This window comes from Vannielia sp. (assembly GCF_029212645.1).
In the GTDB taxonomy this organism is placed as follows: Bacteria; Pseudomonadota; Alphaproteobacteria; order Rhodobacterales; family Rhodobacteraceae; genus Vannielia.
In genome coordinates, this window is sequence record NZ_JARGND010000027.1 from 1 (window position 1) to 42973 (window position 42973).

Sequence of the window (42973 nt, forward strand, 5' to 3'; positions counted from 1 at the left end):
GATTTAGGTTCTGGCGCCGCGAGGCGTGGGGGTTCGAGTCCCTTCACCCGCACCATTCTCACAAGTTTGAACGGCGCGGTCGGTACCTTGTTTGAGGTCGACCTGCGTTCGAACGGGCGCACCACTGGCTCCTTCCTGTGAAGTGTCAGACGGTTTTGACCTTCACCTCATCAGCCAGCCCAGATCGAGAATGCGGCATTGCCGCCGTTCGTGCAAACCGCGGCGAACGGCTCAAAAGAGCCCAAAAAAGACATTGATATTTGGATCATATCGGCGTCACGAGGGCTATGGGGTGTTGTTTGGAAACAGGCGTTAACCTATGGGAGCGCGCTAATACATGCAGATGGAAACCCAATTGAAATACGCGATTATCTTCACTCGATTGTCCAAAATTGAGCCGACCGAGATTATTGATCACATGTCCGATCCACGTGTTGCAGAGCACATGCCGCTTCTGACTTTCAAATGGGATGAAGTTGCCGTGGCCAAATTTGTCGCCACTAAAGAGGAGCGCTGGAGCCGCGATGGACTTGGGCATTGGGCCATACAGTCAAACAATAAATATGTCGGGTGGGGTGGTTTTCAGAAGGAAGGTGACGAGTGGGATTTCGGTCTGGTCCTACGGCCTGACGCCTTTGGTCTTGGTACACGTATTTCGAAAAAGGCAATTGAGTTCGCCGTTGCCGACGAACGTATTCCTTTCGTGACATTCCTTTTGCCGCCGTCCCGCAAAAACCTAGGTGCTCTCGAAAGACTTGGGGCAAGACGTATCGGTGAAATCGAATACGATGGGGCAACATTTCTCAAGTATCGACTAGAGACTGAATGAACACTTTGTCCGCGTTGCGCACCTTGGCACATGGCGCGATGAAGGTCCGGTCTGGGGTGATAAGGTTTTATGGTTGGTCAATGTGGTTTGATGCGGGTGCCTGATGGATTTCAGGAAATCCGGTGTATCCTGCTTGTCGTGCGCGAAGGTTTTGCATCTTTGGTGAAAGTTGCCGCAGCTCTTTTTGAACGTTGCTGGCGGCGCTCGATTTTCAAAGAAAAGCGATTGGGGCCTTCGTGTTAGCTGCCGAAGGCCCCACCCCGCACCAGAGCAAAGCGCCCCGGCAAACCCGGCGCGGGGACGGGCCGATGAGTGGGTTTCCAGTGGAAATCACCGATAGGCGGCCTTGGGGATGCGGCGATGAAGCGCGCAAATGGGCCTGCCTGCGCACCAGAATCGGGGTTGATCCCCCGCCGCACCCAAACTAGTAAAGCCCAAATCGAATTCTGGCCGCCCCTTTGGCGGCCTTTCCCGTTCAAAGAGGACGCACATCATGCAGGTCAACGAGACCCTCAACGAAGGTCTGAAACGCGGCTACGAGATCACCATTCCGGCGAGCGATCTTGAGGCCACCGTCACCAGCAAGCTCGAAGAGGCTCGCCCCGATGTTGAGCTGAAAGGCTTTCGCAAGGGCAAGGTGCCGATGGCGCTGCTGAAAAAGCAGTTTGGCCAGCGCTTGATGGGCGAAGCCATGCAGGAAGCTGTAGACGGCGCGATGTCCAAGCACTTTGAAGAGTCCGGCGACCGCCCTGCGATGCAGCCTGACGTCAAGATGGTCAACGAAGACTGGAAAGAGGGCGACGACGTGACCGTGGCGCTCAGCTACGAAGCGCTGCCCGAGATCCCCGAGGTCGACCTGAAGGCTGTGAAGCTTGAGAAGTTGGTTGTGAAGCCCGATGACGAGGCCGTTGATGAAGCGCTTCAGGGCCTCGCCGATCAGGCGAAAAACTTTGAAGACCGCAAGGCCGGCTCAAAGGCCAAGGACGGCGATCAGGTTGTGATGGACTTCGTCGGCAAGGTTGACGGCGAAGCCTTTGAAGGCGGCTCGGCGGAAGATTTCCCGCTGGTGCTTGGCTCGGGCCAGTTCATCCCCGGCTTTGAAGAGCAGCTGACCGGCGTGAAGGCCGGTGAGGAGAAGGCCGTTGAGGTGTCTTTCCCCGAGGAATACCAGGCCGAGCATCTGGCCGGTAAGGCTGCGATTTTTGATTGCACCATCAAGGCCGTGAAGGCCCCGGCCGCGGCCGAGATCAACGACGAGCTGGCCAAGCAGTTTGGCGCTGACGATCTGGACGCCCTCAAGGGCCAGATCCGGGAGCGTCTTGAGGCCGAGTATGGCGGCGCGGCACGGGCTGTGATGAAGCGCCATCTGCTTGACGAGCTGGACAAGCTGGTCACCTTCGATCTGCCGCCGACCCTGCTTGACGCAGAAGCCGGCCAGATTGCCCACCAGCTGTGGCACGAGGAAAACCCCGACGTTGAGGGCCATGACCACCCCGAGATCACCCCCTCCGATGAGCACAAGGAACTGGCAGCGCGGCGCGTTCGCCTTGGCCTGCTGCTCGCTGAGCTTGGCCAGAAGAACGAGATCGAGGTGACCGACGCCGAGATGACCCAGGCGATCATGGGCCAGGCGCGCCAGTATCCGGGCCAGGAGCGCGAGTTCTTTGAGTTCGTGAAGACCAACGCCCAGGTGCAGCAGCAGATGCGCGCCCCGATCTTTGAAGACAAGGTCGTTGATTACATCTTTGAGCTTGCCGATGTGAGCGAGAAAGAGGTCAGCAAGGACGAGCTGAAAGAAGCCGTTGATAAGCTGGAAGACGACGAATGATGTGACCTGTCCACAGGTGACAGGTTAAAAAAGGGCCGCCCGCTGGGTGGCCCTTTTGCTATGGGAGACGGGATGGATTTTTTCGAACGCTTGTGCGGCTTTGCCGAAACGTCGCCGGAGGCGGTGTATGAGGGGCTTCAGCCCGAAGAGGGCGGCGGGCTGCGCTCACGGGTGAATGGCAGGGTGTTGCAGCCGGGCGTTTTGGAGCGGGTCACCACGCGCGGTATGGGCGTGCGGCCAAAGCGGGGCAAAACGGTGGTGCGCCAGGTGGTGGGCGAGGCGGCGGCGCTGCATTTGGCGCATCCCGGCGCGCTCTTTCAGGTGGCCTCGCAGTTCAACCTGCTGGAGATGATCGGGCCGCACCGCACTCCGGCGCAGGGGATCACCTGTTATGAGAGCGATCGCACCCAGGGCCCGGCCTGTGCCATGGCTTGCGCGGCGGGCACGATCTGGCGGAATTACTTTGTGCAGCACGGCGGCGCGCGCGGCCAGTGTGAGCGCCAGATTGATACGCTCGCCGCGCTCGGGGATGCCTTGGGCAATGATGAGGGCGATCTTTGGGACATGCAGAATGGCTATGCGCTGCCCCGCCCCGGCGGGCTGGAGGCGGTGGCGGAGCGGATCAACGGGCGGGTTGACGCTTATCGCGGCTTGCTGGAGCTGGGCCTGCAACGCGACAGTGAGGTGACGCTGGAGGGCGGGGGCCACAGGGTGAGCCAGATCTATTGCTCGGCGCTGCCGGTGGCCTATGGCGGCGCTGGACCGTGGGAGCCTTTTGCCCGGCTGGTGCTGGAAGAGGCCTATGAGGCGACGCTGGGGGTGGCGGCGCGGCTCAAGGTGCCAGTGTTCCTGACGCTGCTTGGAGGCGGCGCCTTTGGCAATGAGCGGGCGTGGATCTTAGACGCGATGAGCCGGGCTTTGCGGCTTTATGCAAACGCGGGTCTGGAGGTGGCGGTGGTAAGCTACGCAAGCCCGGATGCGGGTGTGGAGCAGATGATTGCCGGGCTTTAGCTGGCGCGGCGGCGCGGGGCGGGCTACACCGGGGCGGGGCAGATGAGCCTTGAGCGGGGACGCAATGGCGCGAAACACTGAGGCAAAGGGCGGATTGGCCGGGCTGGGCTGGCGGGCGTTCTTTGCGCAGCAGACAGACATTGACGAAATGGAACGCACCCCGCCGGTGCGGGTGACGCAGGTGCATCGCAACGGGCTATACGTGCTGGGCGAGGAGATCGAGGCGCTGGTGCCCCCCGGCCCCGATGCCACGGTGGGCGATTGGCTGATGTATGATACCGATGCCCCGGCGCGCAGCCGGGTGCTGGAGCGGATCAGCATCATCAAGCGCCGCTCGGCCGGGCTTGAGCGCCGGATGCAGAGCATCGCCGCCAATATCGACACGACCTTCATCGTGACCTCCTGCAACAATGATTTCAACCTAGCGCGGCTGGAGCGCTATATCGCGCTGGCGTTGGAGGCTGAAACCCAGCCGGTGATCGTGCTCACCAAGCCTGACCTTGCCGAGGATGCAGATCGCTACGCCGAGGAGGCGGGCAGCATCTCTGATCTGGTGCCGGTGGTGGTGGTAAACGCCAAGGGCGGCGGTGTGAGCGAGGCGCTGGCCGCGTGGTGCGGTGCGGGGCAAACGGTGGCGTTTCTCGGCTCGTCCGGGGTGGGAAAATCGACATTGACCAATGCCTTGGCCGCCGGAGCGGATGTGGCCACGCAAGAGGTGCGCGAGGATGATGCGCGCGGGCGGCACACCACCACGCGCCGCCAGTTGCACTTTGTGCCCGGCGGCTGCGCGGTGCTTGACACACCGGGGATGAGAGAGCTGCAACTGGCCGATGCGGAAGCCGGGATTGGCGATTTGTTCTCGGATCTGCGGGACTTGGCCACCGAGTGCAAGTTCAACGATTGCGCCCATGAAAGCGAGCCGGGCTGCGCGGTGCTGGCGGCGGTTGAGCGCGGCGAGATTGATGCCGCACGGCTGGCCCGCTGGAAAAAGCTGGTGGCGGAAGAGCGGTTTAACACCGAGAGCCTGACAGACCGTCGCATGCGCGACCGGGCCTTTGGCAAGATGGTGAAGCGCACGATCAAGGGCAGCCGCAAACGGTGAGGGCGGGGGCTGCGCTGCGCCCCTAAGCTGACCTGAGCCGCAAGAGCTGAACCCGATCCCGCCGCCGCGCTGGGATCAGGCGGCGGCGGGTGCGTTTGGCGGGCTTAGAGCGTGATGCGGAACAGCATGAAGCCGTCCTGGCCGTCGCCTGCGGGTTCAATGGTGACGCCCTCGATGGTTGAAGCGAAGTCTGCCGCCTTTGGGCCGGTTTCAAACAACACCGAGGTGCCGGGCATGGGCGCGAAGGTCCAGTTGGCATCGGCCTTGGGGGTAATTGTGCCTTTCTCGACGATGTAGCGCACGATCACATCGCGGTTGGTATCGGGGCCTTCAAACACCACGGTGGAGCCATCTGCACCGGGGAAGCTGCCGCCGCCCGAGGCGCGGTAGTTGTTGGTTGCAACCACGAATTTTTGCGCGGGGTCAATGGGTTCGCCGTTGAACTTCAGGTCGGTGATGCGGCTGGCATCGGGGTTGAGCGGCTCGCCCTTGGGGCCGAACTTTGAGGGCTGAGACAAGTCGATCTGGTAGGTCACGCCGTCGATGATATCATAATTGTAGCTGGGGAAATCGGGGTTGAGCAGGAGGGCATCGGTGCTGCCCGGCTCGACCTGATTGAACATGCCAGCGGAGCGCTCCAGCCAGTCTTTTACTGTGGCGCCGTCAATCACCACGGCGCGCACGGTGTTGGGGTAGAGGTAAAGGTCGGCCACGTTCTTGATGGCCACATCGCCCACCGGAACATCGGTGTAATACTCCGGCCCACCACGGCCACCGGCCTTGAAAGGGGCGGCGGCAGAGAGAATGGGCAGCCCCTCCCACTCGGTGCCTTGCATCATTTGCTCGATATACCAGACTTGGGCGTTGGACACGACCTGCACCGAAGGATCATCGGCCACGAGGGCGAAGTAGCTGTGCAGCGGCGTGGCGGTTTTGCCAACGGCGCGGCGGATGTAGGCGAGGGTGTCTTCATGCTCCGTGCGCACGCTGTCGAGCACGGCTTGATCATCCTCGACCAGCGCGGTGATGGAGCGGTCTTCGTTGCGCTTGGAAATGGGGCGCGCCTCGGAGGAGTGGCCGGTGACGCGCCATCCCGCGCCATCCCGCTCCAACATCAGATCAATCAGGCCAAGGTGGCTGCCCCAGAAGCCGGCCATGGCGGCGGGCTTGCCGTGGATCGTTCCCGCCTCGGCATCAACGGCGGCGAAATCGGCGTAGGTCGACGACGGGAACACAAGGTGGCTGTGGCCGGTCATGATGCAATCAATCCCCTCGACGGTGGCGAGCGGCACCGAGGCGTTTTCCATCATGTCGCTTTCATTGGCAGAGCCAATGCCGGAGTGCGAGAGGGCGATGATGATATCGGTGCCTTTCTCCATCATTTCCGGCACATAGGCGCGGGCGGCCTCAACGATGTCCCGCGCCTCGACATTGCCTTCAAGGTGCTTGCGGTCCCAGTTCATCACCTGGGGTGGCACGAAGCCGATGATGCCGATCTTGATCGGGTGGGCCTCGCCTGCGCCGTCGGTGATGGTGCGGGTGAGGATGGTGTAGGGCGGCAGCAGGGTGTCATCCTCGGTGGGGGTTGCGCCCTTGGTTTTGGCGATATTGGCGCAAACCACCGGGTAGCCTGCCTTGGCGAGCGACTTCATCAGGAAATCGAGGCCATAGTTGAACTCGTGGTTGCCCAAGGTCGAGGCCTCGATGCCGACGGTGTTCATGGCGGTGATGACGGGGTGCTCGTCCCCCTCTTTCATGCCGCGTTCATAGGCGATGTAATCGCCCATCGGGTTGCCTTGCAAAAAGTCGCCATTGTCGAGCAGGAGCGAGTTGGTCGCCTCGGCGCGGATGTCCTTGATGATAGACGCGGTGCGCGACAGGCCGACGGTATCGACCGGTTTGTCGCTGTAATAATCGTAGGGGTAGACGTGAACGTGCAGGTCGGTGGTTTCCATCAGGCGCAGGTGGGCCTGGCCAGCCTGCGCGCGCGCCGAGAAGGGGTGCAACAGGGTGAGCGAGGTGGCGGCTGTTGACGCCAGAAAGCCACGGCGGGTGAGTTGAAATGGCATGGGTCTGTCCTTTTTGTGGTGCGTTTTCACTGGTTTGGCCCAGCGGTGTAACGCGCGTATGTCAGCTGCGCAGGCCGGTTTCGTGGAGCAGCCCAAGGCGCTTGGCCTCGTAGTAGTAGCCACGGGCATACCAGCCGATGGCCTCGTCCATATCCCCGCCAGACACCATCCAGGCGCCGCGCAGGTACTTCCCGGCGTATTTGAGGTTGGTCTCGGCATCGAGCAGCTCGGACGGCGGGCCACGGTGGCCCATAGTGCGCGCGGTTTGCGGCAATATCTGCATCAGCCCCCAATAGGGGCCGTTGCGGGCGCGGGGATTATGGGTGCTTTCGCGGATGCAGACCCGGTGGATCAGCTCTCGCGGGATCTGGTGGATGGCGGCATATTTGTTGATCAACGCGCGCAACTCGGGCGTTTCTTGCGGGTAGAGCGGCGGATTGAAGGTATCGCGGCGGGACTTGGGCGCCTTGGACCCACCGGCGCACGCGGCCAGCGGGAGGGTGGCGAGCAGGGCAAGGAAGTGGCGGCGAGTCGTCATGGTATCAGGGTGGCGCAGGTTTGAGCGCTTGGCGAGGGGGCTTCGGCGTAACAGTGGGGATTTTTGCCGAAGCATAGCGGCGCTTGCCCAACATTTGCCTCATTTCGGCGGCTGCATCGGATAAAACCGAGTCGAGGATCATTGGGATGGGGCAGTCCTTTACAACAAATGGCGCGCCAGATGAGCGCGCTGTGGAGTGGTTGAAAAGCCAGAGCCAAGCGGTGTGGGCACAGGTGATCCGGGGGTTGGACGAGGATGAAACCCCGCATGACGTGCTGACATGGATGATTGGGCGGCGCGAGATGGACCGGGCCAATGCGGTGCGGCTGTTCTGGGCGTTGTTTGACGCGGAAATCTGGGTGAAAGCGCGGGACAACCGGGAGCGGCTGGCGGATATGCAGCGGCTGGCGGCGCGGATCGAGGCGGGGTTTTACACCGTGTCGGCGCTGGAGGTGAGTTGGCGGGAGGCGTTTTACTTTCGCTGTGCCTTCAAACAGGCGGTGCGGGAATATCGGCGCGATGGGTTTGATGAGCGGCGAGCGGCTTTTGCGATCCCGGCAGAGCTGTTCAAGCCGATCACGGGGCAGGCGGTGCCAGCGCGGCCTGCGTTGCGCCCGGCGCACGGGTTGACGGGCAAGGCACGCTGCGCGGCAGAGCGCCTGGGCACGGCCACGGTGGATGCAGGCGCGGCAGAGATGGCGCGGCGGGCGCGCGTGGCGGTGCGTGGCTGGTGGCTTTCACGGCTGGGGCAGGTGGCGGTGTGTATCGCCATGCCGATGGGCGTGGTCGCTGCGTATTACCTTGTCACCGATCAGGTGGGTGACGCGCTGGCACGCGTGGGGTTTTAGGCCGGGGCGTGGCGAGGTTTGCCCGTGTAGCATGGTGACGGTGCGGATAGGTTTGGGGCCATGAAAAAGGCCGCGCTTTGGGGGCGCGGCCTTTTTGATTTTTCATGCAGAAGGGCGCGCTATCAGGCGTCCTTGTCCTCGGCGGCGTCTTCCTCGGCGGAGGCGTTGCTCTCTGCCGGGCCGTCAGCCAGATCGTCATCGTCCGAAGCGGCAGACCCGATATCGTCAAACAGCTCGGAGATTTCGAATTCGGCGGCGGCTTCTTCCTCGGCGGCGAGATCCTGGATGGATTTGCCGGAGGCCTGAAGCTCGGCTTCTTCGGGGGAGCGGGCAACGTTGAGAGTGACCTCAACCGCCACTTCCGGGTGAAGCTCGATGTGGACGGTGTGCAGACCGAGGTCCTTGATCGGACGGGCCAGCGCCACCTGACGCTTGTCAACGGTGAACCCGGCCTCGGTGGCGCAATCGGCGGCGTCACGCGGGGTGACGGAGCCGTAGAGTGCGCCCGAGTCGGAGGCGGAACGAATCACGATGAACTGCTGGCCGTCGAGCGAGCCTGCGGCGGATTCTGCCTCTTTCTTGGTTTCAAGGTTGCGGGCTTCGAGCTGAGCTTTCTCGGTTTCGAAGCGGGCGATGTTCACGTCATTTGCGCGCAGGGCTTTGCCCTGGGGCAGCAGAAAGTTGCGAGCGTAGCCTTCCTTGACGGAGACGACTTCGCCCATCTGACCCAGCTTTGCGACGCGTTCGAGAAGGATGATATCCATGAGGGTCTCTCCTTACTTTACGGCGTAGGGCAGGAGGGCGAGGAAGCGGGCGCGCTTGATGGCGCGAGCGAGTTCACGCTGCTTCTTGGCCGAGACTGCGGTGATACGGGAAGGCACGATCTTGCCACGCTCAGAGATGTAGCGCTGGAGAAGACGGGTGTCTTTATAGTCGATCGCTGGCGCGTTGTCCCCGGAGAAGGGGCACACCTTACGACGGCGGAAAAATGGTTTTGCGGCCATGGCTTATGGTCCTTTCTTAAGGCTGGATCAGCGACGTTCGCGGCGACGGTCGTCGCGCTCATCACGCTTTTGCATCTGCACCGAGGGGCCCTCGGAGTGCTCGTTGACCTTGATGGTCAGAACGCGCATCACGTCATCATGCAAGCGCATCAGGCGTTCCATCTCCTGCACGGCCGTCGCGGGAGCGTCGGTGCGCAGGTAGGCGTAGTGCCCCTTGCGGTTTTTGTTGATCTTGTAGGCCATGGTCTTCACGCCCCAATACTCGTGGTCAACCAGCTTGCCGCCGTTGTCACCGAGGATGGAGCCGAAGTGTTCGATCAGGCCTTCGGCCTGTGCGCCGGAAAGGTCCTGGCGCGAGATAAAGACATGCTCGTAGAGCGGCATGTGCGTCTTCCTTTTGTTTCGAGCGGGCTTCAAAGCCGGGGCGATAAGGCTCTTCGCCGCCCCGGCACGAGTGGTTCCGCTGTTCAATCAACTTGGCGAAGAGATGCGGCCTTATACGCGGGCAGGCGGGTGATGCAAGGCTTTTGGGCCAAAGTGGTGGCTGTGCCGGGGGGAGAGCGGCATTCGGGCGGGTGTTGCCGAAAGGCTGCGCGGCGGCGGTGATGCGGGCGCGGGTTTGGAAATTTGGCGCACCCCGGCGGCGGTTTGGGCCATGATGGCGGCAGGGACCGCCAAGAGTAACCCTTTGCAATGAGGCCAGATACGCCATGGTATCCATCGACGCGCAGGACAATCTACACCAGCCCGAAGCGCCGCTGCGCACCCGTGAGGTGACAGGCGGCTATGTGATTAGCGAAACCGGGGATCGTGCGCCCGCACGGGCGATGGGCCGCTTTTTGGGGGTCAGTTTTATCATGGCGGGGCTGGTGCTTTTGGCGGTGCCAATGGGCGGAGACCTCACGGTGAAGGGCCTTGTGGTGCTGGGGCTGCTCATTGCGGGCGGGATATTGGCCGTGCGCGCGGGCACCGGTGGGCGGATGGAGTTGGAGGTTGATATTGCGCGGGGGGTGTTGCGCAGGCGGCGTGTGGTTTCAAAAGACAGGGCGCATCTGGTTGCGCAATGGGGTTTTGACGAGGTGCTTGGCCTTGACGTGGACAGGAAGCATGGCCACGGGGCGCTGATGGTGGACCTGGGCGGCAAGCGGCGCGCACTTTTGAGCGGCGATGCCGATGCGCTGAGGGCGGCGGCCTGCCGGATCGGGGGCGATTTGCTGGACGCGCGCCAGACCGTCTGAAACGAAGCTGACACTCTGATGACAGGCTTCAGGTTATGGGGTTGTTTGTGCACAGTATGCGCGTGGTAGCGCATGTTCTGTGCGCTGGTGCGTATTGTGTTCTGGACCGCAAATCCCTCATGTGAGGGTCAGAATTGAGACCAACCTGAACGCCATAATGAGGACAAATGACCTGATGAAGACCCTTTTTCTCGCCAGTGCGCTTGCGCTGACCGCCGCCCCCGTTTTGGCCGACCCGGAGACCTATGTGGTGGATGCCAGCCACAGCCAGATCGTTTTTAGCTACGATCACATGGGCTTTTCGCGGACGGTCAGCATGTTTTCGGGCTTTGACGGTGAAATCCAGTGGGACAAGGCCAACCCGGAGGACAGTTCGGTGACGGTGAGCTTCCCCGAAGACAGCCTGATCACCGGCTGGGATGAGCGCACACAGCACCTGATGAGCGGTGATTTCTTTGGCTCGAACGAGGCGACGGATATCAGCTTTGTGTCGACCGGCATTGAGCAGACCGGCGAAAGCACCGGGCTGATCACCGGCGATCTGACGGTGAACGGTGTGACCAAGGAGGTTGTGCTGGATGCGGTGCTGAACGGGCAGACCGATAACCACCCGATGGCCAACGTGCCCTGGGCCGGGTTCAGCGCGACCACCAAGCTGCTGCGCAGCGACTTTGGCCTTGGCGGCTTTGCCCCGGTGGTAGGCGACGAGCTGACGGTTGAAATTTCGATCGAGGCGATGAAGGCCGAGTAAGCCTGTCGTTTTGATTGGAGAAGGATTGGGCCGCCGGGGGAAACCCTGGCGGCCCTTTTTTGTGGTGTGGGGTGATCCCCCCGCCAGAGCGGCGCAAAAGCCCGCCCGCCCACCCCTTTCGCGCCGCTCCGGCGGGGGGCGTTGCGCGATTGGGCGTTAGTCGGCCCGTGTGGCGGTGAGGGAGATGGTGAGGGTGACGGGAAAGGCGAGTGTGCCTTCGTCGCTATAGCTGGAGCCGATATCAAAGTTGCGCCGATCCACGGTGGTGGTGCCGGTTGCGGTGGCGGTATCGCCGGTGATCGTGAGGGTGAAGGGCAGCGGGACAGCGGCGGTTTGCCTTTGAGGGTGAGGGTGCCATCAAGCGTGAGGCTGCCATCGGGGGCCTCGGTGATGGGGCCGCTGTAGGTGGCGGTGGGGAAGGTGGCGCTATCAAAGAAGTCGGCCCCCTGGGCCTGCGCCGAGACAGAGCTGAGCTGGAGGCTGGGGATAGCGATTTGCGCCGTTGCCGCGCCCTTGGTGGGGCCGCTGGCGTTGGGATCATAGGTGATGGCGGCGGTGAAATCGGGGAAGGAGCCGCTCACCTCGGCCCCCATCTGGGTGATGGTGAGGGCAATGGTGCCTTCGGTGACAGTCCAGGCGTTTTGCGTGGCAGGCGCGGAGGCGGCGGGCGCGAGGGATTGGCCCTCTGGTGTGGGGGCCGTGGCGGGGGCGGTGCCGGGCATCAGGGCGATGAAGGCGGCGACCGTGACGGCGGCGAGGGCGGCCATGGCGGGCAGGGCGTGGTGGTGCGGCGCGGGGGGCGGGGTGATGGAGGGGGTACCGGCCATGCGGGCGAGGGTATCGTCGTGATCTATCAGCGCGTGCTTGAGCGCCCCGGCGATATGCAGCAGCACCGAAAGCAGCAGCAGCGTCGTGAGCGCCCAGTGCAGCGAGGCGGCATTGTGGGCGAGGCTTTCGGAATTTGGGATCAGCGGCAGGCCCTGGCCGAGGGGCCACCAGATGGGGGCGAATCCGGTGCTGGCGGCATGGGTGATCCAGCCCGAAAGGGGAACGAGGATGAGCAGCAGGTAGAGCGCCCAATGGGTGGCGGCAGCGGCAAAACTTTCAAGCCGGCGGTCCGGGTGGAGGGGGTGGGGCTGTGATTGCGTCAGCGTCCAGAGGATGCGGGCCAGCGCGACGGCGAGCGCGAGGATGCCCAGCGTTTTATGGGTGGAGAAGAGCAGCGCCTTGGTGGTGAGTTCGCTCTGGGTTTCATAGGGCCAGCCTTCGGCCACTTTGCCGAGCGGAAAGAGGGTGAAGATCAGCAGGACGGTGATCCAGTGAAAGGCGCGGGAAAGGGGGCCGTAGCGGGCGGGGGTATTGGCGAGGGGCATGGGTGTCTCCAAGAGTTTGGGCGATCCTAGGGGTTGTGGTGGCGCGCGCAATTCCTGCGGTGTGGGGGTTTGCTGTGCGATAGTGCACGGAGAAAATTCAGCCGCTCAGGGGGAGTGCGCCATTGGGGGGCGCTTGTCCGGCGGGGTGGGACGCGCTAGGGAGGGGAAAACCACGAAGACGAAGAAGGAGGGGGCGATGAGGGCATTCATTTTTCCGGGACAGGGCGCGCAGGTGATCGGCATGGGCCGGGCGCTGGCCGAGGCCTATCCGGCGGCAGCGGCGGTCTTTGAAGAGGTCGACGAGGCGCTGGGCGAAAAGCTTTCAACGCTGATCTGGGAAGGCGAGGCGGAAGAGCTGACGCTCACAGCCAATGCGCAGCCCGCGCTGATGGCGACGTCGATGGCGGCGATGGCGGCGCTGGGCGCGGAAGGGGTGAGCCTTGAGGCGGCCTCTTACGTGGCCGGGCACTCGCTTGGGGAATATTCGGCCCTTTGCGCGGCGGGCACCTTTAGCCTGGCTGATACCGCGCGGTTGCTGCGCACACGCGGGGAAGCGATGCAGGCGGCGGTTCCGGTGGGCGATGGCGCGATGGCGGCGATCCTTGGGCTCGACTTTGCCGGGGTGGCCAGGATTGCCGAAGAAGCCGCTGAGGGCGGTGTGTGCCAAGCGGCAAATGACAACGATCCCGGGCAGGTGGTGATTTCGGGCGAAAAGACGCAAGTGATGGCGGCGTGCGACATGGCCAAGGCGCAGGGCGCCAAGCGGGCGATGCTGTTGCCGGTGTCTGCGCCCTTCCACTCGGCGTTGATGCAGCCTGCCGCCGAAGTGATGGCGCGTGCGCTCGACGAGGTTGATATGGCACAGCCCAAGGTGCCACTGGTGGCCAATGTGCTGGCGCATGATGTGGAAGATCCCACCGCCATTCGGGCGTTGCTGGTGGATCAGGTCACCGGTGCGGTGCGCTGGCGCGAGAGCGTGGCGTGGATGGCCGAAAAAGGCGTGACGGAGATGTGGGAGATTGGCGCGGGCAAGGCCCTTTCGGGCATGGTGCGCCGGATCGACAAGACGGTTGCGACGCGCGCCATTGGCACGCCGGATGATGTAAAGGCCGCTGTGGCGGCGCTGGCTGAGGAGTGACGGGCATGTTTGATCTGACGGGGAAGTGTGCGCTGATCACCGGTGCTTCGGGGGGAATCGGCGGCGAGATCGCGCGGGCGCTGCATGGCGCGGGCGCGACCGTGGGGCTGAGTGGCACCCGAGAGGAGCCGCTGAAAGCGCTGGCCGATGAGCTGGGCGAGCGGGCGCATGTGCTGCCCTGCAACCTTGGCGATGCGGAGGCGGTAAACGCGCTGCCAAAGCAGGCGATCGAGGCGATGGGCGCGCTGGATATTCTGGTGAACAACGCTGGTGTGACCCGTGACAACCTGTTCATGCGGATGAGCGAGGAGGAGTGGGCGCAGGTGATCGAGGTGAACCTCACCGCCGCCTTCCGGCTGTGCAAGGGCGTGCTGCGGGGCATGATGAAATCGCGCTGGGGGCGGATTATCAACGTGTCCTCCGTGGTGGGCGCTACCGGCAACCCCGGTCAGGCCAATTATGCCGCCTCCAAGGCGGGTTTGGTTGGCATGTCAAAGAGCCTTGCCTATGAGGTGGCCAGCCGTAATATCACGGTGAACTGCATTGCGCCGGGCTTCATCACCACGGCGATGACCGAGAAGCTGACCGAGGATCAAAAGACGGCCATCATGGGCCAGATCCCGGCAGGACGAATGGGGAATGCGGGCGAAATTGCTGCGGCGGCGCTCTATCTGGCGAGCGACGAAGCAGGCTACACCACGGGCACCACGCTGCATGTAAACGGTGGCATGGCAATGCTCTGAGCCGCCGGGGTGGGGGGCGCGAAAGCGTTTGCCTCCCCATCAGAACATGCTATAGGCGGCGCACATTTCGAGCGGTCCCGAGACGATTTCGGTGGCGGCAGGCAACGGCGCATGTGTACACTTGTTGCACCTCTGGGCGAGGAATATGGCGGGTCTATCCCGCGAAACTGACGAGGATATTGGATCATGAGCGACATCGCTGATCGGGTTAAGAAAATCGTTGTGGAACACCTCAGCGTGGAAGAGGACAAAGTCACCGAGAATGCGTCGTTCATCGACGATCTGGGTGCAGACAGCCTCGACACGGTTGAACTGGTCATGGCCTTCGAAGAAGAGTTTGGCATCGAAATCCCCGATGACGCCGCCGAGACCATCCAGACCTTTGGTGACGCGGTTAAGTTCATCAAGGAAGCCAGCTAAGGCTTTCGCGCCACGGCGCACCGCATGAGAATTTTGAAACGGCGTCCTTCGGGGCGCCGTTTTGCTTTGGCCGGTTGAGCGGAGCCATGCGCTGGGCCTCGCCACAGGGCAGGGGGTGCGCTAGGCTGGCGGGGCAACCCGAGAGGTGCCCGAGAGGTGAACGTGATGCGGTGGACCTTCCCTTACAAAGCACTGGCTTTGGCTGTTGCGCTCTGGGGCTTTGCGCAGGGCGCGGTGGCGCAGGGCTACAGCGAGCCGCAAAGGGGCAGCGAGACTCGCCAGGATATCATGGATGCGATCCGTCCGCAGGCTGAGTGGAGCTTTGCGCCGCCGGTTGAGTTTGTGGTGGGGGAGATGCGGGTTGCGGTGGATGTTGGCTTTGTAACCGTGCGGGCGCAGCGCCCCGGTGGGCAACCGATTGATATTTACACCACGCCCGCCGCGAGGAGGGGCGAGATTGATCCGCAGGTCGGCAACGGGCCAACGATGGAAGTGCTGCTGCAAAAGTCCGGACGGGTTTGGGTGGGGGTGCATTATGGCATCAATTCCTCGGAAGGCTGGTGGTATGATCCGGTGAACTGCCCGATCTGGGCGGTGGTTTTGCCGGAAGTTTGCGAGTGAGGCTGCGGGATCGGCCATAACCCCCAACATGGCGGTATTTGCGGGCGGAAAGCTGCGGTGAGAGGCGGGTGTGATCTTGCCGCGCCGGGGGAAGTGCGTATATCAGGGATAACAGAAAAAGACGGGGGTTGAGCAGAATGCGTCGTGTCGTGATTACCGGATTGGGTGTGGTGTCTCCGCTCGCCTGTGGCGTGGAAGAGACCTGGAGCCGTTTGCTGGCCGGTCAGTCAGGGGCGGCGACGATCAGCCGGTTTGACGCCAGCCACCTGGCCACCACCTATGCCTGCGAGTTGCCGATGGGCGATGGCAGCGATGGCACTTTCAACCCGGATGACTGGATGGCCCCGAAAGAGCGCCGCAAGGTTGATGATTTCATCCTTTATGGCATGGCCGCCGCGGATCAGGCGCTGAAAGATGCAAACTGGACCCCGGAAGATGAAGAGAGCCGCTTGCGCACTGGCGTGATGATTGGCTCGGGCATTGGCGGGCTGAACTCCATCGCTGAAACGGCGGTGACGCTCAAGGAACGTGGGCCGCGACGGGTGAGCCCGTTCTTCATTCCCGGCGCGCTGATCAACCTTGTGAGCGGGCAGGTGGGCATTCGCTATGGCTTCAAGGGGCCAAACCATGCGGTTGTGACCGCGTGTTCCACCGGCGCGCATGCGATTGGCGATGCCGCGCGGCTCATCCAATGGGGCGATGCCGAGGTGATGGTTGCCGGGGGTACCGAAAGCCCGATCAGCGAAATCGGGATTGCCGGCTTCAACGCCTGCAAGGCGCTCAGCACCAAGCGGGGCGACGCCCCTGAAACCGCGAGCCGCCCTTATGACGAAGACCGTGACGGCTTTGTCATGGGTGAGGGCGCGGGTGTGGTTGTGCTGGAGGAATACGAGCACGCCAAGGCGCGCGGCGCCAAAATTTACGCCGAAGTGCTGGGCTATGGCCTTTCGGGCGATGCCTATCACATCACCGCGCCTGCCGAAGATGGCAATGGCGGCTACCGCGCCATGGAGGCCGCGCTGAAACGCGCTGAGCTGACCCCGGATGCGGTGGATTACATCAACGCCCATGGCACCTCGACCATGGCTGACACCATTGAGCTGGGCGCTGTTGAGCGGCTGATGGGCGATGCGGCGAGCAAGGCGACGATGTCGTCAACCAAGTCGTCGATCGGCCACCTGCTGGGCGCGGCGGGCGCTGTGGAAGCGATTTTCTGTGTGCTGGCGATCCGCGATCAGGTGGCACCGCCGACGATCAACCTGGATAACCCCGCCGTGACACCCAAGCTTGATCTTGCACCCAACGCCAAGCGCGAACGTGAGATCAACGTGGCGATCTCCAACAGCTTTGGCTTTGGTGGCACCAATGCGAGCCTCGTTCTGGGCAAGGTCAACGACTGATGTGGCGGGCACTGGCCTCGAACGGGCTGACGATCATAATCGTGATAATGGTCGCGCTTGCCGTGGCCGTAGGCTGGGCACAGAACCGCTATGTGGCCGAGGGGCCGCTGAGCGAGGCGATTTGCTTGCAGGTGAAACCCGGCACCAGCATGCGGGCTGTTAGCCGTGAGCTGGAAGAGCGCGGGGCGATTGGCTCTGACATGCTGTTCCGCATGGGCGCGGATTACACCGAGCGCACGCCGCTGCTGAAGGCAGGCTCGTTCCTGGTGGAACCGGGAGCCTCGATGGAGGAGATCACCCGCCAGATCACCACGGCGGGCCCTTCAACCTGTGGCACCGAGGTGATTTACCGGGTGGGCATTAACAAGGCCGAACTGGTGATGCGCGAGTTGGACCCGGCCACGCAGGAATACGTGGAAGTTGTCAAGTTTGATCCGGGTGAGGCCGAAGCCCCGGCGGAATACCTGGACGGCACCAAGGGATCGGACGTGCGCTACCGGGTGACATTGGCCGAGGGCGTGACCTCATGGCAGGTGGTCGACAGCCTGAGCCGCGCGGGCTTTTTGACCGGTGAGGCCGAGGTGCCGCCGGAAGGCTCGCTGGCGCCGGACAGCTATGAGGTGCGCAAGGGGGCCGAGATCAAGCCCTTGCTGGCGCGAATGCAGGCCGCGCAGCAGGTTATTCTGGCGGAAGCCTGGGAAAACCGCGCGCAGGGCTTGCCCTATGACACGCCGGAGGAGGCGCTGATCATGGCCTCCATCGTGGAAAAGGAAACCGGGGTGCCAGAGGAGCGCCGTCAGGTGGCTAGCGTGTTTGTGAACCGCCTTGAAGCGGGCATGAAGCTGCAAACCGACCCGACGGTGATTTACGGGATCACCGAGGGGCGGGGCGTTTTGGGCCGGGGTATCCGACAGAGCGAGTTGCGCGCCCGCACCCCCTACAACACCTATGTGATCGACGCGCTGCCGCCGACGCCCATTGCCAATCCGGGGCGGCTCAGCATTGAAGCGGCGCTGAACCCCGACAGCACCGACTATGTGTTCTTTGTGGCTGATGGTACGGGCGGACATGCCTTTGCCACCACGCTGGAAGAGCACAATGAAAACGTGGCCCGCTGGCGCGAAATCGAGGCGGAGCGCTCGGGAAACTGAGCGCTCCGGCCTTTCCGTTTGATCGCAGCGGTTTACCCGGAGTTGCGCAGCAAACGTAAAGAAAACCCTAACGGAACAAACGGTTAGACGGCGCGGCGGCAGCGGTTTTGCTTGACTTTGCGAACGCTCCAGCCTATACCTTTAAGCACGATGGAACAGTTGGGCGCGGCTCCTCTCACTTGAGAGCGGCCGTTTTTTTGTGCCCGATTTTCCGAGGTGGGACCTAAGTGAGAGATCGTATGACGAATGAACCCGACCGAGAGGACGGGGCCGCAGAAGGCATGCTTTCTGCGGCGGAGCAGCTTGTGAGTGAGAGCGTGGGGGCGTTCTCGGAAGCCATGGCGGAGTGGGAGGGGGTGCAACCTCCCGGCCCGGCGCTGGCCCGGTTAAGGGCTTTGCGGCGGGCGCTCTTTGCCGCGTATCAGGAGAGTGATCTTGTTCAAGAGCATCAGGGGCGAAGTGGCCCTGGATCAGGACGTGGAGGCAGCAACGCCGAGGCCAGTGGAAGCGCCGGGCACCTCGACCTTGACGCCGCACGAGATGAAATCGGCCGCCGTTTGGCTCGCCTCCGTGGGGCAGGCGGAACAGACGGCCTTCCTTGACGGGCTGAGTGAAAACGCGCTGGCGGCCTTGCCCTGGCTTTTCGAGGTTTGGGCTATGCCACACCAACTGCCGCCAGAGGGCGATTGGCGGACCTGGGTGATCCTTGGCGGGCGCGGGGCTGGCAAAACCCGCGCCGGGGCGGAGTGGGTGCGCGCGCAAGTGGAAGGGTCGGGGCCGATGGACCCCGGCCCGTGCCGCCGCATCGCGCTGGTGGGAGAAACGATTGATCAGGTGCGCGAGGTGATGGTGTTTGGCGATAGCGGCATCCTTGCCTGCGCCCCGCCCGACAGGCGGCCCGAATGGCAGGCCGGGCGCAAACAGCTGATGTGGCCCAATGGTGCGGTGGCGCAGCTGTTCTCGGCGCATGATCCCGAGGCGCTGCGCGGGCCGCAGTTTGATGGCGCCTGGGTGGATGAATTGGCGAAATGGAAGAAGGCGCAAGATGCCTGGGACATGCTGCAATTTGCGCTGAGGCTTGGGGATGATCCGCGCATTTGCGTGACCACGACGCCGCGAAACCAGCCGCTGCTGAAAGAACTATTGGAGCGTGACAGCACGGTGGTGACAAAGGCCAGCACCGAGGCAAACCGCGCCAATCTGGCCCCCGCTTTCCTTGAGGAAGTGCAGCGGCGTTATGCCGGCACGCGGCTGGGGCGGCAGGAATTGGACGGCGTGTTGCTCGACGAAATCGAGGGCGCGCTGTGGTCGCACACGGGGCTGGAGGCGGCACGGGTTGCCAGCCCGCCACCGCTTGAACGGGTGGTGGTGGCGGTTGACCCTCCGGTAACCGGGCACGCAAATTCGGACGCCTGCGGCATTGTTGTGGTGGCGCTGGAGGCGGGGGCCGAGAGCCCGCAAGACTGGCGCGCGGTGGTGCTGGAGGATGCCTCGGTAGAGGCGGCCAGCCCGCTGCACTGGGCGCGCGCAGCGCTGCGCGCCGCCGAGCGGCACGGCGCTGACAGGGTTGTCGCCGAGGTGAACCAGGGCGGCGATCTGGTGGAAACGTTGCTGCGCCAGCTTGACCCTACGGTGCCATTCCGCGCGGTGAGAGCCTCACGCGGGAAGGTTGCAAGGGCCGAGCCGGTGGCTGCGCTTTATGAGCAGGGGCGGGTGCGCCATATGCCCGGGCTGGGCGCGCTTGAGGACGAAATGTGCCGGATGACGCTGCAAGGCTACGCGGGCAGCGGCTCGCCCGACCGGGTGGATGCGCTGGTATGGGCGCTGAGCGAATTGATCCTCGTTCCGGCAGCCAAATTCAGCCGTCCGATGGTGCGTACGCTGTAGTTACGAAATTTAGAAGAATTTTAACGATAACTCTATCAAGCCGAAACGCTGAGGGACGCAGAGCCTTTCCCGGCGCAAGACGACTAACCAAAAGGAGATGACGGATGGTCTTCGACTTCCTCAAGCGGGAGCGGGGCGGCGGGCCTGTGCCCGAAGCCAAGGCATCGGCCACTGGTCCGGTGATCGCCTATCATGGCGCGGGCCGGGTGGCCTGGAGCCCGCGTGATACGGTTTCGCTGATCAAGCACGGGTTCACCGGCAATCCGGTGGGCTTTAGAGCGGTGAAGATGATTGCTGAAGCCGCAGCCGCCGTGCCGTTGGTGTGCGAAGACCGGGAGCGGCGCTATGAGAGCCATCCGGTGGCCGACCTGCTGGCGCGGCCCAACGGGGCGCAGGGGCGGGCGGAAATGCTTGAGGCGCTGTTCGGGCAGATGCTGCTCTCGGGCAATGGCTATGTTGAGGCGGTTGCGGGCGGTGATCTGGCGATGCCGGTGGAGCTGCATGTGCTGCGTTCGGACCGGATGAGCGTGATCCCCGGCAGCGATGGCTGGCCGATTGGCTATGAATATCAGGTAGATGGCCGCAAGCACCGGTTTGATGCCTCGGGCGGGGCGATGCCGATCTGCCATATCAAGGCGTTCCATCCGCAGGACGACCATTATGGCCTGTCCCCGCTGCGGGCGGCGGCCACGGCGGTGGATGTGCATAACGCGGCGAGCAAATGGTCAAAAGGTTTGCTCGACAATGCGGCGCGGCCTTCAGGGGCGATTGTTTACCGGGGTGCGGATGGGGCGAGCCAGCTCACGGCGGATCAATACACGCGGCTTCAGGACGAGATGAGCACCTACCATCAGGGCGCGGCCAATGCGGGCCGACCGATGCTGCTGGAAGGCGGGCTGGACTGGAAGCCGATGGGCTTTTCGCCTTCCGATATGGAGTTTCAGGAGACCAAGGAGGCCGCCGCGCGCGAGATCGCCACGGCCTTCGGAGTGCCGCCGATGCTGCTGGGTATTCCGGGGGATGCGACCTACGCGAACTACCAGGAGGCCAACCGCGCCTTTTACCGGCTCGCGGTGCTGCCCCTGGTGAGCAAGGTCGCCACCGCGCTGGCCGATTGGCTTTCGGCGCTTGGTGGAGAGGTGGTGCGGCTGAAGCCCGACCTCGACCAGGTGGCGGCGCTTGGCCCGGAGCGTGAGGCGCAGTGGCGGCGGGTGGCGGAGGCCGATTTCCTGAGCCCTGCCGAAAAGCGCTCGATGCTGGGTTTGCCGCCGCTTCTGGAGGCGGGTGACAATGAGTAACCGAGGAGAAAAGCAAGCGATGGCAATGGATTACGGGCCGGATTTGGAGCTAAAATTTTGCGCGCCAGAGGCGAAGCTGAAGGTGAGCGACGGGCTGGAGATTGCAGGCTACGCCTCGCTCTTTGGCGCGGCTGATCAGGGTAATGATGTGGTGATGGCGGGGGCGTACGCCCGCTCGCTGAAGGCGATGACCGCGAGCGGCAAGAGCGTGAAGATGCTCTGGCAGCATGATCCGCGCGAGCCGATCGGCATTTGGGATGAGGTGCGCGAGGACCGCCGGGGCCTTTATGTAAAAGGTCGCCTGTTGCCGGATGTGACCCGCGCCCGTGAGGCCGCCGCACTGATCGAGGCGGGAGCGATTGACGGGCTCTCCATTGGCTACCGCACTAAGCGGGCCGAAAAGAATGCGCAGGGCCAGCGGCTCTTGCACGATCTGGAGCTTTGGGAGGTGTCGCTTGTGACCTTCCCGATGCTGCCGACTGCCCGGCTGTCCGGGGCCAAGGGGGATGCGGCGGATGTCGCGCCCGAGCGGCCCAATGACGGCGGCTGGCACGAACTGGCGGAGGCGCTACGCGCTGCAAGCCGGGCCTTGGCGGGCTGACGCCGGCCGTTTCGACAGCGGCGCGGCCCTCGGGCCAGACCGCGACCAACTGCAATAGGAGAAAGCTGCCATGAGCACTCCCGAGACTGGGTCCGGGGGCGGGCGGAGCCTGCCCGAAACCACCGGACCCGTGGCCGAAGTGGCTTCGGCCCTCACCGTTTTCCTGGGTGAATTCAAGACCTTCCAGGATAACTTTCACAACCGACTTCAGAAACAGGAAGAGCGACTGACCATGCTCAACACCAAGACCATGACCTCCGGGCGTCCAGCCCTTGCCGCCGCTGCCGAAGCCGAGGCGCCGCATCAGAAGGCCTTTGAGGCCTATCTGCGCAATGGCGACGACGATGGGCTGCGCGGCCTCGAGCTGGAGGGCAAGGCGCTCTCGACGGCGGTATCGGGTGACGGCGGCTATCTGGTGGACAGCCAGACCGCTGACACCATCAAGACCGTGCTTGCCAGCACCGCCAGCCTGCGTGCTGTTGCCAATGTGGTGACGGTTGAGGCGACCTCGTTTGACGTGCTGATCGACCGCGCTGATCTGGGCTCTGGCTGGGCCACCGAGACGGCCTCCAGCGTGGAGACCGATACGCCGCAGATCGAGCGCATCACCATCCCGCTGCACGAGCTTTCGGCGCTGCCCAAGGCAAGCCAGCGGCTACTGGACGACAGCGCCTTTGACATTGACGGCTGGCTCGCTGACCGGATCGCCAAGAAGTTCTCCCGTGCAGAAGCGGCGGCCTTCATCAACGGGGACGGCATCGACAAGCCCAAGGGTATGTTGACCCACACCATCGTGGCCGATGATCTCGCCACCTGGGGTGAGCTTGGCTATGTGGCCACTGGCGTGAACGGTGATCTGGGGGACAGCGATGGCCTGATTGATCTGGTTTACGCGCTGCCTGCCGAATACCGTGCTGGCGCGACCTTTGTGATGAACTCGAAAACAGCGGGCACGGTGCGCAAGCTGAAAGACAGCGATGGCCGCTTCATGTGGTCGGATGGTCTGGCGGCGGGAGAGCCGGCGCGCCTGCTCGGCTACCCGGTGCTGATTGCCGAGGACATGCCCGACATTGCCACCGATGCCACTGCGATTGCCTTTGGTGATTTCGCGGCGGGCTACACCGTGGCCGAGCGCCCCGACCTGCGGGTGCTGCGCGATCCCTTCAGCGCCAAGCCGCATGTTCTGTTCTACGCGACCAAGCGCGTGGGCGGCGATGTCAGCGACTTCGAGGCGATCAAGCTGCTGAAATTCTCGGCCTCGTAAGGGGGTGAGAATCCGTTCAGGCCGTGGCTCCGCAGGGAGGTGCGGCCTGGGGGGAGCCACGGGCGCAGGGTGAACCCTTCTGCGCTGCCAATGCTGCTCCCCTCCGTCCGGGTGGGGCGGGAGGCTTGCGACCCGTGGTCACCATCTGCCGCTTTGCCCACCGAGGGCAGCAGGCAGAGCCGGGCGGAGATCAAGGCCCTTTTCGGGAGACGAGAAATGATTTTGACCGAGTTGACCTCGGTGCCCGCAGCGGCGCTGCCGGTGACCGAATTCAAGTCCCATCTGCGGATGGGCACCGGCTTTGCCGATGAAGGGGCCGAGGACGGGCTTCTGGAATCCTTGCTGCGGGCGTCGCTTGCGGCGGTGGAAGCCTGGACCGGGAAGGTGCTGCTGGAGCGGGATTTTCGCTGGGTTCTGGCGGGCTGGCGCGGCGCGGATGCCATGGCGCTGCCAGTGGCTCCGGTGCGCCGGATCTCCGCCGTAAAAACGGTAGACCTGCTGGACTGGGAAAACTTTGTTCCCACCAGCGCATACCGGCTGGAGGAAGACACCCATCGCCCACACATCAGGGCCTCGGGTGGGAGCCTGCCGCAGGTGCCAAAAGGTGGCAAGCTGGTGATCGAGTTTGACGCAGGCTTTGGCCCGGTCTGGGCCGATGTGCCCGCCGATCTGGCGCAGGCGGTGTTGCTGCTCGCCGGGCATTACTACGAATACCGCCATGAGGCGCGCCAGGGAGATGGGGTGATCCCCTATGGCGTGTCGGCGCTGATTGAACGTTGGCGCAGCGTGCGCATGGGCTTTGGCGCAGATCGCGGAGGCCGGGCATGAGCAAGCCTCCTGTTCTCAACCGCAAGCTGGTGCTGGAGGCCCCCGAAAGGTTGGCCGATGGCGCGGGCGGCTACACCACCCAATGGGCCGAGTTGGGCCAGCTTTGGGCCGAGGTGAAGGCTGGCTCGGGGCGCGAAACGGCGGATGGGCTGCTGACGGTATCGTCGGTGCCTTACAAGATCACCGTGCGTGCCGCGCCGCCAGATGCCCAGAGCCGCCCACGCGCTGAGCAACGTTTTCGCGAAGGGCCGCGCACCTACCTGATTTTGGCGGTGGCCGAACGGGATGTGCAGGGCCGCTATCTGACGTGCTTTGCCCGCGAGGAGGTTTCGGCATGAGCTATGGCGCAGCTGCGGCCCTTCAGGCGGCCGTGTACCAGGCCCTTACTAGCGATGCGGCGATTGCCGCGCTGGTGGGCAGTGACATTTACGATGCCGCCCCGCCGGGCACGCCGCCCGGCACCTACATCAGCCTTGGGGGTGAGGAGGTGCTGGCCAGAAATGACGGCACCGGCACCGGCGCGCTGTTTCGCTTTACCGTCAGTGTCATCACCGATGCGGCGGGCTTTGCTGGCGCCAAGGAGATTGGCGGGGCGATCAGTGACGTGCTGCACGAAGCGCCGCTTAACCTCAGCCGGGGCCGGTTGGTGAGCCTCTACTTTGAACGCGCGCGCGCCCGAAGGGTGGGCACGGGCGATCAGCGACGGATTGATCTGCGCTTTGCCGCGCGGGTCGAGAACTGACGCAACACACCGAAATTACAGGTAAACTTCAGGAGAACCGAGATGGGTGCCCAGAACGGCAAGGACCTTTTGATCAAGATGGACATGACCGGCGGCGGTCTGTTTGAAACCGTGGCCGGGCTGCGCGCCACACGGGTGAGTTTCAACGCCGAGAGCGTTGATGTGACCTCGTTGGAAAGCCAGGGCGGGTGGCGTGAGTTGCTGTCTGGTGCGGGGGTGAAATCGGCCACGATCAGCGGCTCGGGCGTTTTCCGCGACGAGAGCAGCGATGAGCGGGCGCGCCAGATTTTCTTTGACGGAGAGACGCCAGACTTTCAGGTGGTGATCCCCGATTTTGGCGTGGTGGAAGGGGCGTTCCAGATCACCAGCGTTGAATATGCGGGTAGTCTCAACGGTGAGGCGACCTATGAGCTGAGCCTCGCTTCAGCGGGCGAACTTTCGTTCACCGCGATCTGAGCCGGGGGGCAGCGGAATGGCTAATCCATGGACGGGGGAAGTGGTGGTCACGCTGGATGGCGTGACGCACCGCTGCAAGCTGACGCTGGGCGCACTGGCTGAGCTGGAAGCGGCGCTGGAGGCAGACACGCTGATGGGGCTGGTCGAGCGCTTTGAAGCAGGGCGCTTCAGCACGCGCGATGTGCTGACGCTTTTGGTTGCGGGCCTGCGGGGCGGCGGTTGGCAGGGCGCGGCGGCTGACTTGATGACAGTGGAAATTGCCGGCGGCCCGGTAGAGGCGGCCCGTGCCGCTGCCGAGCTTTTGGCGCGCGCCTTCGCGCTGCCGCAGGGCAGGGGGGCCTGAGGGGATGGATTGGGCGGGGCTGATGCGGCGGGGGCTGTGCGAGCTAAAGCTCACGCCCGCGCAATTCTGGGCGCTCACGCCCGTGGAACTATTGGTGATGCTCGGGCTGGAAGGCGTCGAGGCACCGTTTACGCGGGCGCGGTTGGCCGAATTGGCCGCAGCTTTCCCCGACGAGCAAAGGATGATGGATCATGGCGGACTTTGACGGGGCCGATGCCCTTGAGGCGCAGGTTGACGCGCTGGAAAACGCGCTTGGCGGCGCAACCCAGATGACTGCGGCCTTTGATGCCGAGCTACAGCGGATGCAAACCAGCCTGACGGTGACACAGGCCAATGTGGGCCAGCTTTCCAACCAGATTGGCCGCGGGCTGCGCAATGCCTTTGATGGATTGGCGTTTGACGGGATGCGCCTTTCGGATGCGCTGAAAACCGTGGCGCAATCCATGATTGATGCCACCTACAATGCCACGATCAAGCCCATCACCAACCATTTTGGCGGGCTGATCGGGCAGGGGGTCGAGAGCTTCATCACCGGGGCGCAGGCCTTTGAGAAGGGCGGCACGTTCAGCCAGGGCCGGGTGCAGCCTTTTGCCCGCGGCGGTGTTGTGACCCAGCCGACCTACTTCGGGATGCGCGGCGGCACCGGGCTGATGGGCGAAGCGGGGCCAGAGGCGATCATGCCGCTGGCGCGGGGAGCCGATGGCTCGCTTGGCGTGAAGACGAGGGGCGGCGGCGGGGCCGTGAACGTGGTGATGAATATCACCACGCCCGATGCAGGCAGCTTTCAGCGCTCCCGCAGCCAGATCGCCGCGCAGATGAACCGCGCACTCGCGCAGGGCCAACGCAACCGTTGAGCCAGTGAAGATAGACGGAGGATCCACGACATGGGATTTCATGAGATACGCTTTCCGGCCTCGCTGAGCTTTGGCTCGGTTGGTGGCCCTGAACGGCGCACCGAGATCGTAACGCTCGCCAATGGTTTCGAGGAGCGAAACACGCCCTGGGCACACTCGCGCCGCAGATATGATGCGGGGCTGGGGATGCGCTCGTTGGATGATGTCGAGGTGCTGTTGGCCTTCTTCGAGGCGCGGCGCGGCCAGCTTTACGGGTTTCGCTGGAAAGATTGGAGCGATTTCAAGTCCAGTGCCGCCAGCGATGCGCCGGGTTACGGCGATCAGGAAATTGGTATTGGCGACGGCGAGACGGTGACGTTTCAGCTCTCCAAAACCTATGCCTCGGGGGAGGCGAGCTACACGCGTCCGGTGCAAAAGCCGGTCGAAGGGACTGTGCTGGCCGGGGTGGAAGGGGTGCAATACTTCGAGCAGCAGAACTTTGAGATCGACGTGACGACCGGCTTGATCACCTTTGAATCCGCCCCCTCGATCGGCCTGCGCGTTACGGCAGGCTTTGAATTTGACGTGCCGGTCCGGTTTGACACCGACCGCATCCAGACGAGCGTGGCCTCGTTTAAGGCGGGCGATGTGCCCAATGTGCCGGTCATGGAGTTGCGGCTGTGAACGGGGCGAGTGATGCCGGGGCCGCGGCGCTTCATGCGCATTTGCGCGGGGGGATCACCTCGGTCGCGCGGGCGTGGACAGTGGCGCGACGCGATGGCGAGGTGCTGGGCTTTACCGACCACGATGTGCCGCTGGCGTTTGACGGAATTGCCTTTCGTGCGAACTCTGGCCTGACAGCCAAAGCGCTGATGCAATCCACCGGCCTGTCGGTGGACAACACCGAAGCGATGGGCGCACTGAGCAGCGAGGCGATCACCGAAGAAGACATCCTTGCAGGCCGGTATGATGGGGCCGAGGTGACGGCGTGGTTGGTCAACTGGCAAGCGCCGGAGAGCCGGGTGATGCTGTTTCGCGGTACGCTGGGCGAAGTTTCACGCGGTGGCGGGGCCTTTGAGGCGGAGCTGCGCGGGCTGACCGAAGCGTTGAACCAACCGCAGGGCCGGGTTTACCAGCCCCATTGTAGCGCGGTGCTGGGGGATGGGTCTTGCGGGGTCGATCTTTCAAACCCCGGCTACCAAAGCGAGCGGGCGGTGGAGCAGGTTGAGGATGGCCGCATCTTTCGGTTTGCGGGGATGGATGAGTTTGATTTGCGCTGGTTTGAACGGGGTCGTTTTGAGGTGCTGACAGGCGAGGCGGCGGGCCTTGTTGGGCAGATCAAGAATGATCGGTTGAGCAATGACGAGCGGGTGATTGAGCTATGGGAGCAGCTTCCGGCGGAGATTGCCACAGGTGACATGGTGCGCATTGAAGCGGGGTGTGACAAGCGGGCCGCCACCTGCCGTCTGAAGTTTGCCAACCTTGAAAACTTTCGCGGTTTCCCGAGCATTCCGGGAGAAGATTGGCTGATGTCCTACCCGGTGAGTAGCGGGCAGAACGAGGGCGGCAGCCTGACGCCGACGCCGACCCATCCGACCATCATCGAGCAGCTCAACAATGACTGAGCGCGTGGCCCAACTGGCGCGCGCCTGGATAGGCACGCCTTATCTGCACCAGGCCTCAACCAAGGGCGCGGGCTGCGACTGCCTTGGCCTGTTGCGCGGGGTCTGGCGCGAGGTGCACGGGGCAGAACCCGAAGTGGTGCCAGCCTATACGCGGGATTGGTCAGAGCCGCAGCGCGATGAGCAGTTGTGGCGCGCCGCCGAGCGGCATTTGCGCAGCAAAGGCCGGGATGATCCGCCCGCGCCGGGGGATGTGCTGCTGTTTCGGATGCGCAGCGGCGCGGTGGCCAAACATCTGGGAATACAGGGCCGGATCGGTCCGAAGACCAGCTTTATCCACGCCTACGCCAATCACGGCGTGGTCGAGAGTGCTTTCACCCGTCCCTGGGCGCGGCGGGTGGTGGCGCGATTTGAATTTCCGGAAGGGGTGAACTGATGGCAACCATTTTACTTTCGGCGGCGGGTGCCGCTGCCGGCTCTGCCTTTGGCGGAACGCTTCTGGGCCTTTCGGGCGCGGTGATCGGGCGAGCCGTGGGGGCAACGCTGGGCCGGGTGATTGACCAGCGGTTGCTGGGGCAGGGCAGCCAGGTTGTAGAGAGCGGGCGCGTTGAGCGCTTTCGCCTGACCGGGGCCAGCGAGGGCAGCGCGATTGGCCAGCTTTATGGCCGGATGCGGCTTGGAGGGCAGGTGATCTGGGCGACGCAGTTCCAAGAAAAGGTTACCACATCGGGTGGGGGCAAGGGCGCGCCGACGCAGCCGAAAGTGCGTGAATACTCCTATTGTGTGAGCCTCGCGTTGGCGCTTTGTGAGGGGGAGATCACCCGCATCGGGCGTATCTGGGCCGATGGCACCGAGATCGAGCCGGACAGCCTGAACATGCAGGTTTATCTGGGCAGCGAAGACCAGCTGCCTGATCCCAAGATGGAGGCCGTTGAAGGCGAGGGGCTGGTGCCGGCCTATCGTGGCATTGCCTATGTGGTGATCGAAGATCTTGATCTGAGCGCTTATGGCAACCGGGTTCCGCAGCTTTCGTTTGAGGTGATCCGCCCTGTGAGCGAGGCTGTGGACACACCCGAGGCGCAAAGCCTTGCGCGAGCGATCAAAGGGGTGGCCCTTGTGCCGGGCACCGGGGAATACGCCCTCGCCACAACACCGGTGCACTATGATTACGGGCTGGGTGAAAGCAGTTCGGCCAACGTGAACACCCCGTCAGGCAAGACTGATTTTGCCAGTTCGCTGGAAACGCTGACAGAGGAGCTTCCGGGCTGCGGGTCGGTTTCACTGGTGGTGAGTTGGTTTGGCGATGATCTGCGCTGCAACACCTGCAAGATCAAGCCCAAGGTGGAGCAGGCCGACTATGACGGCACGCCGATGCCGTGGATCGTGAGCAGCCTGCATCGTGAAACCGCGCCGCTTTTGCCGCGTGACGAGGACAACCGTCCGGTTTACGGCGGCACCCCGACCGACAGGTCGGTGGTGGAAGCCATTCAGGCGCTGAATGCGGCAGGCAAGGATGTGGTTTTTTATCCCTTCATCCTGATGGACCAATTGGAGGGCAACGGGCTGACCGATCCGTGGAGCGGCGCGGCAGACCAACCAAAGCTGCCGTGGCGGGGGCGCATTACCCTGTCACAAGCGCCCGGTCAGCCTAGCTCACCGGATGGGTCTTTCGTAGCCGATGATCAGGTTGAAACCTTCTTCGGCGAGGCGGCGGCGGCAGACTTTACCGTGCTCGGCTCGGGCGAAGATCCGGGCATTGCTTATGCTGGCCCGGCTGAATGGTCTTTCCGCCGGTTTATCCTGCATTACGCCCATCTCTGTGCGGCCGCAGGCGGTGTGAGTGCCTTTTGCCTTGGCACCGAGATGCGCGGGTTGACGCAAATTCGCGGGGCGGCGGGCTTTCCGGCGGTAGATCAGATGGGTGCGCTTGCGGCCGAGTTGCGGCTTATTCTCGGGCCGGAGTGCAAGATTGGCTATGCCGCCGATTGGAGCGAGTACTTTGGCTATCACCCGCAGGATGGTTCGGGGGATGTGTACTTTCATCTCGACCCGCTTTGGGCTGACAGCAACATCGATTTCATCGGGATCGACAATTACATGCCGCTCTCTGACTGGCGCGATGGGGAAGATCACCTCGATGCGGAAGCGGGGGCGATCTACAACCTGGAGTACCTCAAGAGCCAGGTCGCCGGGGGCGAGGGCTTTGATTGGTACTACGCTCATGATGAGGCCCGCGCGGCGCAGATACGCTCGCCCATTCTGGACGGGGCGCATGGTGAAGATTGGGTTTTCCGCAACAAAGACCTGAAGTCTTGGTGGCAAAACCCGCATCATGAGCGGATCGGTGGGGTGCGTCAGGTGAATGCGACGGACTGGGTGCCGCAGTCAAAACCGATCTGGTTTACTGAGTATGGCTGTGCGGCTATCGACAAGGGCCCCAACCAGCCAAACAAGTTCCTCGATGCAAAAAGCTCTGAAAGTGGGCTGCCCTACTACTCTGACGGAACGCGCGATGATTTGGTGCAGCAGCAATACATCCGAGCTGTCAACGCGTATTTTGGCGAGGAGACGAACAACCCGGTATCCACCGAATATGACGCACCAATGGTGGATATGTCGCGGGCGCATGTCTGGGCTTGGGATGCACGACCCTTCCCGTTTTTCCCCGGACTGTCAGAGCTTTGGTCGGATGGAGAGAACTATCCGCGCGGCCATTGGCTGAATGGCCGGGTGACGGCGGAGGCCCTGCCGGCTGTAGTCGCCGAACTGTGCCTGCGATCGGGGCTTTCGCTTGATATGCTGGACCTCGACAGGCTCTACGGGATTGTGCGGGGCTATGGCATTGATCAATTGACCGACGCGCGGGCGGCTCTGCAACCGCTGATGCTCGCTTATGGATTTGATGCGGTGGAGCGCAATGGAAAGCTATGCTTTGCCAGCCGCAATGGTCTGCCCTGTGCGGTGATCGACCAAGAGCGGCTGGCCGTGACAGAGGACCTGAGCGCTGATATCGAAACGATCCGCGCACCTTCTGCTGAAACGGCGGGAAAGGTTCGGCTGAACTATATTGAGAGTAACGGCGATTATGAGGCGCGGGCGGCGGAGGCGATCTTCCCCGACGAGGTGACCTACGGGGTTTCCCAATCTGAGTTACCCTTGGCGCTGACGGGTGCCGAAGCGCAGGGCATCGTTGAACGCTGGTTGGCAGAGTCGCGTGTGGCCCGAGATACGGCCCGCTTTGCTTTGCCGCTGTCACGTTTGCCGATTGGTGCGGGCGATGTGGTGACGCTGCCCACTGAGGGGCGATCTGCTGACTATCGCGTGGACCGGGTTGAGCACGCAGGAACGCAGATCATTGAGGCGGTGCGGGTGGAACATAGCGTCTACGCGCCAAGCGACGCCGTTGAAGAAACGGTGACGCCCCGTGCCTTTGTTCCCCCGCTGCCGGTGCTGCCGGTCTTTCTGGATCTTCCGCTCTTGACGGGCGACGAAACGGAACACGCCCCCCACCTAGCCGTAACCGCGAGGCCATGGCCGGGGAGTGTGGCGGTATACGCATCGCCCACCGGCTCGGACTACGAATTGAACACATTGATCAGTTCGCGCGCAACGATTGGCGTCACAGAGTCGCCACTGGAGGCCGCCCGCCCAAGCACGTGGGACAAGGGTGCTCCGCTTCGTGTGCGCCTCTCTGCGGGAACGCTTTTTTCGGCGAGCGAAGCACAGGTTTTTGCCGGTGCCAACGCCATGGCAATTGGTGACGGCAGTTCGGACAACTGGGAGATTTTCCAGTTCGCTGAGGTGCAACTCATCAGCGGCGGTGTTTGGGAATTGTCGGGCCGATTGCGTGGCCAGCTTGGCACTGATGGCATCATGCCTGACAGTTGGCCTATCGGCAGCCGAGTGGTGCTGCTTACCAGCACATTGCCACAGATTGAGCTGGCCAGTTCGGCGCGGGGTCTGTCGCGCTTCTACCGGATCGGGGCTGCGGCGCGGGCTTATGACGACCCATCCTATACGGAACGCCAAGAGGCCTTTGCGGGCATCGGGCTGCGGCCCTACGCCCCGGTGCATCTGAACACACGGCGAAATGCGGCTGGGGATTTGATGGTGAGCTGGATCCGCCGGACCCGGATTGATGGCGATAGCTGGCAATCCGCCGAGGTGCCCTTGGGCGAGGATAGCGAGGTTTACCTGCTTCGGATCGTTCAGGGCGGCGCGGTGGTGCGTGAGCAAACACTTACCACGCCGGAGTGGACCTATGTAGCAGCCCTTCAAGCGGGCGACGGTGTAACCGCGCCCTTCGAAATTCATGTGGCGCAGGTTTCCGACAGGTTCGGCCCCGGCCCCTTTGGAAAGGTAGAAATCAATGGATGAGACCACGCAACTTAAATTGCCTCTTCTGCAAGCCAGTCAGGCGCAAAAGCATGTAACGGTGAATGCCGCGTTGATGCGGCTCGATGGGTTGGCGCAACTGCGCCTGCAATCCGCCACCACAACGACCCCGCCTGCTGCAGTGGTCGATGGGGAGGCATGGTTTGTGCCGACCGGCGGAACCAATGCCTGGGCCGGGCAGGGGGGCCAGATCGCGATTGGCGACAATGGTGGCTGGTCATTTTTGGCGCCAATGGTGGGCTGGCGCGCCTGGATCGTTGATACGGCGACCGATGCGCTGTGGGATGGTTCCGATTGGCAGCCACCTCGGATGGCGGCAAGTCCTTCTGGCGCAGCAGCCAAAATGCAGGTGCTTGAGTTTGATCACACGATTGCAGCAGGGGCGAATGATATCACCAGCATCCAAGTGCCCGCCAATGCGATGGTATTTGCGGTTTCGGCGCGTGTGATCGCCGAAATTACAGGCACCTTGACCACATGGACATTCGGGATCAACGGCAGTGAAGGGCAATTTGGCACCGGGCTTGGGCTATCACTCGGCTCGTATTGCACGGGTATGCAAGGCTCGCCCACCACTTGGTATTCCGCCACCGGGTTGAAGCTGAGCGCAACCGGGGGGGACTTTGCTGGTGGAGCGGTGCGGATTGCGGCACATTACTTCACCATCGACTTGCCGAACCTTTAAAGCATGCGCCCGCTTCACCACAGTGACATCGCGGAGGCGGTGCGGGTGCTGTTGCCGCTGTCGAAACAGGAGCGGCATGCCGCCATTGCCCGGTTCATTGCCTTCGCGGAGGCGGCGGACCGGTTTCGCAAGCGCACTGGCTGCCTTCACCGGGTATGGGGCGACGGCACCCTGGCTGCGGCGGTCGCAAGGTCGCCAAGGGCTCGTGCGCGCGGTTGGGATGACCCCGATTACGCAAGTTGCTGGGCCTTGGTGCTGGACGCGGTGATCCGCCATCGCACAGGTGTTGGGCTGGGCCTTTAAACCCCGGGGGCGAAGAAATCCACAAAGGCGCGGCTGGGTCATGCTCCAGCCGCGCCTCAGCGACTATTTTGCCGCCATCAGTGCAAAACCTATACTCCCCCTCTATCAGAATGTGACAAAGCCGCTCTTATCTGCTGCTTTTGCGCCACGCGCACTCGGTGATTTGCCTTCCGCCATGGCTTCGGACTGCAATGCATCCATCCGGCTCAGCCGCCCCATGGACTGCTGATCAAGCTGTACCACCACCTTCGCTCCAACTGCACCAAGCGCCGCTGCCTTGGCCAACTCTTAAAGCAAAGACACTACGCGCGCCCGAAAGGGCTGTTGTCACTCCACCTCCATCACAGCCAGTTTCCTCATCCATAACGCTTTGCAATTGGCGGCTGCGTCCTATCTGGGCTAAAAGGGTCGTAACGCGCGAGGAAATGACCATGGCCAACGTCCACAGCAAACTAAGTGAAATCGATCCTGTTTGGGACCGGATTATCCAGGAAGGTGAAGAGGCGATCGGCCACGAGCCGTTGCTCGGCGGATTGATGCACTCTTGCATTCTCCATCACCGCACAATGGAGCAGGCTTTGGCGTTTCGTATCGCCATGAAGCTGGTCTCTGGAGAAATGTCAGAGCAGTTGGTGCGCGAAATCGCGGATGAGGCCTTTGCGTCTGATCACACCATCGCGGCTGCGGCTCGCGCCGACTTGGTGGCTGTCTATGAGCGTGACCCTGCGTGCCATCGGTTCTTGCAGCCTTTGATGTACTTCAAGGGCTATCAGGCGATCCAAGCTTATCGGGTTGGCCATTGGCTATGGAACGAGGGCCGGCATGATATGGCCTACTTCTTTCAGATGCGCATTTCAGAGACTTTCGGAGTGGATATTCACCCTGCCTGCCGGGTGGGAAAAGGAATATTCCTTGATCATGCGCACTCGATCGTTTTTGGCGAAACGGCCGTGGTGGGGGATAATGTGTCGATCCTGCATTCGGTGACGCTGGGTGGCACTGGCAAGGAAGATGAAGACCGTCATCCAAAGATCGGCAATGGCGTTCTGATCGGTGCCGGAGCCAAGGTGCTGGGCAATATCACCATCGGGTGCTGTTCTCGCATTGCCGCGGGTTCCGTGGTGCTTGATAACGTGCCCCCTGACACCACCGTTGCCGGTGTGCCTGCCAAGATTATTGGCGAGGCCGGGTGCAGCCAGCCCTCTGTTTCGATGAACCAACTCTTATCCGGCAGCAGCAGCTGAACGATTTTCTTTCCGCGATCTCGTCGCGGGATGCCCCTTCGGCTGCTCCGCTCTTAACATCGCACCCAATGCACTGCGCGGCGATTCCGATACCAAGGGCGATCCGCTTTTTCTCCGTGGCGGGGAGATACCTTTCCACCGTCGCAGAGTTGTGCAACGCGGCACAATCCGGCGCTGTGCAGGTCTCTACCGCCCGCTAAACCTCCCAGGTTTGCATTTGCGATTGGAGCTGTTTTCCAGCCCATCACGGTGCCCCATAGCGTGTTTTAGGGCACCGTGGACTTTTCGCACACTTGCGGCTTTGCGTCAGGTCAAGTGCAGGTTTAGGCTAGCATCGTCATCGGATTTTCGAGATTATCGACCAGCGCCTGCATGAGTTGGGCCCCAAGTGCGCCGTCAATAACCCGGTGGTCGACCGATAGCGTAACGGACATCACTGTTGCCACGGCCAGTTCACCATCTGCCCCGACAATCGGCTTTTTCACCCCGGCACCAACGGCCAGGATAGCACCGTGCGGCGGGTTGATGACGGCATCAAAGTTGTCAACGCCAAACATCCCGAGATTGGAAACGGCAAAGCTGCCGCCTTGATATTCATGCGGCGCAAGCTTGCGATCACGGGCGCGGGCGGCGAGATCTTTCATCTCGGCCGAGAGGACAGAGAGGGACTTCATATCGGCGTCTTTCAACACCGGCGTGAACAGGCCACCATCAATTGCCACGGCTACAGCCACGTCAGACGGTTTGAGCTTGAGCACCCGGTCACCGGCCCAAACAGCATTGGCCTCAGGCACCGCCTGGAGCGCCAGCGCGGAGGCTTTGATGATGAAATCGTTGACAGAAAGCTTCACCCCCCGTCCCTCAAGCTGCTTGTTCAACTGCGAGCGAAACTTCAGCAACGCGTCGAGCTTGATGTCACGGCGCAGGTAGAAATGCGGGATCGTTTGCTTGGCTTCGGTCAGGCGGGTGGCGATGGTTTTACGCATCCCGTCAAGCTTGACCTCTTCAAACTCACGGCCTTCGTACATTTTCAGCACGGCATCCGTGGAGAGGCCTGCGGGGGCTGAGGCCGCGGCGGCAGGGGCAGGGGCGGCGGATTTGGCTGCTTCCTTCTCCTTGGCCGGTTCAGCGCTCGGTTGGGCATTTTCCACGTCGGCCTTCACGATCCGCCCCTTGGGGCCAGAGCCTTTTAGCGCGGTTAGGTCTATGCCTTTATCCTTGGCGATGCGGCGGGCCAGTGGCGAGGCGAAAATGCGCTCTCCATCCTTTTCGGGCGCGGCAGGGGCGGCTTCTGCGGGCTTTTTGGCTTTTTCAGCTGGTGCGCTCTCTTTAGCCTCAGCCTCAGCCTCAGCCTCAGCCTCAGCCTCAGCCTCAGCCTCAGCCTTGGGGGCAGGGGCAGAATCCCCGCCTGCCTTGATATCATCGGCACTTTCACCCTCTTCGAGCAGCACCGCGATAGGTGTGTTCACGGCAACCCCTTCGGAGCCCTCCTCTACCAGGATCTTGCCGATCACGCCTTCGTCAACGGCCTCAAACTCCATCGTCGCCTTGTCGGTCTCGATCTCGGCCAGCAGATCGCCGGAGGAGACGGAATCCCCCTCTTTTACCAGCCATTTTGCAAGGGTTCCCTGCTCCATGGTCGGCGAGAGGGCGGGCATCAATACTTCAGTGGGCATCGCTCACGCTCCTTACCGGTAGGTGACTTTTTTGACCGCCTCGATCACCTCGTCGGTGGTGATCAAAGCGTGCTTTTCAAGGTTGGCCGCATAGGGCATCGGCACGTCCTTACCGGTGCAGGTGATGACGGGAGCATCGAGGGAATCGAAGGCCTCCTGCATCAGGACCGAAGAGATGTAACTGCCGATCGAGCACACCGGGAAGCCCTCTTCCACAGTCACGCAGCGGTTGGTTTTCATCACCGATTTGATCACACTTGCGGTGTCCATCGGGCGCAGGGTGCGCAGATCAACCACTTCGGCGCTGATGCCGTCCTCGGCAAGTTTCTCCGCCGCTTCAAGGGCATACTGCATGCCGATGCCAAAACTGACCAGGGTCACATCTTCGCCCTCGCGCCAGATTTTCGCCTTGCCAAAGGGCACGGTGAAATCATCAAGCTTGGGTACTTCAAACGAGCGGCCATAAAGGATTTCGTTTTCGAGAAAGACCACCGGATTTGGATCACGGATGGCGCTTTTCAACAGGCCCTTCGCATCGGCAGCCGAGTAGGGCATGGCGACCTTGAGGCCGGGAACCTGTGAATACCAGGCGGCGTAGTCGTGGCTGTGCTGCGCGCCAACCCGTGCTGCCGCGCCGTTGGCACCGCGAAACACGATGGGAGCGCCCATCTGGCCGCCAGACATATAGAGCGTTTTGGCGGCGGAGTTGATGATCTGGTCAATCGCCTGCATGGCGAAGTTGAAGGTCATGAACTCCACAATCGGGCGCAAGCCGCCAAAGGCCGCGCCAACGCCGATGCCGGTAAAACCGTGCTCGGTGATCGGTGTGTCGATCACGCGCTTGTCGCCAAACTCGTCGAGCAGGCCTTGAGACACCTTGTAAGCACCTTGGTACTCGGCCACTTCCTCGCCCATCAGAAAAACGTTTTCGTCGTTGCGCATCTCTTCGGCCATGGCATCACGCAGGGCTTCGCGGACGGTCGATTTGACCATCTCTGTGCCTTCGGGCCAATCTGGCGAGCTATCAACCATAAGCTCGGTTGGCGCTTCGGCCTCGGGCTTGGCGGCGGCCGGGGCAGAAGGCTTTTCTTCTGGTTCCTCAGCGGCTTGGCTGCTCTCCGAAGAAACATTGTCGGCGGCGGAGGCGTCTTCGCCTTCTTCAAGGATCACCGCGATGGGGGTGTTCACCTTCACCCCTTCGGTGCCCTCATCCACGAGGATCTTGCCGATGGTGCCTTCATCCACGGCCTCAAATTCCATCGTGGCCTTGTCGGTTTCGATTTCGGCGAGAATATCACCGGAGCTTACGGTATCACCCTCTTTGACCAGCCATTTGGCCAGCGTGCCTTCCTCCATGGTGGGGGACAGGGCGGGCATGAGCAGTTCTGTTGCCATCGTTCTTGTCTCCCCCTCAGGCTTCTTGCGGCGCCGTTTCGGCGTAAATGTCTGTCCAGAGTTCATCGAGCGCGGGCTCGGGGCTCTCCTTGGCGAATTCGGCGCTGGCGTTGACCACCTCTTTGATCTCCTTGTCGACGGCCTTCAGGTCGTCTTCGGTGGCGTGTTTGCCATCCAGCAGCATGGTGCGAACCCGTTCAATGGGATCACGTTCCTCGCGCATTTTCTGCACCTCTTCACGGGTGCGATACTTGGCCGGGTCCGACATGGAGTGGCCGCGATAGCGATAGGTTTTCACTTCAAGGATATAGGGGCCTTCGCCCGCGCGGCAGTGCGCCACGGCCTTTTCGCCGGCGGCTTTCACGGCCAGCACATCCATCCCGTCAACGATCTCGCCGGGGATGCCAAAGGGCACGCCACGGGTGTGGATGTCTTCGGTGGAGGTGGAGCGCGCCTGCGCGGTGCCCATGGCGTATTGGTTGTTTTCGATGACAAAAACCACCGGCAACTTCCAAAGCGCGGCCATGTTGAAGGTCTCGTAAACCTGCCCCTGATTGGCGGCGCCATCACCGAAGTAGGTGAAGGTGACATTGTCATTGCCCCTGTACCTGTCTGAAAAGGCGAGGCCCGCGCCAAGGGGCACCTGTGCGCCCACAATGCCGTGGCCACCGTAAAAATGCTTCTCCTTGGAGAACATGTGCATCGAGCCGCCCTTGCCCTTTGAATAGCCGTCCTCGCGGCCGGTAAGCTCGGCCATCACGCCTTTCGGGTCCATTCCGCAGGCGAGCATGTGGCCGTGATCCCGGTAGGAGGTAATGCGTTTGTCACCCTCTTTGGCGGCGGCTTCGAGCCCAACGACAACAGCTTCCTGGCCGATGTAGAGGTGACAAAAGCCACCGATCAGGCCCATGCCATAAAGCTGGCCAGCCTTCTCCTCGAAGCGACGAATGAGCAGCATGTCCTTGTAATAGGTCAGCAACTCGTCCTTGGAGACGTTGGATTTTGCGGATGATTTCCTGGTGGTCTTGCGGGCCGCCATGATGGCCGTTCCTCCCCGATTCAGAAAAGTAGTTTAACGTTCAACCATATGGTATCAGAGCACATCGGGGGATGCACCCGTAAATTTTAGGCCAACCGGGAACGGCGGGTTCCTGCGACTTTTTCAGAAGATCAAGGTTTCGCGCGGTAACGCGCGAGAGGGAGGGTCAGCGGATTACGACCTCATCGGCGCGCACAAGGCCAAGCACATCACGGGCTTGTTGATCGAGCAGGTCGAGATCAAGGTAGTCATCAGAAATGCGGTGGGTTTTATTGCGCAACTCATGCACCTCGGCAATGAGCCGCGCCTTTTCAGCGCGAAGTTCATCGGCTTCAGCGTTGATCTCAACCCGGCGGAACAGCCCGTAATCCCCCTGCACGGCAGCAAAGGTGAAATAGAGCCCGAGCGACAGGGTAACGGCGAAATAAATCACCACTCCAAAGGCCGGTCGTTTGCGGGGTATCGCCATTTTGCTCAATCTGCCTCGCCTGGGCGGCCTCTTCTTGGGCCTGTAGCGATAGAATCACGAAACGCGGCAGAAGGGAATCCTTTTTCGTCCCGACGGAAAGGAATTTAATCGATCCGACGTGACAAGAAGTTAACAGCGCGTGCAACGCGGCGCTCAGCCGCTGATCGAGGCCTTGTGGATCCCGTCGATCGCCTTGGCGAGCAGGGCATCAAACTCTTCGTCCGTCTGCTGGGCCGAAAGCCCTTCGGTGAGGGCGCGGGAAAAGCTGGCGACAACGCCGGTATTGAGGGCGAGTTGCTCACAGGCCTCAGCGCGGCTGTAGCCGCCGGAAAGGGCCACAACCTTCAGCACACCGGGATGATCGACGAGCGGTTTATAGAGGTTGGGCTTGGTGGGCAGCGTGAGCTTCAGCATCACCTGTTTGCCGCTGGGGAGGGTGTTGAGGTGATGGCGAATTTCGGTCAGCAGCAGTTCCTCGGCTTCGTCCTTGTCATGGGCGTTGATGTTTACCTCCGGCTCGATGATCGGCATCAGATCATGGGCGATCACCTCGGCGGCAAGCTCAAACTGCTGCGCTACGTTGGCGGCAATGCCCACGGCGTTGGCGGCGTTGATCACCGAGCGTTCCTTGGTGCCAAAGATGCCCAGGGCGCGGGCGCGGTCGAGGGTTTCGCCAAGGCCGGGGATGGGCTTGAGCAGTTGAACGCCATCGGCCTCGGGCTCAAGGCCCTTGTCGATTTTCAGGAAGGGGACAATGCCGCGCTCTTCCCAAAGATACTGTGCCGCAGGTTTGCCGCCAATATCGCGGTCCATCGTCATCTCAAAGAGGATCGCGCCGATCACCTTGTCGCCGGTGAAAGCGGGAGATTGGGCGATGCGCGAGCGCATGGCATGGATCAGGTCATACATCTCCGCTTCGGAGCTGTATTGATCCTCGTTAACGCCATAGAGCTTGAGAGCCTTGGGCGTGGAGCCACCCGATTGATCGAGCGCTGCGATAAAGCCTTGCCCGGCAGCGATCTTCTGGTGTTGCTCTGCATTGGCCATAATGTTGCACCCCCTCGGTTTTTCAGTGGTTCCATATTGGGTAATGGAGCCAGCCCGGGAAGGCAAAGGTGGTTGCGCTAACGAGTGCCTGCTCAGCGGTCATTAGCGCGAAACTTGCGCGGTTGCGCCGCCAGTTGTTAACTTTCGAGCGCGGCGATGCCCGGAAGCACCTTGCCTTCCATCCACTCAAGGAAGGCCCCGCCAGCGGTGGAGATATAGGTGAACTGGTGGATCGCCTGCGCCATATTGAGGGCCGAAACCGTATCCCCCCCACCGGCGACCGAGATCAGCTCTCCCTTGTCGGTCAGCGCGCCAGCCTGGCGGGCGGCGGCAAAGGTGGCTGCGCCAAAAGGCTCGATCTCGAAGGCGCCAAGCGGGCCGTTCCAGATGAGGGTTTCGCTTTGTTTGAACACCTCGCAAATGTTCGCCACGGTCTTTGGCCCGGCATCAAGGATCATACCCTCAGACGGGCATTCATTGGCGGCGTAGATGCCATGGGGCGCGCGGGCCTTGAACTCCTCGGCGACGACGACGTCAATCGGCAGGTGGATCTGGCAGCCGCAGTCCTTGGCCTTTGCCATGATCTCCAGCGCGGTGTCTGTCAGGTCCGCCTCGGCGAGGGATTGGGCGATCTCATGGCCCTGTGCCAGCAGGAAGGTATTGGCCATGCCGCCGCCGATCACCAGGTGATCGACCTTGTCGAGCAGGTTCGAAAGCAGGGTGATCTTGGTGGACACCTTGGCCCCGCCAACCACCGCACAAACCGGGCGGATCGGGTCTCCCAAAGCACCTTCGAGGGCCTCCAGCTCTTCCTGCATGTTGCGGCCCACACAGGAGGGCAACAGGTGGGCGATACCCTCTGTCGAGGCATGTGCGCGGTGGGCGGCGGAGAAAGCGTCATTCACGTAGATGTCGCCTAAACTGGCGAGTTCCTTGGCAAATTCCGGGTCATTGGCCTCCTCGCCGGGGTGAAAGCGCATGTTTTCCAGCAGCAGCACTTCACCTTCGCCCATGGTCGCCACGGCGGCATCCCAGCCGACATCGGCAAAGCGCACTGGCACGCCGAGCGCCGCCTTGAGGGCAGGCAGGGTGACCTCAAGCGACATCTCGGGCACGACCTTGCCCTTGGGGCGGCCGAAGTGGGCCATCAGGATCGGCTTGCCGCCGGCCTTGAGGATATCGGTCACGGTTTCAACGATCCGGTCGATCCGGGTGGTATCTGTCACCTTGCCGTTTTGCACGGGCACGTTGATATCGACGCGCACCAGCACTCGCTTGCCGCTTAGGTCCATGTCGTCGAGAGTTTTCCAGCCCATTGCATCCTCCTGCATTGTCCCGCCTGTTTTCGCCTGAATGGGGGCGAGGGTCAACGCGGGCCTTTTCCTTTGGTGCCCCGCCGCATAGGGTGCGCGCGACCTGTTCAAGAGGAGGCTCGCATGGCCGATATCAAAGACCCCGAAAACACGATCCTGATCGAACTGGACGGCGGAACCGTCACGGTTGAGCTTTTGGCCGATGTGGCCCCCAAGCACGCCGAGCGGATGAAGGAGCTGGCCCGCGCTGGTGCCTATGACAACGTGGTGTTCCACCGCGTGATCGAAGGCTTCATGGCGCAGACTGGCGACGTGGAGCACGGCAAGAGCGATGGTGACACCCGCCGCGCTGGCACCGGCGGCTCTGACCTGCCCAACGTGCCCGCCGAGTTTAACAGCCTGCCGTTTGATCGCGGCGTTCTGGGCGCGGCCCGGTCACAAAGCCCGGATAGCGCGAACAGCCAGTTTTTCATTTGTTTTGATGATGTTCACTTCCTAAATGGCAACTACACGGTCTATGGCCGCGTGATTGACGGGATGGAGCATGTGGATGCGATCCCGCGCGGCGAGCCGCCTGCGACCCCCGGTGTGATGAAGAGCGTCAAGGTGGCTGCGGATGTCTGATAGCAAGGTCTTTGCGGGCGGGATTTTTGCCGTTGGGCTGGCGTTTCTGGCGGCGTTTTTCCTGTTCTCCAACGGCACCCTCACCAAGGCTTCGGCGGCAGAGGATACCGCCGGGCCAAACATGGTGATCTCGGTTGAAGGCAAAGGGAAAATCGTGGTTGATCTGCGGTCTGACCTGGCCCCGAACCACGTGGCGCAAATGGTCGAACTCGCTAAGGAAGGGGCCTATGATGGCGTGGCTTTCCACCGCGTGATCGAAGGCTTCATGGCGCAAACCGGCGATGTGCAGTTTGGCAAGAAAGGCTCCAACGGGCCTGCGGGCACGGGGGGGTCTTCACGGCCCAACCTGAAGGCCGAGTTCACCGATGAGCCGTTTCAACGGGGCACCGTGGGCATGGCGCGCTCGATGGACCGCGATAGCGCCAACTCGCAATTCTTCATCATGTTCGCCCCGGCGAGCCACTTGAACGGGCAATATACCGTTGTTGGTCAAGTGGTTGAGGGCATGGACGTGGTAGATGCAATCAAGCGGGGCGTGGGGCAATCGGGCTCTGTGGCCAACCCTGACTACATGGGCAGCGTCACCATAGAAGAGTAAGGGTGAAGCCTGCGTGAGCGGGCGATGCCGAGCGTTTGACCCATGGCATCCTGAGGGCCTTCGGCCTTGGAGGATGCCATGGGTTTTCTTTTGCGAACAATGGCTTGTTGGGTGGCTTTGGCCTGTGTGGCGGGGGCTGATCCGGGCTTCTGGAAAAATGAATGGCCGCGCACTGATTTTTCACGCAGAAGCGTGGAAAATTGGGCGGAAATCTTGTCGCGGCTATGATGCGACGAAAAGGCTGGCT

46 protein-coding genes and 1 pseudogene are annotated in these 42973 nt (G+C 62.4%); 33 read left to right on the forward strand and 14 right to left on the reverse strand.

Annotation, left to right across the window (positions count from 1 at the left end; translation table 11 throughout):
• Positions 1-337: 337 nt before the first annotated feature.
• The 4 genes from P1U55_RS10005 to rsgA all read left to right on the forward strand — a co-directional run bounded on the left by P1U55_RS10005 (position 338) and on the right by rsgA (position 4770).
• A complete protein-coding gene (locus P1U55_RS10005; protein WP_301047437.1) occupies positions 338-829 on the forward strand; it encodes a GNAT family N-acetyltransferase in 492 nt (163 codons plus the stop codon).
• A gap of 493 nt (positions 830-1322) precedes the next feature.
• A complete protein-coding gene (tig, locus tag P1U55_RS10010) occupies positions 1323-2657 on the forward strand; it encodes a trigger factor (protein ID WP_301047438.1) in 1335 nt (444 codons plus the stop codon).
• Positions 2658-2729: 72 nt separating this feature from the next.
• Entirely contained in the window at positions 2730-3668 is a 939-nt protein-coding gene (locus P1U55_RS10015; protein ID WP_301047439.1) for a hypothetical protein, read from the forward strand.
• 64 nt (positions 3669-3732) lie between these two features.
• Positions 3733-4770 (forward strand): ribosome small subunit-dependent GTPase A, encoded by a 1038-nt coding sequence (gene rsgA, locus P1U55_RS10020; protein WP_301047440.1) that lies wholly within the window; start codon positions 3733-3735, stop codon positions 4768-4770.
• A gap of 104 nt (positions 4771-4874) precedes the next feature.
• Here rsgA and P1U55_RS10025 read toward each other — a convergent pair whose 3' ends face one another.
• On the reverse strand, positions 4875-6839 hold the full coding sequence (locus tag P1U55_RS10025) for a bifunctional 2',3'-cyclic-nucleotide 2'-phosphodiesterase/3'-nucleotidase (RefSeq protein WP_301047441.1): 1965 nt from the start codon (positions 6837-6839) through the stop codon (positions 4875-4877).
• Between the two features lie 61 nt (positions 6840-6900).
• Positions 6901-7377, reverse strand: coding sequence for a lytic transglycosylase domain-containing protein (locus P1U55_RS10030; protein WP_301047442.1), 477 nt, complete (start codon positions 7375-7377; stop codon positions 6901-6903).
• A 146-nt stretch (positions 7378-7523) separates the two neighbouring features.
• Between P1U55_RS10030 and P1U55_RS10035 the strand changes: the two genes are divergently transcribed.
• Positions 7524-8225 carry a hypothetical protein gene (locus P1U55_RS10035; RefSeq protein WP_301047443.1) on the forward strand — a complete coding sequence of 234 codons (702 nt, stop codon included), beginning with the start codon at positions 7524-7526 and terminating at the stop codon, positions 8223-8225.
• Positions 8226-8347: 122 nt separating this feature from the next.
• Here the strand turns inward: P1U55_RS10035 and rplI are convergent, their stop codons facing one another.
• From rplI to rpsF, 3 genes are read right to left on the reverse strand one after another with little or no spacing between them, the layout of a single operon-like run.
• The gene (gene rplI, locus P1U55_RS10040; RefSeq protein ID WP_301047444.1) at positions 8348-8989 is read right to left on the reverse strand and encodes a 50S ribosomal protein L9; all 642 of its coding nucleotides are present in this window, start codon (positions 8987-8989) and stop codon (positions 8348-8350) included.
• Positions 8990-9001: 12 nt separating this feature from the next.
• Positions 9002-9229: a 30S ribosomal protein S18 gene (gene rpsR, locus P1U55_RS10045; protein ID WP_005852865.1), complete on the reverse strand. Its 228-nt coding sequence runs from the start codon at positions 9227-9229 to the stop codon at positions 9002-9004.
• A 27-nt stretch (positions 9230-9256) separates the two neighbouring features.
• A complete protein-coding gene (gene rpsF, locus P1U55_RS10050) occupies positions 9257-9613 on the reverse strand; it encodes a 30S ribosomal protein S6 (protein WP_301047445.1) in 357 nt (118 codons plus the stop codon).
• Between the two features lie 326 nt (positions 9614-9939).
• On the opposite strand from rpsF, the gene P1U55_RS10055 reads away from it, so the two are divergent.
• Both P1U55_RS10055 and P1U55_RS10060 read left to right on the forward strand, forming a co-directional pair.
• A complete protein-coding gene (locus P1U55_RS10055) occupies positions 9940-10467 on the forward strand; it encodes a hypothetical protein (protein ID WP_301047446.1) in 528 nt (175 codons plus the stop codon).
• 175 nt (positions 10468-10642) lie between these two features.
• Positions 10643-11218, forward strand: coding sequence for a YceI family protein (locus P1U55_RS10060; protein WP_301047447.1), 576 nt, complete (start codon positions 10643-10645; stop codon positions 11216-11218).
• A 392-nt stretch (positions 11219-11610) separates the two neighbouring features.
• Here the strand turns inward: P1U55_RS10060 and P1U55_RS10065 are convergent.
• Positions 11611-12591: pseudogene (locus P1U55_RS10065) on the reverse strand (cytochrome b/b6 domain-containing protein); the annotation flags it as partial.
• Positions 12592-12787: 196 nt separating this feature from the next.
• Between P1U55_RS10065 and fabD the strand changes: the two are divergent.
• From fabD to P1U55_RS10180, 23 genes are all read left to right on the forward strand, one after another.
• Positions 12788-13729 (forward strand): ACP S-malonyltransferase, encoded by a 942-nt coding sequence (gene fabD, locus P1U55_RS10070; protein WP_301047448.1) that lies wholly within the window; start codon positions 12788-12790, stop codon positions 13727-13729.
• Positions 13730-13734: 5 nt separating this feature from the next.
• Positions 13735-14472 (forward strand): 3-oxoacyl-[acyl-carrier-protein] reductase, encoded by a 738-nt coding sequence (fabG, locus tag P1U55_RS10075; RefSeq protein WP_301047449.1) that lies wholly within the window; start codon positions 13735-13737, stop codon positions 14470-14472.
• Positions 14473-14658: 186 nt separating this feature from the next.
• Positions 14659-14892 (forward strand): acyl carrier protein, encoded by a 234-nt coding sequence (locus P1U55_RS10080; RefSeq protein ID WP_121898256.1) that lies wholly within the window; start codon positions 14659-14661, stop codon positions 14890-14892.
• Positions 14893-15057: 165 nt separating this feature from the next.
• Positions 15058-15513, forward strand: a complete 456-nt coding sequence (locus tag P1U55_RS10085; protein WP_301047450.1) for a hypothetical protein — start codon at positions 15058-15060, stop codon at positions 15511-15513.
• A gap of 137 nt (positions 15514-15650) precedes the next feature.
• Positions 15651-16913: a beta-ketoacyl-ACP synthase II gene (gene fabF / locus P1U55_RS10090; protein WP_301047451.1), complete on the forward strand. Its 1263-nt coding sequence runs from the start codon at positions 15651-15653 to the stop codon at positions 16911-16913.
• A complete protein-coding gene (mltG, locus tag P1U55_RS10095; protein WP_301047452.1) occupies positions 16913-18064 on the forward strand; it encodes an endolytic transglycosylase MltG in 1152 nt (383 codons plus the stop codon). The genes fabF and mltG overlap by 1 nt, the downstream gene beginning before the upstream one ends.
• 540 nt (positions 18065-18604) lie before the next feature.
• Entirely contained in the window at positions 18605-19951 is a 1347-nt protein-coding gene (locus tag P1U55_RS10100; protein WP_301047479.1) for a terminase family protein, read from the forward strand.
• A 104-nt stretch (positions 19952-20055) separates the two neighbouring features.
• A complete protein-coding gene (locus tag P1U55_RS10105; RefSeq protein ID WP_301047453.1) occupies positions 20056-21249 on the forward strand; it encodes a phage portal protein in 1194 nt (397 codons plus the stop codon).
• A gap of 25 nt (positions 21250-21274) precedes the next feature.
• On the forward strand, positions 21275-21850 hold the full coding sequence (locus tag P1U55_RS10110) for an HK97 family phage prohead protease (RefSeq protein WP_301047480.1): 576 nt from the start codon (positions 21275-21277) through the stop codon (positions 21848-21850).
• A 70-nt stretch (positions 21851-21920) separates the two neighbouring features.
• Positions 21921-23114, forward strand: coding sequence for a phage major capsid protein (locus P1U55_RS10115; RefSeq protein WP_301047454.1), 1194 nt, complete (start codon positions 21921-21923; stop codon positions 23112-23114).
• A gap of 216 nt (positions 23115-23330) precedes the next feature.
• Complete coding sequence (locus tag P1U55_RS10120; RefSeq protein ID WP_301047455.1) at positions 23331-23942, forward strand: head-tail connector protein; 612 nt, start codon at positions 23331-23333, stop codon at positions 23940-23942.
• The gene (locus P1U55_RS10125) at positions 23939-24280 is read left to right on the forward strand and encodes a head-tail adaptor protein (RefSeq protein ID WP_301047456.1); all 342 of its coding nucleotides are present in this window, start codon (positions 23939-23941) and stop codon (positions 24278-24280) included. Before P1U55_RS10120 ends, P1U55_RS10125 begins: the two co-directional genes overlap by 4 nt.
• Entirely contained in the window at positions 24277-24684 is a 408-nt protein-coding gene (locus P1U55_RS10130) for a DUF3168 domain-containing protein (protein ID WP_301047457.1), read from the forward strand. Before P1U55_RS10125 ends, P1U55_RS10130 begins: the two co-directional genes overlap by 4 nt.
• Positions 24685-24726: 42 nt before the next feature.
• Positions 24727-25140 carry a phage major tail protein, TP901-1 family gene (locus P1U55_RS10135; protein WP_301047458.1) on the forward strand — a complete coding sequence of 138 codons (414 nt, stop codon included), beginning with the start codon at positions 24727-24729 and terminating at the stop codon, positions 25138-25140.
• A 16-nt stretch (positions 25141-25156) separates the two neighbouring features.
• Positions 25157-25483 (forward strand): gene transfer agent family protein, encoded by a 327-nt coding sequence (locus P1U55_RS10140; protein WP_301047459.1) that lies wholly within the window; start codon positions 25157-25159, stop codon positions 25481-25483.
• 4 nt (positions 25484-25487) lie between these two features.
• The gene (locus P1U55_RS10145) at positions 25488-25688 is read left to right on the forward strand and encodes a rcc01693 family protein (protein ID WP_301047460.1); all 201 of its coding nucleotides are present in this window, start codon (positions 25488-25490) and stop codon (positions 25686-25688) included.
• Positions 25675-26337, forward strand: coding sequence for a phage tail tape measure protein (locus P1U55_RS10150; RefSeq protein ID WP_301047461.1), 663 nt, complete (start codon positions 25675-25677; stop codon positions 26335-26337). Before P1U55_RS10145 ends, P1U55_RS10150 begins: the two co-directional genes overlap by 14 nt.
• Positions 26338-26367: 30 nt before the next feature.
• Positions 26368-27000, forward strand: a complete 633-nt coding sequence (locus P1U55_RS10155) for a DUF2460 domain-containing protein (RefSeq protein WP_301047462.1) — start codon at positions 26368-26370, stop codon at positions 26998-27000.
• Positions 26997-27941 (forward strand): DUF2163 domain-containing protein, encoded by a 945-nt coding sequence (locus tag P1U55_RS10160; protein ID WP_301047463.1) that lies wholly within the window; start codon positions 26997-26999, stop codon positions 27939-27941. The genes P1U55_RS10155 and P1U55_RS10160 overlap by 4 nt, the downstream gene beginning before the upstream one ends.
• The gene (locus tag P1U55_RS10165) at positions 27934-28374 is read left to right on the forward strand and encodes an NlpC/P60 family protein (protein ID WP_301047464.1); all 441 of its coding nucleotides are present in this window, start codon (positions 27934-27936) and stop codon (positions 28372-28374) included. Before P1U55_RS10160 ends, P1U55_RS10165 begins: the two co-directional genes overlap by 8 nt.
• Positions 28374-32315: a glycoside hydrolase/phage tail family protein gene (locus tag P1U55_RS10170; RefSeq protein WP_301047465.1), complete on the forward strand. Its 3942-nt coding sequence runs from the start codon at positions 28374-28376 to the stop codon at positions 32313-32315. The genes P1U55_RS10165 and P1U55_RS10170 overlap by 1 nt, the downstream gene beginning before the upstream one ends.
• Entirely contained in the window at positions 32308-33018 is a 711-nt protein-coding gene (locus P1U55_RS10175) for a DUF2793 domain-containing protein (protein ID WP_301047466.1), read from the forward strand. The genes P1U55_RS10170 and P1U55_RS10175 overlap by 8 nt, the downstream gene beginning before the upstream one ends.
• 3 nt (positions 33019-33021) lie before the next feature.
• Positions 33022-33321: a hypothetical protein gene (locus tag P1U55_RS10180; RefSeq protein ID WP_301047467.1), complete on the forward strand. Its 300-nt coding sequence runs from the start codon at positions 33022-33024 to the stop codon at positions 33319-33321.
• A 105-nt stretch (positions 33322-33426) separates the two neighbouring features.
• Here P1U55_RS10180 and P1U55_RS10185 read toward each other — a convergent pair whose 3' ends face one another.
• Positions 33427-33564 carry a hypothetical protein gene (locus tag P1U55_RS10185; RefSeq protein WP_301047468.1) on the reverse strand — a complete coding sequence of 46 codons (138 nt, stop codon included), beginning with the start codon at positions 33562-33564 and terminating at the stop codon, positions 33427-33429.
• Positions 33565-33752: 188 nt separating this feature from the next.
• On the opposite strand from P1U55_RS10185, the gene cysE reads away from it, so the two are divergent.
• The gene (gene cysE, locus P1U55_RS10190) at positions 33753-34565 is read left to right on the forward strand and encodes a serine O-acetyltransferase (RefSeq protein WP_301047469.1); all 813 of its coding nucleotides are present in this window, start codon (positions 33753-33755) and stop codon (positions 34563-34565) included.
• Positions 34566-34888: 323 nt separating this feature from the next.
• Here the strand turns inward: cysE and P1U55_RS10195 are convergent, their stop codons facing one another.
• From P1U55_RS10195 to P1U55_RS10220, 6 genes are all read right to left on the reverse strand, one after another.
• Entirely contained in the window at positions 34889-36241 is a 1353-nt protein-coding gene (locus P1U55_RS10195; RefSeq protein ID WP_301047470.1) for a pyruvate dehydrogenase complex dihydrolipoamide acetyltransferase, read from the reverse strand.
• A gap of 12 nt (positions 36242-36253) precedes the next feature.
• Entirely contained in the window at positions 36254-37636 is a 1383-nt protein-coding gene (locus P1U55_RS10200; RefSeq protein ID WP_301047471.1) for a pyruvate dehydrogenase complex E1 component subunit beta, read from the reverse strand.
• A 16-nt stretch (positions 37637-37652) separates the two neighbouring features.
• A complete protein-coding gene (gene pdhA, locus P1U55_RS10205; protein ID WP_301047472.1) occupies positions 37653-38675 on the reverse strand; it encodes a pyruvate dehydrogenase (acetyl-transferring) E1 component subunit alpha in 1023 nt (340 codons plus the stop codon).
• A gap of 166 nt (positions 38676-38841) precedes the next feature.
• A complete protein-coding gene (locus tag P1U55_RS10210; protein WP_301047473.1) occupies positions 38842-39144 on the reverse strand; it encodes a septum formation initiator family protein in 303 nt (100 codons plus the stop codon).
• 153 nt (positions 39145-39297) lie between these two features.
• Positions 39298-40191, reverse strand: a complete 894-nt coding sequence (locus P1U55_RS10215) for a fructose bisphosphate aldolase (RefSeq protein WP_301047474.1) — start codon at positions 40189-40191, stop codon at positions 39298-39300.
• 137 nt (positions 40192-40328) lie between these two features.
• Complete coding sequence (locus P1U55_RS10220; protein WP_301047475.1) at positions 40329-41507, reverse strand: phosphoglycerate kinase; 1179 nt, start codon at positions 41505-41507, stop codon at positions 40329-40331.
• A gap of 120 nt (positions 41508-41627) precedes the next feature.
• On the opposite strand from P1U55_RS10220, the gene P1U55_RS10225 reads away from it, so the two are divergent.
• Both P1U55_RS10225 and P1U55_RS10230 read left to right on the forward strand, forming a co-directional pair.
• Positions 41628-42128 carry a peptidylprolyl isomerase gene (locus P1U55_RS10225; RefSeq protein WP_301047476.1) on the forward strand — a complete coding sequence of 167 codons (501 nt, stop codon included), beginning with the start codon at positions 41628-41630 and terminating at the stop codon, positions 42126-42128.
• Positions 42121-42726: a peptidylprolyl isomerase gene (locus P1U55_RS10230; RefSeq protein WP_301047477.1), complete on the forward strand. Its 606-nt coding sequence runs from the start codon at positions 42121-42123 to the stop codon at positions 42724-42726. The genes P1U55_RS10225 and P1U55_RS10230 overlap by 8 nt, the downstream gene beginning before the upstream one ends.
• Here P1U55_RS10230 and P1U55_RS10235 read toward each other — a convergent pair.
• A partial coding sequence (locus tag P1U55_RS10235; RefSeq protein WP_301047478.1) for a hypothetical protein occupies positions 42696-42973 on the reverse strand: 278 nt, incomplete at its 5' end. The two genes, P1U55_RS10230 and P1U55_RS10235, sit on opposite strands and share 31 nt — an antisense overlap.

Coding starts and splice junctions, on each gene's coding strand:
- P1U55_RS10005 (WP_301047437.1), top strand. CDS start 338: ATGCAGATGGAAACCCAATTGAAATACGCGATTATCTTCACTCGATTG.
- tig (WP_301047438.1), top strand. CDS start 1,323: ATGCAGGTCAACGAGACCCTCAACGAAGGTCTGAAACGCGGCTACGAG.
- P1U55_RS10015 (WP_301047439.1), top strand. CDS start 2,730: ATGGATTTTTTCGAACGCTTGTGCGGCTTTGCCGAAACGTCGCCGGAG.
- rsgA (WP_301047440.1), top strand. CDS start 3,733: ATGGCGCGAAACACTGAGGCAAAGGGCGGATTGGCCGGGCTGGGCTGG.
- P1U55_RS10025 (WP_301047441.1), bottom strand. CDS start 6,839: ATGCCATTTCAACTCACCCGCCGTGGCTTTCTGGCGTCAACAGCCGCC.
- P1U55_RS10030 (WP_301047442.1), bottom strand. CDS start 7,377: ATGACGACTCGCCGCCACTTCCTTGCCCTGCTCGCCACCCTCCCGCTG.
- P1U55_RS10035 (WP_301047443.1), top strand. CDS start 7,524: ATGGGGCAGTCCTTTACAACAAATGGCGCGCCAGATGAGCGCGCTGTG.
- rplI (WP_301047444.1), bottom strand. CDS start 8,989: ATGGATATCATCCTTCTCGAACGCGTCGCAAAGCTGGGTCAGATGGGC.
- rpsR (WP_005852865.1), bottom strand. CDS start 9,229: ATGGCCGCAAAACCATTTTTCCGCCGTCGTAAGGTGTGCCCCTTCTCC.
- rpsF (WP_301047445.1), bottom strand. CDS start 9,613: ATGCCGCTCTACGAGCATGTCTTTATCTCGCGCCAGGACCTTTCCGGC.
- P1U55_RS10055 (WP_301047446.1), top strand. CDS start 9,940: ATGGTATCCATCGACGCGCAGGACAATCTACACCAGCCCGAAGCGCCG.
- P1U55_RS10060 (WP_301047447.1), top strand. CDS start 10,643: ATGAAGACCCTTTTTCTCGCCAGTGCGCTTGCGCTGACCGCCGCCCCC.
- fabD (WP_301047448.1), top strand. CDS start 12,788: ATGAGGGCATTCATTTTTCCGGGACAGGGCGCGCAGGTGATCGGCATG.
- fabG (WP_301047449.1), top strand. CDS start 13,735: ATGTTTGATCTGACGGGGAAGTGTGCGCTGATCACCGGTGCTTCGGGG.
- P1U55_RS10080 (WP_121898256.1), top strand. CDS start 14,659: ATGAGCGACATCGCTGATCGGGTTAAGAAAATCGTTGTGGAACACCTC.
- P1U55_RS10085 (WP_301047450.1), top strand. CDS start 15,058: ATGCGGTGGACCTTCCCTTACAAAGCACTGGCTTTGGCTGTTGCGCTC.
- fabF (WP_301047451.1), top strand. CDS start 15,651: ATGCGTCGTGTCGTGATTACCGGATTGGGTGTGGTGTCTCCGCTCGCC.
- mltG (WP_301047452.1), top strand. CDS start 16,913: ATGTGGCGGGCACTGGCCTCGAACGGGCTGACGATCATAATCGTGATA.
- P1U55_RS10100 (WP_301047479.1), top strand. CDS start 18,605: ATGAAATCGGCCGCCGTTTGGCTCGCCTCCGTGGGGCAGGCGGAACAG.
- P1U55_RS10105 (WP_301047453.1), top strand. CDS start 20,056: ATGGTCTTCGACTTCCTCAAGCGGGAGCGGGGCGGCGGGCCTGTGCCC.
- P1U55_RS10110 (WP_301047480.1), top strand. CDS start 21,275: ATGGATTACGGGCCGGATTTGGAGCTAAAATTTTGCGCGCCAGAGGCG.
- P1U55_RS10115 (WP_301047454.1), top strand. CDS start 21,921: ATGAGCACTCCCGAGACTGGGTCCGGGGGCGGGCGGAGCCTGCCCGAA.
- P1U55_RS10120 (WP_301047455.1), top strand. CDS start 23,331: ATGATTTTGACCGAGTTGACCTCGGTGCCCGCAGCGGCGCTGCCGGTG.
- P1U55_RS10125 (WP_301047456.1), top strand. CDS start 23,939: ATGAGCAAGCCTCCTGTTCTCAACCGCAAGCTGGTGCTGGAGGCCCCC.
- P1U55_RS10130 (WP_301047457.1), top strand. CDS start 24,277: ATGAGCTATGGCGCAGCTGCGGCCCTTCAGGCGGCCGTGTACCAGGCC.
- P1U55_RS10135 (WP_301047458.1), top strand. CDS start 24,727: ATGGGTGCCCAGAACGGCAAGGACCTTTTGATCAAGATGGACATGACC.
- P1U55_RS10140 (WP_301047459.1), top strand. CDS start 25,157: ATGGCTAATCCATGGACGGGGGAAGTGGTGGTCACGCTGGATGGCGTG.
- P1U55_RS10145 (WP_301047460.1), top strand. CDS start 25,488: ATGGATTGGGCGGGGCTGATGCGGCGGGGGCTGTGCGAGCTAAAGCTC.
- P1U55_RS10150 (WP_301047461.1), top strand. CDS start 25,675: ATGGCGGACTTTGACGGGGCCGATGCCCTTGAGGCGCAGGTTGACGCG.
- P1U55_RS10155 (WP_301047462.1), top strand. CDS start 26,368: ATGGGATTTCATGAGATACGCTTTCCGGCCTCGCTGAGCTTTGGCTCG.
- P1U55_RS10165 (WP_301047464.1), top strand. CDS start 27,934: ATGACTGAGCGCGTGGCCCAACTGGCGCGCGCCTGGATAGGCACGCCT.
- P1U55_RS10170 (WP_301047465.1), top strand. CDS start 28,374: ATGGCAACCATTTTACTTTCGGCGGCGGGTGCCGCTGCCGGCTCTGCC.
- P1U55_RS10175 (WP_301047466.1), top strand. CDS start 32,308: ATGGATGAGACCACGCAACTTAAATTGCCTCTTCTGCAAGCCAGTCAG.
- P1U55_RS10180 (WP_301047467.1), top strand. CDS start 33,022: ATGCGCCCGCTTCACCACAGTGACATCGCGGAGGCGGTGCGGGTGCTG.
- cysE (WP_301047469.1), top strand. CDS start 33,753: ATGGCCAACGTCCACAGCAAACTAAGTGAAATCGATCCTGTTTGGGAC.
- P1U55_RS10195 (WP_301047470.1), bottom strand. CDS start 36,241: ATGCCCACTGAAGTATTGATGCCCGCCCTCTCGCCGACCATGGAGCAG.
- P1U55_RS10200 (WP_301047471.1), bottom strand. CDS start 37,636: ATGGCAACAGAACTGCTCATGCCCGCCCTGTCCCCCACCATGGAGGAA.
- pdhA (WP_301047472.1), bottom strand. CDS start 38,675: ATGGCGGCCCGCAAGACCACCAGGAAATCATCCGCAAAATCCAACGTC.
- P1U55_RS10210 (WP_301047473.1), bottom strand. CDS start 39,144: ATGGCGATACCCCGCAAACGACCGGCCTTTGGAGTGGTGATTTATTTC.
- P1U55_RS10215 (WP_301047474.1), bottom strand. CDS start 40,191: ATGGCCAATGCAGAGCAACACCAGAAGATCGCTGCCGGGCAAGGCTTT.
- P1U55_RS10220 (WP_301047475.1), bottom strand. CDS start 41,507: ATGGGCTGGAAAACTCTCGACGACATGGACCTAAGCGGCAAGCGAGTG.
- P1U55_RS10225 (WP_301047476.1), top strand. CDS start 41,628: ATGGCCGATATCAAAGACCCCGAAAACACGATCCTGATCGAACTGGAC.
- P1U55_RS10230 (WP_301047477.1), top strand. CDS start 42,121: ATGTCTGATAGCAAGGTCTTTGCGGGCGGGATTTTTGCCGTTGGGCTG.